This window comes from Robbsia andropogonis (assembly GCF_034047095.1).
Lineage (GTDB): Bacteria > Pseudomonadota > Gammaproteobacteria > Burkholderiales > Burkholderiaceae > Robbsia > Robbsia andropogonis.
The window spans coordinates 3,169,792-3,227,462 of record NZ_CP139170.1; the positions used below are offsets into that span (position 1 = coordinate 3,169,792).

Annotated in this window: 51 protein-coding genes, 1 tRNA gene and 1 pseudogene (2 of these 53 only partly in view); 27 read left to right on the top strand and 26 right to left on the bottom strand. The window is 61.5% G+C overall.

Annotated features, from left to right (window positions below):
• Both dapB and SJQ66_RS27260 read right to left on the bottom strand, forming a co-directional pair.
• Nucleotides 1-745: the 5' portion of a 4-hydroxy-tetrahydrodipicolinate reductase gene (gene dapB / locus SJQ66_RS27255; RefSeq protein WP_024901817.1), read on the bottom strand. Its footprint begins 53 nt before the window's first position; the window shows 745 of its 798 coding nt (coding positions 1-745); its start codon is at nt 743-745; the stop codon falls past the left edge of the window.
• A 31-nt stretch (nt 746-776) separates the two neighbouring features.
• The gene (locus SJQ66_RS27260) at nt 777-1,565 is read right to left on the bottom strand and encodes an outer membrane protein assembly factor BamE (protein WP_051504166.1); all 789 of its coding nucleotides are present in this window, start codon (nt 1,563-1,565) and stop codon (nt 777-779) included.
• Nucleotides 1,566-1,765: 200 nt separating this feature from the next.
• On the opposite strand from SJQ66_RS27260, the gene fur reads away from it, so the two are divergent.
• Nucleotides 1,766-2,191: a ferric iron uptake transcriptional regulator gene (gene fur, locus SJQ66_RS27265; RefSeq protein ID WP_046153099.1), complete on the top strand. Its 426-nt coding sequence runs from the start codon at nt 1,766-1,768 to the stop codon at nt 2,189-2,191.
• 267 nt (nt 2,192-2,458) lie between these two features.
• On the opposite strand, the gene gap is transcribed toward fur, so the two are convergent.
• Complete coding sequence (gene gap, locus SJQ66_RS27270; RefSeq protein WP_024901820.1) at nt 2,459-3,472, bottom strand: type I glyceraldehyde-3-phosphate dehydrogenase; 1,014 nt, start codon at nt 3,470-3,472, stop codon at nt 2,459-2,461.
• A 27-nt stretch (nt 3,473-3,499) separates the two neighbouring features.
• Entirely contained in the window at nt 3,500-5,578 is a 2,079-nt protein-coding gene (gene tkt, locus SJQ66_RS27275; protein WP_024901821.1) for a transketolase, read from the bottom strand.
• Nucleotides 5,579-5,754: 176 nt separating this feature from the next.
• On the opposite strand from tkt, the gene SJQ66_RS27280 reads away from it, so the two are divergent.
• Nucleotides 5,755-6,534 carry a 16S rRNA (uracil(1498)-N(3))-methyltransferase gene (locus SJQ66_RS27280; protein ID WP_024901822.1) on the top strand — a complete coding sequence of 260 codons (780 nt, stop codon included), beginning with the start codon at nt 5,755-5,757 and terminating at the stop codon, nt 6,532-6,534.
• A 20-nt stretch (nt 6,535-6,554) separates the two neighbouring features.
• Here SJQ66_RS27280 and SJQ66_RS27285 read toward each other — a convergent pair whose 3' ends face one another.
• The 3 genes from SJQ66_RS27285 to SJQ66_RS27295 all read right to left on the bottom strand — a co-directional run bounded on the left by SJQ66_RS27285 (nt 6,555) and on the right by SJQ66_RS27295 (nt 10,145).
• Nucleotides 6,555-7,103, bottom strand: coding sequence for a barstar family protein (locus tag SJQ66_RS27285; RefSeq protein WP_024901823.1), 549 nt, complete (start codon nt 7,101-7,103; stop codon nt 6,555-6,557).
• A 7-nt stretch (nt 7,104-7,110) separates the two neighbouring features.
• The gene (locus SJQ66_RS27290; protein WP_024901824.1) at nt 7,111-7,572 is read right to left on the bottom strand and encodes a ribonuclease; all 462 of its coding nucleotides are present in this window, start codon (nt 7,570-7,572) and stop codon (nt 7,111-7,113) included.
• 269 nt (nt 7,573-7,841) lie between these two features.
• Nucleotides 7,842-10,145 (bottom strand): NADP-dependent malic enzyme, encoded by a 2,304-nt coding sequence (locus SJQ66_RS27295; RefSeq protein WP_320534783.1) that lies wholly within the window; start codon nt 10,143-10,145, stop codon nt 7,842-7,844.
• A gap of 636 nt (nt 10,146-10,781) precedes the next feature.
• Between SJQ66_RS27295 and thiL the strand changes: the two genes are divergently transcribed.
• Genes thiL through SJQ66_RS27310 form a run of 3 tightly spaced genes read left to right on the top strand, consistent with a single transcriptional unit; the run spans nt 10,782 to nt 13,170 of the window.
• Nucleotides 10,782-12,014 carry a thiamine-phosphate kinase gene (thiL, locus tag SJQ66_RS27300; RefSeq protein ID WP_024901827.1) on the top strand — a complete coding sequence of 411 codons (1,233 nt, stop codon included), beginning with the start codon at nt 10,782-10,784 and terminating at the stop codon, nt 12,012-12,014.
• Nucleotides 12,004-12,534, top strand: a complete 531-nt coding sequence (locus tag SJQ66_RS27305; protein WP_320534784.1) for a phosphatidylglycerophosphatase A family protein — start codon at nt 12,004-12,006, stop codon at nt 12,532-12,534. Before thiL ends, SJQ66_RS27305 begins: the two co-directional genes overlap by 11 nt.
• Before the next feature lie 60 nt (nt 12,535-12,594).
• Entirely contained in the window at nt 12,595-13,170 is a 576-nt protein-coding gene (locus SJQ66_RS27310) for a CinA family protein (RefSeq protein WP_082102699.1), read from the top strand.
• 46 nt (nt 13,171-13,216) lie between these two features.
• On the opposite strand, the gene pyrF is transcribed toward SJQ66_RS27310, so the two are convergent.
• The 6 genes and pseudogenes from pyrF to mpl form a co-directional block, all read right to left on the bottom strand.
• Entirely contained in the window at nt 13,217-14,110 is an 894-nt protein-coding gene (gene pyrF / locus SJQ66_RS27315; protein ID WP_082102697.1) for an orotidine-5'-phosphate decarboxylase, read from the bottom strand.
• A 43-nt stretch (nt 14,111-14,153) separates the two neighbouring features.
• Nucleotides 14,154-14,885, bottom strand: a complete 732-nt coding sequence (gene mtgA / locus SJQ66_RS27320; RefSeq protein WP_407691577.1) for a monofunctional biosynthetic peptidoglycan transglycosylase — start codon at nt 14,883-14,885, stop codon at nt 14,154-14,156.
• Nucleotides 14,882-15,886 (bottom strand): shikimate dehydrogenase, encoded by a 1,005-nt coding sequence (gene aroE, locus SJQ66_RS27325; protein WP_024901832.1) that lies wholly within the window; start codon nt 15,884-15,886, stop codon nt 14,882-14,884. The genes mtgA and aroE overlap by 4 nt, the downstream gene beginning before the upstream one ends.
• Nucleotides 15,883-18,030, bottom strand: coding sequence for a ribonuclease catalytic domain-containing protein (locus SJQ66_RS27330; RefSeq protein ID WP_082102695.1), 2,148 nt, complete (start codon nt 18,028-18,030; stop codon nt 15,883-15,885). Before SJQ66_RS27330 ends, aroE begins: the two co-directional genes overlap by 4 nt.
• Before the next feature lie 237 nt (nt 18,031-18,267).
• Nucleotides 18,268-18,825 (bottom strand): annotated as a pseudogene (locus SJQ66_RS27335) (YqiA/YcfP family alpha/beta fold hydrolase); the annotation flags it as partial.
• Complete coding sequence (gene mpl, locus SJQ66_RS27340) at nt 18,822-20,303, bottom strand: UDP-N-acetylmuramate:L-alanyl-gamma-D-glutamyl-meso-diaminopimelate ligase (protein ID WP_320534785.1); 1,482 nt, start codon at nt 20,301-20,303, stop codon at nt 18,822-18,824. The pseudogene SJQ66_RS27335 and the gene mpl, both read right to left, overlap by 4 nt.
• 90 nt (nt 20,304-20,393) lie before the next feature.
• Between mpl and SJQ66_RS27345 the strand changes: the two genes are divergently transcribed.
• The 6 genes from SJQ66_RS27345 to SJQ66_RS27370 all read left to right on the top strand — a co-directional run bounded on the left by SJQ66_RS27345 (nt 20,394) and on the right by SJQ66_RS27370 (nt 26,885).
• Nucleotides 20,394-21,101, top strand: a complete 708-nt coding sequence (locus SJQ66_RS27345) for a hypothetical protein (protein WP_024901836.1) — start codon at nt 20,394-20,396, stop codon at nt 21,099-21,101.
• A 746-nt stretch (nt 21,102-21,847) separates the two neighbouring features.
• Nucleotides 21,848-22,315 (top strand): acetyl-CoA carboxylase biotin carboxyl carrier protein, encoded by a 468-nt coding sequence (accB, locus tag SJQ66_RS27350; RefSeq protein ID WP_046153092.1) that lies wholly within the window; start codon nt 21,848-21,850, stop codon nt 22,313-22,315.
• Nucleotides 22,316-22,606: 291 nt separating this feature from the next.
• Entirely contained in the window at nt 22,607-23,977 is a 1,371-nt protein-coding gene (accC, locus tag SJQ66_RS27355) for an acetyl-CoA carboxylase biotin carboxylase subunit (RefSeq protein WP_024901839.1), read from the top strand.
• 233 nt (nt 23,978-24,210) lie between these two features.
• Nucleotides 24,211-25,167 carry a 50S ribosomal protein L11 methyltransferase gene (prmA, locus tag SJQ66_RS27360; RefSeq protein ID WP_024901840.1) on the top strand — a complete coding sequence of 319 codons (957 nt, stop codon included), beginning with the start codon at nt 24,211-24,213 and terminating at the stop codon, nt 25,165-25,167.
• A gap of 102 nt (nt 25,168-25,269) precedes the next feature.
• Nucleotides 25,270-26,220, top strand: a complete 951-nt coding sequence (locus SJQ66_RS27365; RefSeq protein ID WP_024901841.1) for a carbohydrate kinase family protein — start codon at nt 25,270-25,272, stop codon at nt 26,218-26,220.
• Nucleotides 26,221-26,399: 179 nt separating this feature from the next.
• Nucleotides 26,400-26,885: an outer membrane lipoprotein gene (locus SJQ66_RS27370; RefSeq protein WP_036007292.1), complete on the top strand. Its 486-nt coding sequence runs from the start codon at nt 26,400-26,402 to the stop codon at nt 26,883-26,885.
• Between the two features lie 270 nt (nt 26,886-27,155).
• On the opposite strand, the gene SJQ66_RS27375 is transcribed toward SJQ66_RS27370, so the two are convergent.
• From SJQ66_RS27375 to SJQ66_RS27405, 7 genes are all read right to left on the bottom strand, one after another.
• On the bottom strand, nt 27,156-27,710 hold the full coding sequence (locus tag SJQ66_RS27375) for a histone H1-like DNA-binding protein (RefSeq protein ID WP_320534786.1): 555 nt from the start codon (nt 27,708-27,710) through the stop codon (nt 27,156-27,158).
• 859 nt (nt 27,711-28,569) lie between these two features.
• A complete protein-coding gene (locus tag SJQ66_RS27380; RefSeq protein WP_024901845.1) occupies nt 28,570-29,787 on the bottom strand; it encodes a ribonucleotide-diphosphate reductase subunit beta in 1,218 nt (405 codons plus the stop codon).
• A gap of 185 nt (nt 29,788-29,972) precedes the next feature.
• Entirely contained in the window at nt 29,973-30,101 is a 129-nt protein-coding gene (locus SJQ66_RS27385; RefSeq protein ID WP_260843705.1) for a hypothetical protein, read from the bottom strand.
• 576 nt (nt 30,102-30,677) lie between these two features.
• Entirely contained in the window at nt 30,678-33,638 is a 2,961-nt protein-coding gene (locus tag SJQ66_RS27390) for a ribonucleoside-diphosphate reductase subunit alpha (protein WP_320534787.1), read from the bottom strand.
• Between the two features lie 617 nt (nt 33,639-34,255).
• Nucleotides 34,256-34,837, bottom strand: coding sequence for a 1,6-anhydro-N-acetylmuramyl-L-alanine amidase AmpD (ampD, locus tag SJQ66_RS27395; RefSeq protein WP_390173982.1), 582 nt, complete (start codon nt 34,835-34,837; stop codon nt 34,256-34,258).
• Between the two features lie 110 nt (nt 34,838-34,947).
• Nucleotides 34,948-35,253: a PP0621 family protein gene (locus tag SJQ66_RS27400; protein ID WP_024901849.1), complete on the bottom strand. Its 306-nt coding sequence runs from the start codon at nt 35,251-35,253 to the stop codon at nt 34,948-34,950.
• Nucleotides 35,253-36,281: a cytochrome C assembly family protein gene (locus tag SJQ66_RS27405; RefSeq protein WP_320534788.1), complete on the bottom strand. Its 1,029-nt coding sequence runs from the start codon at nt 36,279-36,281 to the stop codon at nt 35,253-35,255. Before SJQ66_RS27405 ends, SJQ66_RS27400 begins: the two co-directional genes overlap by 1 nt.
• Before the next feature lie 65 nt (nt 36,282-36,346).
• On the opposite strand from SJQ66_RS27405, the gene ffh reads away from it, so the two are divergent.
• Together ffh and SJQ66_RS27415 are read left to right on the top strand one after the other, a co-directional pair.
• Nucleotides 36,347-37,714 (top strand): signal recognition particle protein, encoded by a 1,368-nt coding sequence (ffh, locus tag SJQ66_RS27410; RefSeq protein ID WP_024901851.1) that lies wholly within the window; start codon nt 36,347-36,349, stop codon nt 37,712-37,714.
• Between the two features lie 147 nt (nt 37,715-37,861).
• Nucleotides 37,862-38,413 carry a hypoxanthine-guanine phosphoribosyltransferase gene (locus tag SJQ66_RS27415; protein ID WP_024901852.1) on the top strand — a complete coding sequence of 184 codons (552 nt, stop codon included), beginning with the start codon at nt 37,862-37,864 and terminating at the stop codon, nt 38,411-38,413.
• Between the two features lie 105 nt (nt 38,414-38,518).
• Here SJQ66_RS27415 and SJQ66_RS27420 read toward each other — a convergent pair whose 3' ends face one another.
• The gene (locus tag SJQ66_RS27420) at nt 38,519-40,291 is read right to left on the bottom strand and encodes a proline--tRNA ligase (protein ID WP_024901853.1); all 1,773 of its coding nucleotides are present in this window, start codon (nt 40,289-40,291) and stop codon (nt 38,519-38,521) included.
• Between the two features lie 252 nt (nt 40,292-40,543).
• Here SJQ66_RS27420 and SJQ66_RS27425 point away from each other — a divergent pair, with 252 nt between their 5' ends.
• Nucleotides 40,544-41,449, top strand: coding sequence for an RNA pyrophosphohydrolase (locus tag SJQ66_RS27425; protein WP_024901854.1), 906 nt, complete (start codon nt 40,544-40,546; stop codon nt 41,447-41,449).
• Between the two features lie 19 nt (nt 41,450-41,468).
• On the top strand, nt 41,469-42,134 hold the full coding sequence (locus tag SJQ66_RS27430; protein WP_052738430.1) for a CNP1-like family protein: 666 nt from the start codon (nt 41,469-41,471) through the stop codon (nt 42,132-42,134).
• Between the two features lie 60 nt (nt 42,135-42,194).
• Here SJQ66_RS27430 and proB read toward each other — a convergent pair whose 3' ends face one another.
• From proB to rplU, 4 genes are all read right to left on the bottom strand, one after another.
• Nucleotides 42,195-43,313, bottom strand: coding sequence for a glutamate 5-kinase (proB, locus tag SJQ66_RS27435; RefSeq protein WP_024901856.1), 1,119 nt, complete (start codon nt 43,311-43,313; stop codon nt 42,195-42,197).
• A 257-nt stretch (nt 43,314-43,570) separates the two neighbouring features.
• Entirely contained in the window at nt 43,571-44,662 is a 1,092-nt protein-coding gene (cgtA, locus tag SJQ66_RS27440) for an Obg family GTPase CgtA (protein ID WP_036007300.1), read from the bottom strand.
• A gap of 304 nt (nt 44,663-44,966) precedes the next feature.
• Nucleotides 44,967-45,230 (bottom strand): 50S ribosomal protein L27, encoded by a 264-nt coding sequence (gene rpmA, locus SJQ66_RS27445; protein WP_024901857.1) that lies wholly within the window; start codon nt 45,228-45,230, stop codon nt 44,967-44,969.
• 61 nt (nt 45,231-45,291) lie between these two features.
• On the bottom strand, nt 45,292-45,603 hold the full coding sequence (gene rplU, locus SJQ66_RS27450) for a 50S ribosomal protein L21 (RefSeq protein WP_024901858.1): 312 nt from the start codon (nt 45,601-45,603) through the stop codon (nt 45,292-45,294).
• A 305-nt stretch (nt 45,604-45,908) separates the two neighbouring features.
• Between rplU and SJQ66_RS27455 the strand changes: the two genes are divergently transcribed.
• The 12 genes from SJQ66_RS27455 (at nt 45,909) to yacG (ending at nt 57,356) form a co-directional block, all read left to right on the top strand.
• Nucleotides 45,909-46,844: a polyprenyl synthetase family protein gene (locus SJQ66_RS27455; protein WP_081764753.1), complete on the top strand. Its 936-nt coding sequence runs from the start codon at nt 45,909-45,911 to the stop codon at nt 46,842-46,844.
• A 366-nt stretch (nt 46,845-47,210) separates the two neighbouring features.
• Nucleotides 47,211-48,626 carry an IS1182 family transposase gene (locus tag SJQ66_RS27460; protein ID WP_320533713.1) on the top strand — a complete coding sequence of 472 codons (1,416 nt, stop codon included), beginning with the start codon at nt 47,211-47,213 and terminating at the stop codon, nt 48,624-48,626.
• Nucleotides 48,627-48,768: 142 nt separating this feature from the next.
• The gene (locus tag SJQ66_RS27465; protein WP_320534789.1) at nt 48,769-49,842 is read left to right on the top strand and encodes a glycosyltransferase family 87 protein; all 1,074 of its coding nucleotides are present in this window, start codon (nt 48,769-48,771) and stop codon (nt 49,840-49,842) included.
• A 79-nt stretch (nt 49,843-49,921) separates the two neighbouring features.
• A tRNA-Pro gene (locus SJQ66_RS27470) sits at nt 49,922-49,998 on the top strand.
• Nucleotides 49,999-50,307: 309 nt separating this feature from the next.
• Complete coding sequence (locus SJQ66_RS27475) at nt 50,308-51,594, top strand: HlyC/CorC family transporter (RefSeq protein ID WP_024901861.1); 1,287 nt, start codon at nt 50,308-50,310, stop codon at nt 51,592-51,594.
• 177 nt (nt 51,595-51,771) lie between these two features.
• On the top strand, nt 51,772-53,034 hold the full coding sequence (locus SJQ66_RS27480; RefSeq protein ID WP_407691578.1) for a GspE/PulE family protein: 1,263 nt from the start codon (nt 51,772-51,774) through the stop codon (nt 53,032-53,034).
• Nucleotides 53,034-53,753, top strand: a complete 720-nt coding sequence (locus SJQ66_RS27485; RefSeq protein WP_320534791.1) for a type II secretion system F family protein — start codon at nt 53,034-53,036, stop codon at nt 53,751-53,753. The genes SJQ66_RS27480 and SJQ66_RS27485 overlap by 1 nt, the downstream gene beginning before the upstream one ends.
• Nucleotides 53,754-53,777: 24 nt before the next feature.
• Entirely contained in the window at nt 53,778-54,218 is a 441-nt protein-coding gene (locus tag SJQ66_RS27490; RefSeq protein WP_320534792.1) for a type II secretion system F family protein, read from the top strand.
• A 31-nt stretch (nt 54,219-54,249) separates the two neighbouring features.
• The gene (locus SJQ66_RS27495; protein ID WP_162199104.1) at nt 54,250-55,455 is read left to right on the top strand and encodes a prepilin peptidase; all 1,206 of its coding nucleotides are present in this window, start codon (nt 54,250-54,252) and stop codon (nt 55,453-55,455) included.
• Nucleotides 55,456-55,543: 88 nt separating this feature from the next.
• Nucleotides 55,544-56,182: a dephospho-CoA kinase gene (gene coaE / locus SJQ66_RS27500; protein WP_024901865.1), complete on the top strand. Its 639-nt coding sequence runs from the start codon at nt 55,544-55,546 to the stop codon at nt 56,180-56,182.
• 183 nt (nt 56,183-56,365) lie between these two features.
• On the top strand, nt 56,366-57,118 hold the full coding sequence (gene zapD / locus SJQ66_RS27505) for a cell division protein ZapD (protein WP_024901866.1): 753 nt from the start codon (nt 56,366-56,368) through the stop codon (nt 57,116-57,118).
• A gap of 13 nt (nt 57,119-57,131) precedes the next feature.
• Nucleotides 57,132-57,356 (top strand): DNA gyrase inhibitor YacG, encoded by a 225-nt coding sequence (yacG, locus tag SJQ66_RS27510; RefSeq protein WP_024901867.1) that lies wholly within the window; start codon nt 57,132-57,134, stop codon nt 57,354-57,356.
• Nucleotides 57,357-57,430: 74 nt separating this feature from the next.
• On the opposite strand, the gene SJQ66_RS27515 is transcribed toward yacG, so the two are convergent.
• On the bottom strand, nt 57,431-57,671 hold the 3' portion of the coding sequence (locus SJQ66_RS27515; protein WP_236693621.1) for an NUDIX domain-containing protein. It continues 128 nt past the right edge of the window; the window shows 241 of its 369 coding nt (coding positions 129-369); the start codon falls outside the window, past its right edge — the gene reads right to left on this strand; the stop codon is at nt 57,431-57,433.

Below are 57,671 nucleotides of genomic sequence, written 5' to 3' on the forward strand. Positions count from 1 at the left end.
GCAGGAAACGCGCGGCGCGCACCGACCCTTGCGTATAAGCCACCCGATTCGCCGATTTGTGCGTGATCTCGATCCGCTCGCCAATACCGGCGAACATCACCGTATGCTCACCGATGATGTCCCCGCCGCGAATGGCCGAGAAACCAATCGTCGACGGGTCGCGTTCGCCGGTCACGCCGCTGCGACCGAATACACCACATGCGTCGAGGTCGCGACCGAGCGCCTGCGCGATTACCTCGCCCATCGCCAACGCCGTACCGGAAGGCGCATCCACCTTGTGCTTGTGATGCGCCTCGATGACTTCGATGTCATAGCCGGTCGCCAACAACCGTGCCGCGACATCGAGCAGTTTGAACGTGATATTGACACCCACGCTCATATTCGCGGAAAACACGATCGGAATCGTTCGCGCCGCCTGCTGGATCGCCGCCTTGCCCGCGGCATCGAATCCGGTAGTGCCTATCACCACGGCCTTCCGCAGCCGCGTGGCCGCTTGCAGCAACGCAAGCGTGCCGTCGGGGCGCGCAAAATCGATCACCACATCCGATACCGCCAGAACGGCATCGACATCCGCCGAAATCGGCACCCCGGTATCGCGGCCCAGGAATGCGCCGGCATCGCGGCCCAGCGCGGCGCTGCCGCCCGAGGCCAGCGCACCGGACAACGTCAGATCCGTTGCATCTAGGACGGCTTCGATCAACATGCGGCCCATGCGGCCGCTCGCACCTGCAATGGCAATATTCATCTGGAAAGGTCGCTGTCAGTCCGTGATCGCGTCAATTGGCGGACGTGCCGGACGCTGGCGTGGCGTCATCGGCGCCGGGCGGACGCGCCAGCAACGACGACCCACCCGCCGGCCGCAGATGGTTCGGCGTGGTCAGATGAAATTGCGGTTCCGGCGTCGCCTGCACCGGCGACGTCGGACCCGCACGGACGACGTTGGACTGCGGGACGTTCGGCGCCCGTACCGTCACGGCGGGCGTCGATGCCGCCAACGCGTTGTTCGCGGCATCGGCGGCACGCTGGTTGGCCGGCACCGCACCGGCGCTTGCCGGCACGACCGCCGCCGGGGTGGAAGCCCCCGCGGCCGCCTGCGCCTTGGCCTCGCTGGCGCGCTGACTCTGCCGCTCGCGCAGCCAGTTACGTTCACTTCGAGAGCTGTCGATCATCTCGATCAGGTCCTGATTCGACGGCAGGTCGCTGGTACCGCTCCAACCGACGACCTTATCACCATCGAAATTGACCACGACATCACGTTGTTCGACAACGGCCGTCGAGCCCCGCTTGAAGTAGAAAATGTAATCCCAACGTTCTGGGTGGAACATATCCGTCAGCAGCGGCGTGCCGAGCGCGGCGCGCACTTCGTCCCGCGTCATGCCCACGCGCAGCTTGGCTGCCGCGTCGCTGGAGACGAAATTGCCCTGCACGATCGTCACGCGATACGGCGTCACATGCTGCACGATCCGAGCCGTCACGCTGTTGTACGCCGAACAGCCTGCCAGAACGGAAGCGCCCAGCGCAGCGGCCAGCGCCGCCAGGCGCATCTTATGCTTGTACGAAGTCATTGAACCTCATCATTGAAGCCGTTTTGTTCCATCCGGTCGCCTGCGGCCGTCCGCCCGACCACCCGGCCGATCGGTCGCTTCCGCCTGCGATCATCCCCCGACAGCAGCCCGCATTGCGGTCTTTTCATCCGGTAGCATCCGGCGACACGAAAAACCCATTATTATTGGGGCCTCGTATTGTACTCTAGGCAGAATCAGCGATGACCAATCCATCCGACCTCAAAAGCAAGGGACTGAAAGCGACGCTGCCGCGCATGAAGATCCTCGACATCTTCCAGAGCAACGGCGACCGACACTTGACGGCGGAAGATGTCTACCGCGAGCTGATCCATGACGAGCTGGATATCGGACTGGCGACCGTCTACCGCGTCCTGACCCAGTTTGAACAGGCCGGCATGCTGTCGCGCTCCACGTTCGAATCAGGCAAGGCCGTGTTCGAACTGAAAAAGGACCATCACGACCACCTGGTCTGCGTCGACTGCGGACACGTCGAAGAATTCTTCGATGCAGAGATCGAGAAACGGCAGCATAACATTGCCGAGCAGAAAGGTTTCAAGTTGCAGGATCATGCATTGGCGCTTTACGGAACCTGCACCCGCGAACACTGCCCGAATCGGAAGGCTTAAGCACGGAAATGCCCTGCAACCGCGGGCAACCGCATGGCTTCGCGGCGTAATACGGTGAAAAATTAAAAAAGGGAAGGAACGCCGGCGTGACCGGTATTCCTTCCCTTTTTTAACGGCAATGGACTTTTCTGTACGGTCCTATCGCTCTCGGCAACGGCGGCAGTGCCATGATCCGGCAGCACTTGCGCCGGAATCGACTGCTGCGCTGGCCCTTCCGGCCGAGGCACGCCCGCCCAACCACACTGATCAAACAGGCGTGCCCGATACTTACTTTGCCGTGGCGAAGGCTACCGTCGTGTCGAGCATCCGGTTCGAGAAGCCCCATTCGTTGTCGTACCAGCTCGAAACCTTGACCAGGTTGCCCGTCACCTTCGTCAGCGTGGCATCGAACGTCGACGACGCCGGGTTATGGTTGAAATCGACCGACACCAATGGTGCCGTGTTGTAGGCAAGGATACCCTTCAACGGACCCGATTCCGACGCTTCCTTCAGGATCGCGTTCACTTCGTCGACAGTCGTGTCGCGCGCCGCAACGAACGACAAGTCGACGATCGACACATTGATCGTGGGTACGCGAATCGCGTAACCGTCCAGCTTGCCGTTCAGTTCCGGCAGCACCAGACCCACCGCGGCTGCCGCACCGGTCTTCGTCGGAATCATGCTGTGCGTCGCGGAACGCGCACGGCGCAGATCCTCATGGTAGACGTCAGTCAGGACCTGATCGTTCGTGTAGCTATGGATCGTCGTCATCAAACCGCTGACCACGCCCAGCTTGTCATGTAGCGGCTTGACCAGAGGGGCCAGGCAGTTAGTCGTGCACGATGCATTCGAGATGACGGTGTCGCTGGCCTTCAGCACGCCATGGTTCACACCATAGACGATCGTGGCGTCCACGTCCTTGCCGCCCGGCGCGGAAATGATGACCTTCTTCGCCCCCCCTTTCAGGTGGGCACTGGCCTTTTCCTTCGTCGTGAAGAAGCCGGTGCATTCCAAGACCACATCGACGCCCAGCTCGCCCCACGGCAATTCCGCGGGATTACGGTTTGCCAATACCTTGATCTTGTCGCCGTTGACGACAAGATACTCGCCCTCGACCGACACGGTTCCAGGGAAACGGCCATGGGCCGTGTCGTACTGCGTCAGATGCGCATTGGTATTGGCATCGCCGAGGTCGTTGATGGCCACGATCTCGATGTCGTGTTTCTTGCCACCTTCGTAGAATGCGCGCAGGGTGTTACGGCCGATCCGGCCATACCCGTTGATTGCAACACGAACCGTCATGGTACGTCTCCTATCGATTGAAAAAAATCAGTCGAGCACCGTCTTCACGGCATTCACCACATTGTCGACGGTGAAGCCGAAGTGCTGGAACAGCACCGGCGCCGGGGCCGATTCGCCGAACGTGTCGATACCGACCACGCCGCCCTCGAGGCCCACGTATTTGCGCCAGAAGTCGCTGACTCCCATTTCGATCGCGACCCGTGCCACGCCCTTCGGCAGCACGCGTTCACGGTATGCGGCATCCTGCCGGTCAAACACATCGGTCGACGGCATGGACACGACCCGGGCGCCGATGCCTACCTGCTGCAAGGCCTCCACAGCCTCCATCGCCAGACCGATTTCGGAACCGGTGGCCAGCAGGATCACCTTACGTGCCGGGATTTCTTCATTCCAATCCCGCAGCACATAGCCGCCACGAGCAATATTGGCAATCTGCGCATCGCTGCGCGCTTGGAACGGCAGGTTCTGCCGGCTGAAAATCAGCGCGGCAGGTCCGTCCTTGCGCTCAACGGACTGCGTCCACGCCACCGCGGACTCGACCGTATCGCATGGACGCCATACATCCAGATTCGGAATCAGACGCAGGCTGGCAACGTGTTCGATCGACTGGTGTGTCGGACCGTCCTCACCCAAGCCGATCGAATCGTGCGTGAACACGAACAGGGACCGTGCCTTCATGAGGGCCGCGACACGCAATGCATTGCGGCTATAGTCCGAGAACGTCAGGAACGTGCCGCCGAACGGGACGAAGCCGCCATGCACCGCGATGCCGTTGATCGCGGCGCTCATACCGAATTCGCGTACACCGTAGTTGATGTAGTTGCCACCCTGCGTACCCTCGGCGCTGCCGCGGACCGGCTTGGCAGCTTTCCAGTTCGTCAGGTTCGAACCCGTCAGATCAGCGGAACCGCCAAGCAGTTCCGGCAGCACAGCAGCCAAGCCCTCGATCGCCTGTTGCGAGGCTTTACGCGTGGCCACCGTCTCGGCCCGGCCATTGGCACCTTCGACGATCGCGGCGGCTTTCTCGGCCCAATCGGCCGGCAGCGCACCACGCATCCGACGCTCGAACTCCGCTGCCTCGGTCGGGAAGGCGGCCCGGTAGGCGGCAAAACGCGTATCCCACTCGGACTCCGCTTGCTTACCGGTTTCACGCGCATCCCATGCCGCATAAATTTCCTCCGGCACGTCAAATGCCGGGTATGGCCAGCCCAGCGCCTGGCGCGTGGCCGCGATCTCGTCCGCACCCAGGGCAGCGCCGTGAACATCGTGTGTACCGGCCTTGTTCGGCGAACCCTTGCCGATGACGGTCTTGCAGCAGATAAGCGACGGCTTGCCCGAGGCCTTGGCCGCGGTGATCGCCGCGTCGACCGCATCGATGTCGTGACCGTCCACACCGCGTACGACATGCCAGCCATACGCTTCGAAGCGCCTCGGGGTATCGTCGCCGAACCAGTATTCGACGTGACCGTCGATCGAAATCCCGTTGTCGTCGTACAGCACGACCAGCTTCGACAAGCCCAGCGTGCCCGCCAGCGAGCAGACCTCGTGCGAGATCCCTTCCATCAGGCAACCGTCACCGACGAAGGCGTAGGTATGGTGATCGACGATATCGTGGCCTGGGCGATTGAATTCCCGTGCCAGCAGCACTTCGGCCAATGCCATCCCGACAGCGTTCGCGATGCCTTGGCCCAATGGACCCGTGGTCGTCTCGACACCCGCGGTGATGCCCCACTCCGGGTGTCCAGGCGTCTTGCTATGCAGTTGACGGAATTGCTTCAGTTCACCGATCGGCAAGTCATAGCCGGTCAGATGAAGCAATGCATACAGCAGCATCGACCCATGACCGTTCGAGAGGACGAAACGATCACGGTCGAACCAGAGCGGATTCGAGGGATTGTGCTTCAGGTGCTTCTGCCAGAGCGCCACGGCGATTTCCGCCATGCCCATCGGCATGCCCGGGTGACCCGATTTGGCCTTTTCGACGGCGTCGATCGCAAGAAAGCGAATGGCGTTGGCGAGGGGCGTCGTCGGGCTACTGGTCTGAAGAGTCATGGTGTCGAGAGCTGGCGCCGCTGCGAGCCAGGGCGGATCGCCCGTCGGCGGCAAAAGCCGCGCCGTGCGCGTCGCGCCCCGGCCGACGTCGGCGCGGGATGCATGGAGAATACGTCCACGATACGTCCCCACCGGTTGCCTGCATTCACGATTCGCGGCACATGCCGTGACGAAAGCACACACCAGTCGGGCTCTCCATTCTATCAGAACCCCCGGTGTAGAATGGCCGCATGTCCAGCCCCCGATTCTTTGTCGATCTGCCGCTCAGCACCGGCACATCGCTAACGCTTCCCGCCGAAACCGTCCGGCATCTGCAAGTCCTGCGACTACGCGAAGGCGATTTGCTGACCGTATTCAACGGCGACGGCAACGCCTATGACGCGCGGCTCGATGCCCTGGAAAAACGCAGCGCGCACGCCACCGTGCTGACTGCAACGGTGAATGCCGCTGCCGCGGAGCCACCCTACCGGATCGATCTGGTGCAAGGCGTGGCGAGCAACGAAAAGATGGACTGGCTGATCGAAAAGGCCGTGGAACTGGGGGTCGACACGATCACGCCGATACTCGCGCACCGCAGCGTCGTCAAGCTACAAGGCGAGCGGCTCGAACGGCGGCACGCCCACTGGGAAGCACTGGTGCGGGCGGCGTGTGAGCAATGTGGGCGCAATGTGATCCCGACGGTGCGGGTCCCGCAGCCGTTCGATCGCTGGTTGGAGGCAACGACGCGGAACACGGCGGAGACAAGCGGCTCGCAAGAGGGTGCGCTCACGCCATTGCGCTGGTTGCTATCACCGCGCGCTGCAACCACGTTCGCCGAACTGCCAATCACGCCCCCCGCCGCGCCGATCCAGTTATGGATCGGTCCCGAGGGGGGGTGGTCCATGGAAGAAGAGGCTGCCGCGCGCGCGGCCGGTGTCACCGCGCTATCACTCGGGCCGCGGGTGTTACGCACTGAAACCGCCGGCATGGCCGTCCTCGCCGCGTTGGCCGGACGCTGGGGCGGATGGTGACACCGCGTTGCAACAAGAGATCAGATAAACGAGTAGAACACCCGGAAGGACACGCTCCGTTCCGCCCAGAACTCGGACGCTTCGCGAAAAACGTCCAACAGGTTCTCACGGGCTTCCTTGTCGAACTTTTGCACAGCCGGCAAGCTATCCAGGACGATCACAAAACCCGTCTGACGTCCTGACTTGGCAACCAGATCCGTCAGCGAGTCGTATAACGCATCGAAATTCTTCCCAAAGTGCTTCGGGAAATAAAACGCGCGTGAAATGGCTTCCAGTACTTCGGCTTTCGTGTTCGCCGCGGAGCAATCGGCATAGAAGAAATGCTGGTCCAGGCGCTTCGCCTGTTCGGCGAGATCGACGATGCGGAACGCGCGGATCGACTGCACGATGTTTGACCGCACCGTGCGAAACATGTCGACCGTCGTGTCGTCGGGTGCGCTCGGAGCCGCCGGCTGGCGCTCCACCGCACTATCGCGCAGTGACATGACCCGCCGAAACAGGTTCAAGTCGCTACGCCCGAAAAGATCAACTGCGACCACGGTCTCTTGCGCAGAATGGTTGCCGCTCATACCGTTGTCATCCCTGGATTCGTTTGAAACTACTGTAATGGTCGTCCGAGTAGAAACAGGCATCTGGCTGTCTCGGTGGCCCGCCACACACAATGCGCCGCGCTCCGCGATCCCTCGCGCGCGGCGTTGGCACCGTATACTCCCGATAATAGCCGCGGGGTTCGCGCGGCAGCAACTTTTCGCGGTTGCCGAAAACGATGCCGTCCTTGTCATACCGGAACGGCCCGCCATCACGAATCTGGATCAATACCCGCTGCGCCTCAAGGGGTAAGGCGTGCTTCTCGAGCGTTGGCCCCGCGAACGTCGCCGCACCGTTCGGGTCCCCCGCGTCGCCATTTTCGGAGTAGCGCGACTGCCGCGCATCGGCGGCCGCAACGATCCGCAACCCCTGCCCATGCACGCCAAACCCGGCAGCCGGCAAACCGTCGACGGCGCTCCCCGTTCCAACACCTAACCAGGCAAACGCCATCAACGCCGCTGCCGCGGTACGGGCCGCCCACTTCCCCATGCTAAGACACCAGCCAGGCGGCCGAGTTCATCGCCGCATTAGAAAAACCGCGAAATAATACGCGCCAAGGCGTTAGCCTACCCCGAAGGCACAAGCAAATCAATCAGATATCGGAATTTACGACGATTGCGACGCGCACCATGAGGTGACGGTTGTCCCCGCACGACGGGGGACGGAAGGGAGTAAAGCGAAACGTGTCGATCACGAAAATAACCGACACATGCGCGCGATCAATGCCGCAGTTCCTCGGCAACGATATCCGCCACCAGCAACGCTGCCATGTTGACGATTCGTCGCACCGTCGCAGATGCCGTCAGAATATGCACCGGCTGCTTTGCACCCAGCAAGATCGGACCGATCGCTACATTGTTGCCGGCGGCGACTTTCAACAGGTTATAGGCAATATTTGCCGAGTCTATATTCGGCATGACCAGTAGATTCGCGTTACCTTGCAACGTGGAATCCGGCAATTGGTCCGCACGCAATTGCGCGTCCAATGCGACATCGCCGTGCATTTCGCCGTCCACGTCCAGATCCGGTGCTGTTTGCTGCAGGATCTCCAGCGTATCGCGCATCTTCTGCGCGCTTGGACCCTTGCTTGATCCAAAATTCGAATGCGACAACAGTGCGATCTTCGGCTCGATGCCGAAACGGCGCACTTCCTCGGCCGCCATGATCGTGATTTCGGCCAGTTCCGCCGGTGTCGGATCATAGTTGACGTGGGTATCCACTAGGAAAATCTGGCGCCCTGGCAGCAGCAGCGCATTCATCGCCGCGTAGACGGTCGCACCTTCCCGTTTCCCGATTACCTGGTCGATAAAGTGCAGATGGCGATGCGTGGTACTGATCGTGCCGCAAATCAGGCCTCGCGCCTCGCCTTTCTTCACCAGCATCGAGCCGATCAGCGTGGGACGACGACGCATTTCCAGCTTGGCCGATTGGGCGGTCGTGCCTTTACGGGCCTGCATCTTGTGATACGTCTGCCAATAGTCGCGATAGCGTTCGTCGAACTCCGGATTGACGATACGGAAGTCCTGATCCTGAACCAGACGCAGTCCATAACGCGTCATGCGTTGCTGGATAACCGCGGGACGACCCACGAGGATCGGGAAGCAGATCTTCTCGTCCACCAGGATCTGCACCGCGCGCAGGACCCGCTCTTCTTCCCCTTCGCTGAACACGATGGTCTTCTGCTCCGGCGTGGCGGCGCGCGCCACCTGGAACACCGGCTTCATGATCGTGCCGCTTTGATAGACGAACTGCTGCAGATGCTGTTCGTAGGCGTCCATGTCCTCGATCGGCCGCGTGGCCACGCCGTCGAGCATGGCCGCCTTTGCAACCGCCGGTGCGATCTTCACGATCAGGCGCGGGTCGAATGGCTTGGGAATAAGATACTGCGGACCAAACGACAGGTCTTCGATGCCGTAGGCCGTGGCCACCACGTCACTTTGTTCCTGGCGGGCCAATTCGGCGATCGCATTGACGACGGCGATTTCCATGTTCTTTGTAACCGTGGTCGCGCCGACATCCAGTGCACCGCGGAAAATGAACGGGAAACACAGGACGTTGTTAACCTGATTCGGGTAGTCGGTGCGGCCGGTGGCGATGATGGCGTCCGGCCGCACTTCCAGCGCCGCCTCCGGCATGATTTCCGGATTGGGATTCGCCAGCGCCAGGATCAGCGGATCCTTCGCCATCTTCGCGACCATCTCCGGCTGCAACACGCCACCGGCCGACAGGCCCAGAAAAATATCGGCGCCTTCAATCGCTTCGGCCAAGGTCCGATGCGAGGTATCGCTCGCGAACTGCTCCTTCTTGGGGTCCATCAGTTCGGTGCGACCTTTGTACACCACCCCGGCCAGGTCGGTCACGATGATGTTCTCGAGCTTCAACCCGAGATCGAGCAGCAACTCCAGACAGGCGAGCGCCGCCGCGCCGGCGCCGGACGAGACGAGCTTGACTTCCGAAATCGGCTTGCCGACCACTTTCAAGCCGTTCGTCACTGCCGCGCCCACGACAATCGCCGTGCCGTGCTGGTCATCGTGAAAGACCGGGATCTTCATCCGCTTGCGGCATTCGCTTTCGACGACGAAGCAGTCCGGTGCTTTGATGTCTTCGAGGTTGATACCGCCGAACGTCGGCTCCAGCGCCGCGATCACGTCCACAAGCTTATGCGGGTCCATTTCGTTCAGCTCGATGTCGAATACATCGATACCGGCAAATTTCTTGAATAGAACAGCCTTGCCTTCCATCACCGGCTTGGACGCCAGCGGACCGATATTGCCCAGCCCCAGCACCGCCGTACCGTTCGATACCACCCCCACGAGATTGCTGCGGGCCGTGAACCGCGCCGCATTCAACGGGTCCTTGACGATTTCCTCACACGCGGCGGCAACGCCGGGCGAGTACGCCAGCGCAAGGTCACGCTGGTTTATCAGTTGTTTCGTCGCGGCGATGGCGATCTTGCCCGGCGTCGGAAATTCGTGGTAATCGAGCGCGGCTTCGCGCAGTTTGGCATTGACGGGTGTGGACATGAGAACCTGGCAGAAAGCGGTCGCGTAACGACCAAAAAGCAAAGACGATCCAACAGCAGCCTGGCGACAGCATCGCCACCGACGATATTGCCACGATCGTTGCAACGGCGGTCACTGACACTTCCGCTCCTTGCCCGTCATCGTGCATCCGGCATCCTGTAATCGAAACCTTGCGCCATCAGGAGAAACAGCGCGCCGACGTCGCGGGCACCCCACCCAAAGCGGGCCGCGCGCAGACGCCAAAAGATCGACGCGTCGGCGCATTGTAGCGCCAATTGTTCCAACAAATATGAGCATCGCTGCGTGAAATACGCTATTGCACCATCGTGCAAGCGGTATTGCTGCGTCGCAGCAGCGTCGTGATTCACATAAGGCGTAAGGGGCGATCGCCGTGGCATCGTCCGCGTTGCGCGTTACGTCCCACCACCCTCCCCGATGTATTGCCATGGGCCGCGCATCGGTGCGGCAAACCGCCTGGGACGCGATCTTACAAAGACATCTGGAGACCGCCGGCGCAACCACCCTGTCCGCCGCGACATGAATGCGGGCACAATACCGGGCGAGGCAGTCCATGTCGCCGATCCGCGTTTTCCACTTTCGACAGACCGCCCACGCAGGGCGAGTCCCCCAGTCCGCATGCCAACAGAATTCGAACTGATCGATCAGATTTTCTTGCGCCGCGCGCGTGCGGCGCGCGTGCGCGCCGAAGTGCATGCCGCCCGCGACGGGTCCGCGCCGTCTCGCTTGCGTTCCACCCGCCTCGGCATCGGCGACGATTGTGCGCTGCTGGACCTGCCTGCGGGACAGTCGTTGGCGGTGTCGACGGATATGCTGGTCTGCGGCCGCCATTTCCTGCCTGACGTCGATCCGCGCAAGCTCGGTCACAAGGCGCTGGCGGTCAATCTGTCGGATTTGGCGGCGATGGGTGCCACTCCGATGGCATTCACCTTGTCGCTGGCTCTGCCACCGGAGATCGCGGCCGATGTGAATTGGCTCGATCGCTTTGCGGAAGGGCTGTTTGCGTTAGCGGAACCGCACGGCTGCGAATTGATCGGGGGTGACACGACAGCCGGTCCGTTGACGATCAGCATCACGATCTTCGGCGCCTTGCCGCATGGTGCCGCACTGCGGCGTGACGCGGCACGCGCAGGCGACGACATCTGGTTATCAGGGACATTGGGCGACGCACGGCTGGCATTGGGGCTGATGCGTCAGGACTGGCCACTGACCACGCTTGGCACGTCCGACGCTGCCGGGACGCTGGCAGCGGTACGCACCGCGATGGAGGCGCCGCAACCACGCATTGCGCTAGGGGAGCAATTGCGCGAACTGGCGCATGCGGCGATCGATCTCTCGGATGGCCTCGCCGGGGACCTGGCACACATCGCGCGGCGCTCCGGCCTGGTGGCCGTCGTCGACGTTGATGCCGTGCCCCGCTCGGGATGGTTGGCCGCGTGCGCACCCGAAATCCAGAAGGTCTGCACGTTGAGTGGCGGCGACGATTACGAACTGTGCTTCACGGCACCGATCGCATCGCGCGCGGCGTTGGAAGCCCTGAACGCTCACGGTTCGATCGATGGTGTCGCCCTCACCCGGGTCGGTACGATGCGGGCACCGGAAACCGCCGCGGCGTCGCCAACCGGCACGCCAAGCGATATGCCCGCGACGCATCATGAATCAATGCGCTCAGGCGCATCCGAGGACGCCTTGGCATCCCGTGCCGTGATCGAGGATATACGCGACACCACCGCGCCGCTACGACTCGCGACGGGCACCCTGAATCAGGCAGGTCAGGTACACTGGGTCGCCTCCGACGGTACCCCTCTTTCTCTTTCGCTGACCGGTTTCGATCACTTCGATGCAGCCTGACCCTACTCTCTCCGATACACAGGCACGCGTCGAGCGCCAGCCCGCGACGCTGCGTTTCATGCTGTCTCATCCGGTACATATCGCCTCGCTGGGTTTCGGCAGCGGGCTTTCGCCGATCATGCCCGGCACCTGCGGCACGTTGTTCGGCTGGGCCGCGTTTGCCGTGCTCCAGCCGTGGTTGTCCAACACGGCCTGGGCGCTGTTGATCCTGATCGGCTTCCTGGCCGGCATCGGCTTCTGCGGCTTTACCGCGCGCCGCATGAATATGCCGGACCCGGGACCCGTCGTATGGGACGAGGTCATCGCGATATGGCTGGTCCTGTGGCTCGCCGCACCAACGGGTTTCGCTGCGCAATTGCTTGCCTTCGCCGTGTTCCGCTTTTTCGATATGGTCAAGCCACCGCCGATCCGTTGGTTCGACCAGCGTTTGAAAGGCGGCTTCGGCATCATGTTCGACGATATCGTGGCCGCGTTTTTCGCGTTGCTGGTCCTGGCGATCGGACATCGTCTGTTCGGCTAGCGTGGCCGATACGATCCGTCCCGTGCGCCCTTGTTTCTCGCTTACCAGGAGGAAACGCCGATGTCCTCAGACACGCTTACTGTTGACTTGACGATCGCAGAGGCTGCACCACCACCATCGTATGACGCACTGGCTCAGCAAGCGGCCCAATTAGGACAGCAGCTGATTCAGCGCGGCTGGACGGTGGCGACGGTCGAATCATGCACCGGCGGCTTGATCGCCGCTGCGCTCACGGAAGTGGCGGGAAGCAGCGCGTGGTTCGAGCGGGGCTTCGTGACCTATTCGAATGCCGCGAAAACCGGCGCGGTGGATGTCGCCACCGCGCTGATCGACACGCATGGCGCGGTCAGCGAACCGGTGGCGGCGGCGATGGCGCGTGGCGGGTTATTGGCGAGCCAGGCTCGGATAACGGCATCGGTCACCGGCGTCGCGGGACCCAGCGGTGGCAGCGCCGAGAAACCAGTGGGAACGGTTTGCTTCGGGTGGGCCTATCGATCGGCGGAAAATACGGCGCCAGTGGTCCACACGGTCACCTGTCACTTCGATGGTGATCGTGCGTCCGTTCGGCGGCAAAGCGCGCGGCATGCACTGCATGGTCTGGCGCTGCTCGTCTCGCACACTACGACGGGCACATGAAGCGCGGCAAACCACGGCGCATCACGGAAGCAGGTCGCCGTGCGAATCAAACGCCGCGCGCGACATTGATCGCGTCACGGGTCGCGCGAGCCGCGTCGGCCGCGCGCTGGGCGAAGTCCGCGCCGTTACCCGCATAGAGGATCGCACGCGACGAATTGATCATCATGCCGGTGTTGTCGGCGGTCTTGCCGGCCGACACCGTTGCTTCCACATCGCCGCCTTGCGCGCCAATGCCTGGAATCAACAACGGCATGTCACCGACGATGCCCCGGACCCTCGCAATTTCCGCTGGAAAGGTCGCGCCCACGACCAGCGACAGCTCCCCGCTGGCGTTCCATTCACCGGCGGCCTTTTCCGCCACGACCTGATACAAGGGTCGCGCCGTTGCCGCGCCGTCGGTGGGCGATACATCGAGGAACTGCAGATCCGAACCACCGGGATTCGATGTCCGGCACAGCACGATGACGCCCTTGCCCGGATAAGCGAGATAAGGCTCGATCGTATCAAAGCCCATATACGGATTCACCGTCACCGCATCCGCCTGAAAACGCTCGAACGCTTCACGCGCGTACTGCTGCGCGGTGGAGCCGATATCGCCGCGCTTCGCATCCAGGATCACCGGCACCCCCGGATGATGCGCGTGAATATGCGCAATCAGCCGTTCGAGCTGCCACTCGGCGCGATGCGCCGCGAAATAGGCTATTTGCGGCTTGAAGGCGCTCGCATACGGCGCGGTGGCATCGACGATATCGCGACAGAACGTGAAGAGGTGCTCAGGATCGGCGTTGCCCCTGTTCCCACCCAGTGCGGCGGGAAAACGCGTGGGCTCCGGGTCCAGTCCGACGCACAGCAATGAACCGGTGCGTTGCCAGGCGGCACGCAGCATGCCGTTGAAAGAAAACGTGGCGGAAGAGGGGGGCACGGAAGAATGAGCAGACATGAGATGAACGGGACGCGAATCGGAACGCAAGCGCGATTCTACCCTACCGCGGGACCGTTACCGCGTTCATCCGCGCCTGAATGACGCCGGTGCGTTGCCGCAGATACGGCGAGCCAGGATGGGCGTCGTAGTAGCGCGGATCGGGCAGCATCACCGCGAGGCGCGCTGCCTGGGCCGCCGATAGCCGCGCCGCGGAAACATGGAAGTAATGTCGCGCGGCCGCCTCCGCACCGTACACGCCATTGCCCCATTCCACCGAGTTCAGGTAGATTTCAAGGATACGACGCTTGTCGAGCACCATGTCGAGCATGCCGGTAATGATCAGCTCCTGGCCCTTGCGAATATAGCTCTTTTCCGACGACAGAAAGAGATTGCGCGCCAATTGCTGTGTGATCGTCGACCCCCCGCGCGCCACGCGTCCCGCACGCTGATTGCGATCCCAGGCTTGCATCATCGCCTCGGTATCGAAGCCCGGATTGTCGACGAAGGTGGCATCCTCGGATGCCACCACCGCGCGCTTCAAGTTGATCGAGATGGCATCGTACGGCACCCATTCATGTTCCAGGGAACGGTGATCGCCGTCATGCGCCATCCGCCAGCTACCGGCCCGCATGTAGGCGGTGGAACCCGGGTCGACGAAACGCCACCAGACGATGCTCGCCAGGTAAAAGACCTGCGTCGCGCACCACGCCACCAGCAAAAGCGTCAACACCCGCATGACGCGGGAGGTCAGCCATCGCCGGCGTGGGGAGCGGGTCGCCACTATCGCACTTATCCCTTCAACCGTGCGCGCAGCGCGGTCAGCACCGGGCGGCCATCAGGGCGTACCCCCCGCCACGACAGAAACGACTCGGCAGCCTGCTCGACCAGCATCCCCAGACCATCGGCGATATCGGCACCGGCCGCCCGCGATGCAAGCAGGAACGGCGTAAGCGCAGCGCCGTACATCATGTCATAAACCAATGTACCAGCGCCAATCGCCCCGGCCGGCAGATCCGGCAACGCGCCGCCGAGACTGCTCGATGTCCCGTTGATGACGATGTCATAGCGCGCAGCCGATGCCGATGCTACGTCGAGTGCCGCCGCGGTTCCGGCTTCCGTCGCGCCCGTCATCGATGCCGGAGAACGATCGGAAGCAGACGGGACGACGGCCGCGTCGAACGGCAGCAACTGTGACGCTTCGAGGGCTTCCAGCACCACATGCCGCGCCACGGCATCAGCGGCAAAATGGTCGCGCAACGCGTGTGCGCGCTGCACGGTACGATTGGCGATGTGCAACTGCCTGGGTCCACGCTCCAGAATCGGAAGGATCACGCCACGCGCCGCGCCACCTGCGCCCAACAGCAAGACGCGCTTACCCGCGAACGGACAACCCAGATTGATCTCGATGTCCTGCACCAGACCGGCGCCGTCGGTGTTGTCGCCTTCGATCCGCACCGTGTCACCTTCGCGCAAAAAGCGCAACGTATTGACTGCGCCCGCAGCGGCGGCGCGCGGCGTCAACGTATCGGCCAGGGCGTGCGCTTCCAGCTTGAACGGCACGGTGACATTCATCCCTCGCCCGCCCGCGGCGGCAAACGACCGCACCGCGTCGGCAAAACCATCGAGCGGTGCCAGCAGACGGTCATAGTGCAGTGCATGACCTGTGGCTTTCGCAAAAGCCGCATGGATCTCCGGCGATTTACTGTGTGCGATCGGATGTCCCACCACCAGGTAGCGATCGACATCCATGATTGGTTGCCCGCCCGCTTGGTCATGCGACGTATTCGCGATCATGCTCGCTTCTCCAAGTCCCCGGTGCCCTGCAATGCGGCCTGATCGCGGTTTTCCGTGACTGCCGCCTCCTGGTCGAATGCGTTGTCGTCGTCCCGCGCCCCCGTATCGGTGTCGCCGTCCGGCGGCGCGGCAGCGTCTTCCGTCGTGGCGCCGTCGCCCGCCTTGCCCGCTTCGGCCGCCAATTCCACCTCCGCCGCGTCCTCGCCCGTCTCCTCGGCGTCGGCGCCATCGACCGTGTCCGCGCCATCGACGGGCGGCACGTCCAGCACCTGTACCAGTCGACATGACAAGTCGACGTTGAGTTCATCCATCTCGACGATATCGAGCAGCAGGCGCGTGCCGCGCGCGTGCACGCCGATCGCGGGAACGATCATCGTGAGCGGGATCTCCTCGAAACGTACCAGATCGCCCTTGATGACCTGTGCCACCATCTGCTTGCGCTCCTCCTGCCGCAACCAGCGCAGGCACCAGAACTTTTCCATCTTGTGCTGATGCTCGGCGTAGGCCGAATACGTCTCGTCGAAGCCCTGAACCACCGCATAAAGGTCCGCATCCTTCGGCTTGAACGGCGCGACCATCTTTGCAGCCACGCCATGACGCGTGATGGCCACCAATTGCCATTGATTCACCAGATCGACATACCGACGCAGCGGAGAGGTGCTCCACGCATATTGCGCAACGCCTAGACCTTCATGCGGTGCCGCCGATGTCTGCATCCGCGTGCGATTCGGACCGAAGGCGCGTTGTGCCCGATAGATGCCCGGCACGCCATGTTCGGCCAGATACGCGCCCCAGTTGCTGTTTGCCGCAATGGCCAGCTCGGCGACGATCAGATCCAGCGGCGCGCCACGGCGACGCGGCGAGATGGTGACGTGCTCGCCTTCGATGTAGAAGTTGAAATCGGACGAGCGTTGCACCTCGCGGCGCAAGCCGTTGGCGATCCGCGTCTGCTGCCGCGTCTCATGGAGCGCCTGCGCCAACGGCCACAATGCCACGATGTCGTCGCGATGCGGGTAGTCGCCTTCATTGGCGGCCAGCGATTCCTCGGTCACGATCGGGTCGAGAATATTTGTACGCAGATTGTGCGAGATGAAGACCTTCTCGACGCGCGTCTCGGTGGCAACCACATCGTAGGTCTGCTTGTCGACGATCAGGTACAGCGACACCGCTGGCCGGAAGTCGCCTTCGTTCAGCGTGAAGACCTCCACCACCTCCGGGGGCAACATCGTGATCTTGTCACCCGGCATATAGACGGTGGACAGACGCGCCCGTGCGATGGCGTCGATCGCATCATCCTTCATGATGCCGAGCGATGGCGCCGCGATATGCACGCCCACCCTCAACCGATCGTCCGCCAGATGTGTCACCGAGATGGCATCATCGATTTCAGTCGTCGTGATGTCGTCGATCGAGAAAGCGCGCACACCGGCGTCCGGCAGTTCGTCTAGCGGCGCAGCGACACTGACCGCCGGGAAACCGATACCGTCGGGAAAATATTCCGCGATAAACTTGGTCTCATGCCACATACGGGGCGACTCGATGCCGCCGCACGCGATCATCAACTGCGCCGCCGTCATGCCACGCGCGGCGGCGGCGGCTTCCATCGCCTTGTATTCGATCGTATTCTTGTCGGGCCGCACCAGCAAGTTCACGACCCGCCCCTTGAAGGCGTCCGGCAGTCGACCTTCGATCAGTTCCTGTACATAGCCATCCTGGACGCGTGCCTGCTCGGCCTTGCGTGCCAATGCCGACAGCGCCGCCTTCAATTGCTCTTCCGGCGCCCGCTGGTAATTTCCCCGGCCCTTGCGCCGGAAATAGACCGGCGAGCCGTGAATACGCAATGCCAGTGCCGCGCGCTGCACCGCCGTCGGCTTCTCGCCAAAGTACTCGGTCGCCAGCGCGGCGAAATTGAATTCGTCGACGCCGGCTACCTCCCAAAGGAAATCCAGATCGATGTCGCCCGCTTCAGTGTCGGCCTGTTTGATCAGGTCGGCGGGCGCGGGCGACGTAAACTCCACCATCACGTCCCGGCCCTTTACTTTCGCCCGACGACCACCCGGCAACTCCACCTGCAGCGCGTCACCGTTCTGCGAGAGCACGGTGCCCGCCTTGAAACTGCCGGATTCTTCAAAAAAAACGTTCACGCTCTACCCTTTCTCCGCATTCGACTGCGGTCGTTCCCATCGTGTGCGCGATGACGCGATGGTGTCGGTGGTTGCCATCGGGCCGCCACCGACACATGTTCAATTTGCCATGCGGCGCGTTCCCGTCACCACGGGCGGTACACCACCAATCGCCAATGCCGGGACATCATCCTGCGCAACGATATCGGCATTCGGACAGGTTGCCACCGCGCCCGGCAGCGGTGCGACATCGATGCCACAGAATGCCAGCACCGCGTCCAGATAATCGTCGAATTCGCTGATAGCGTGGTTGCTGCCTTCGATAAGCGTCGTTTTTGCGCCCGCGTAATGCACCAGCATATCCCGATAGTCCAGAACCTCGTCACCCGTGGCAGCCAGCAGAAAATACCGACCCGGGTCACTTAGCCGCTCGACCCGCAATGCCTTCAATTCATCGAGATGCCGTGGCTCGACGACGATCGTGCCACCGCCGTGCCACAAGGGTTGCTCACCCAGAAAGCGCTCCAGGCTCGCGTCCGGCATCGTCGCCGGATTGATCACCACGGCACGGCATCCGATCCGCTCCGCAAGCCATGTCGCGTAATAACCACCCAGCGAACTTCCGACCAGCGTCAAATCCGATGCGGGCGTCTGACCGATAATCGACTCGGCCAGACGGATTGCTTCATAGGGACTTACCGGCAATTGCGGGCAACGCCATGCATTGATCTGTCCAAGAACAGCCAAGCGTCCGGCAAGCCGCCGCGCCTTGAAGGAGCGCGGAGAGGAACGGAATCCGTGCAGATAGAGAATCAATGCGCTTCCCGGTTCTTGGGGCGCTGCGACAGCGCATCGAGCAACAGCTGATGCACGCCGCCGAACCCGCCATTGCTCATGACCAGCACCTGATCGCCGGGACGCGCCTCACGCACGACGGCGGCAACCAGCCCGCGCAGATCGTCAAATGCCTGCGCACGGCCGCCCAGCGGCGCCAAAGCGTCTGCCAGATTCCAGTCCAGCGCCGTTTTACCGGTAGGCGCGTGATAAGCGAACGTCAAGTCCGCGCCCATGAGGCTCTGCGGCAATGCAGCCTTCATCACCCCTAGCTTCATCGTATTCGAACGCGGCTCCAGCACCGCCAGGATGCGACCGTCACGCCCGGCAGCATCCCCCCGCGTCATCGCCGCGCGCAGACCGGCAATCGTCGTACGTATCGCGGTGGGATGGTGGGCGAAGTCATCATAGACGGTGATACCCATCACATCGCCGCGCCTTTCCATTCGACGCCGGATACCCCGGAAAGTGCCCAATGCTTTCGCGGCGACGCCAGGCAGCACGCCGACATGATGCGCCGCCGCCACCGCCGCCAACGCGTTCATGACATTATGCCTGCCCTGCAATCCCCACTCGACCTCGGCCACCTGGCGACCCTGCCACGCCACGCCGAAATGCGCGGCGTCGATGTCGTCGCTCGCTCGGTCGGCGACCTGATCGCCCGGTGTCGCGGTGGGCGGCATTGCGGCCGCGACGGGTTGCAACAACGCCCGGGCTTCCCAGCCGTTCTCCACGCCAAAGCGCTCGACCTCGCTCCAGCAACCGCGTTGCAGCACGCGATCCAGCGCCGCTTCGGTCCCATTCGACACGATACGTCCGATGCCCGGCACCGTCCGCACCAGATGATGGCACTGTGTCTCGATGGCCGCGAGATCGGGGAAAATATCAGCGTGATCGTATTCGAGGTTATTGAGAATCAGCGTCCGCGGCCGGTAATGCACGAACTTCGACCGCTTGTCGAAAAACGCGGTGTCGTATTCGTCGGCTTCGATGACGAAAAACGACGAATCGGTCAAGCGGGCCGAAATCCCGAAATCCTGCGGAACCCCGCCAATCAGGAAACCAGGCGCGAAGCCTGCCTGATCCAGGATATGCGCCAGCATCGATGTCGTGGTGGTCTTGCCGTGCGTCCCCGCGACGGCCAGCACCCACTTGTCCGCCAGGACATGCTCGGACAGCCATTGGGGCCCGGACGTGTAAGGCAGGCCACGATCGAGGATGCGCTCCATCAACGGATTACCGCGCGTGATGACATTCCCGATCACATACAGGTCCGCGCCAATCACGGCCGGATCGGCGTCGTAACCATCGGTCAGGTTGATTCCCTGAGCGGCGAGCTGCGTGCTCATCGGTGGGTAGACCGCCGCATCGCACCCCGTGACCTGGTGCCCGGCTTCTCGGGCCAGCACGGCCAAACCACCCATGAACGTACCGCAGATACCGAGAATATGAATATGCATGGGAACGTGCCGAACGACTGATATCAAAACCGGTGCATTGTACCCGAGGGGCCGCCTAGCCCCCCCTCGAATCTCAGGTATCATGGCCCGATGGCACGTAAACCCGCACTCGATCCCAGGCGCGTACGCGAAGAAATCGCGGCGGTGGCAGCGAAGTTGATCGCCGAGGACGGCTTCGACTTCGCTAGCGCCAAGCGCAAGGCCGCGCGACAACTGCTCGGAGACTCCCGGATTTCCGGTGAATGGCTGCCGGACAACGACATGATCGAGGATGAAGTCCGCGAATACCAGTCGCTTTTCCTGTCCGACAGCCAGCCCGCAATCTTGCACGCAATGCGACGGATCGCTCTCGAATGGATGGCGCGCCTGTCCGCGTTCGACCCGTACGTGACCGGCGCCGTCTGGAATGGCACGGCCGGAGCGCACTCGGACATCCACCTGCAATTGTTTTCCGATGCAAGCAAGGACATTGCCATCTTCATGCTCAATGCCGGCATCGACTACGACGCTGGCGAGACCCGTCACGCGGGCGGCAAAGGCATGGTAGAGACGCTGAGCTTTGTCGTGCGCGATGCCGCGTTGCGCGACGCGCGGGCAGGCGATACCGACGGCCGGCATGGCTTAGGCGGCATGGGCGCGCCCGCCGACGGCACCGTAGGCATCCAGTTGTCCCTGTACCCGCAGAACGACCTCCGCGGCGCTACGCGCAACGACCCCCGCGGCCGACCGATTCGCGGCAGCATGCGAATGCTGACGGATATGCTCGAAGCACAGGCCGATGCCCAGGAAGGCGCATAGGGCATTACCACGACCGCGCCACCAGGACCCATTGCCAAAGACGTGACCTGACGGGCACGACATCGTGTCGACAGACACGATGTCCGATCGACCGGCCAGGCGTCCTTGCTTTCGTGCGCCCTCTTCCAGGATCTGCTTGCGATGTCGCGGAATGCAGCATGGGCTTTGTATCGTCCGCATTACCGTTGCTGTCGTTTTGTGCCTGTCTTATGCGAAAGGACCGGCGTGCCCTATGGCGTCCGCGCCGACAGACAACGACGTCGCGCGTAACGCCCATCGGATCAGGGCGCCACGCGCCTTTGCCCCCGCTGAAATAAGCTGAGTCCTATTTTTCACTGGACAGTTTTTTTCAAATAGCGGTAAAGTCGCGCAACTTCGCGAATTTTGCTGCGAACCATCACTTTGTTGCAACCAGGCGACAGTCAATTGTTTCTCGACAGAATACATGTTTGCGTCACAGCATGCGATCCTGGAAATACGCTGAAATTAGCAGAATTTTTCGCAAAAAGCGTGCAGATTGGACGAAGTTAGGTTACATTGACGCTAATCAGGAATTGACCCCGACGTCCGTGGGGTTGATCCCGCGATCGTGACAGATCCGACATGCGAGGGGTGACCGAATGGCTCGGACCATTGTCGTCTCCATAAGCGCGGCCGCCGTGTGCGTGGCGCCGTTCGAGGGGCGCCAGGGGTAAGCCTGCCTGTCGTAGTTCCGATCATAGATTAATTTAAACGGAGCTTTTTCGATGGACCTACGTAAGCTGAAGACTTTGATCGACCTGGTGGCCGAGTCCAGCATTTCCGAACTCGAAATCACGGAAGGCGAAGGCCGCGTGCGCATTGTCAAGAATGCGGCGCCGGTGTACGCGGCGGCGGCGCCGGCGGTCCATTACGCACCGGCAGCGGGCGCACCGGCGGCGGGTGCGCCCGCTGCCGGTGCGGCGCCTGGCGCAGCACCCGCCGAGCCGGCGGCGCCACAAGGCCATATCGTCACGTCACCGATGGTCGGCACGTTCTACCGCGCACCCTCACCGGGTGCGGAATCCTTCGTCCAGGTGGGCGACACGGTCAAGGAAGGCCAGACGATCTGCATCATCGAAGCGATGAAGCTGTTGAACGAAATCGAAGCCGACAAGAGCGGCGTGATCAAGGAAGTACTGGTCGACAACGGCCAGGCAGTCGAATACGGCCAGCCGCTGTTCGTTATCGGCTGATACCGCGGGCGGACAGCCCGGCGTGCCACGCGCCCCCGGTCCCCAGGACGGTGCGCGTAGCCCGCGCCGATGTCGTCGTCGGCACGAAGACGCGTTTCGGCGGATGAGACAGAGTGAAGACCGCATGGTTCTCCTGCGCGTGCGTGATGGCGTATGCCGAGAAGAAGGCGCCGGGACCGCGACATTCGCAGCGAACACGCCGTCCCGCCCTGTTCCGACAGTTTTCGTGCCTTTTCGATTGATCCCGGCGATCGGTAACGATCGTCCGACATTCCGCTAGGCTTTTCAGCTATGTTCGAAAAAATTCTCATTGCCAATCGCGGGGAAATCGCGCTGCGTATTCAGCGCGCGTGCCGTGAACTCGGCGTTAAGACCGTGGTGGTCTACTCCGAAGCCGACAAGGAAGCAAAGTACGTCCGGCTGGCGGATGAAGCCGTGTGTATCGGTCCGGCTCCGTCGAATCTCAGCTATCTCAACATGCCGGCGCTGATCAGCGCCGCGGAAGTCACCGATGCCGAGGCAATTCATCCCGGCTATGGCTTCTTGTCGGAAAATGCCGACTTTGCCGAGCGCGTCGAGCAGTCCGGATTCGCGTTCATCGGACCCCGCCCGGAAACCATCCGTATGATGGGCGATAAGGTGTCTGCGAAGCAGGCAATGATCCGTGCCGGCGTGCCGTGCGTGCCCGGTTCGGAAGGCGCATTGCCGGAAGATCCGAAGGAGATCATCAAGATCGGCCGCGCCGTGGGCTATCCCGTGATCATCAAGGCCGCGGGCGGCGGCGGCGGTCGTGGCATGCGCGTGGTCCACAGCGAAGCGGCGTTGATCAACGCGGTCAACATGACGCGCGAGGAAGCCGGCCGAGCCTTCGGCAATCCCGAAGTCTATATGGAGAAGTTCCTGCAGAATCCGCGTCACGTGGAAATCCAGGTTCTTGCCGACACGTTCAAGAACGCCATCTGGCTGGGTGAGCGCGACTGCTCGATGCAACGCCGCCACCAGAAGGTGATCGAGGAAGCGCCGGCCCCGGGTATTGCACGCCGCATCGTCGAAAAAGTGGGGGAACGCTGCGCCGAGGCCTGCAAGAAGATGGGGTATCGTGGCGCCGGCACGTTCGAGTTCCTGTTCGAAAACGACGAGTTCTATTTCATCGAAATGAACACGCGCGTGCAGGTCGAACATCCCGTCACCGAACTGATCACGGGCGTCGACATCGTGCAGGAACAGATCCGCATCGCCGCAGGCGAAAAACTGGAGATCCGTCAGCGCGACGTCGAACTGCGCGGGCATGCGATCGAATGCCGTATCAATGCCGAGGACCCCCTCAAGTTTACGCCGTCACCGGGTCGCATTACGTCATGGCATCCACCGGGCGGCCCTGGCATCCGTGTCGATTCGCATGCCTATGATGGCTATTTCGTGCCGTCGAACTACGATTCGATGATCGGCAAGGTCATTGCCTATGGTGCCACCCGCGATCAGGCGATCAAGCGGATGCAGATCGCGCTGTCGGAAATGGTGGTCGAAGGCATCAAGACGAACATTCCGCTGCATCGGGAACTGATGGCCGACGGTGCATTCATCGCCGGCGGCACGAGCATCCATTATCTGGAAGAACGCCTGGCCGCAAATAAAGCCGCCGAGCAAGGCAACCAGGCCTGAACGTAACCGGCGCGTGCAGGGTTGCGCCTCGTGGACAAGCCGAACCACTGCCGGGAACGTTGCCAGAAGGACCACCGCGCGGGTGTACCGTGGGACTGACGCAGTGCATGCGCCGCCCCGGTGCCCCGCGCTTTTTTTCGATACGTCCCTTCGATACCACGACGGGCGCGGTGTCGAACACCCGGTGACATCGCGTATCATCCGGGTTTGGACGGCTGAACAGGAGTATCCGCGTGAGTTACCGCGAATTAGTCATTGATGCGGCGCGTGACACCGCCGAAGCGCTCTCCGACACGCTGATGGACCTGGGCGCCCTGTCCGTGTCGATCGAAGACGCCGATGCCGATACGCCGGACGAGCAGCCCGTTTTCGGCGAGCCCGGCATGGTCGTGCAGTCGCACAGCTGGCATCACTCACGCGTCGTCGCGCTACTATCTGCGGATCAGGACCCGGACGTCCTGTTGCGCGCGGCGGCGAACCACCTGCTGTTGCCCGTACCGTCGTTCGAGACGCGTGAGATCGCGGACCAGGACTGGGTCCGCCTGACGCAATCCCAGTTCGCACCCATCGCGATAGGCAGACACATCTGGGTCGTGCCATCGTGGCACGATGCCCCGGACCCCGACGCGTTGATCCTCGAACTGGATCCCGGCCTGGCCTTCGGCACCGGCAGCCATCCGACTACGCGGCTGTGCATGGAATGGCTGGAAAGCCAGGTCCAGAATGGCGATACCGTGCTCGACTACGGTTGCGGCTCCGGTATCCTGGCCATTCTCGCCGTCAAGTGCGGTGCGCGCGATGTGGTAGGAATCGATATCGACGCTCAGGCGGTAGCGACCGCGCACGACAACGCGGCCCGCAATCGTGTAGCCGGCCAGGCGCTGCGCTTTGGCCTGCCAGACGCCCTGCCCGCAGCGGCCTCGGCGCCTGGCAGCGCCACGGGCGCGCAGGCAGTGGCCGAACCGGGAGCGACGTTCGATATCGTCGTCGCGAACATCCTGTCGAATCCGTTGAAAGTACTGGCATCGATGCTATGCGGGCGTGTGCGGCCCGGTGGTCGCATCGCGCTCTCCGGCGTATTGGCACGCCAGGCCGAAGAAGTGGCCGCGGCGTATGCGCCGTGGATCGACATGCATGTCTGGCGTGAACACGAAGGGTGGGTCTGCCTCAGCGGCACGCGCCGCGCTTAGTACATCGCGCACGCCAGTTCGCAATGATGGCGGGGGCTGAGTAAAATACCTCATAGCCGCCATGATGGTTCATGGCACATTTACTTTTTCTGGGAAAACACTTTGGCCTCGCTCATTTGCGGATCGCTCGCCTACGACAACATCATGACGTTCGAAGGGCGTTTTGGCGAACATATCCTTCCGGATCAGGTGCACATTCTGAACGTCAGTTTTCTCGTGCCAACGATGCGTCAGGAATTCGGCGGATGCGCGGGCAATATCGCGTATAGCCTGCGCATGCTGGGGGGGGACGCTCGCATCATGGCCACCATCGGCGGCGTCGATGGTCAACGCTACCTCGACCGCTTGGGCGAACTGGATCTCAAAGCCCATCATGTCCGCGTGATTGATGGCGCGAGCACCGCTCAAGCGATGATCACGACCGACCTCGACAATAATCAGATCACGGCCTTCCATCCTGGCGCGATGATGCAATCGCATCAAAACGACGTCGAGCGGGCATGCAACGATGATGGGGCGATCAAGGTGGGCATCGTCGCCCCCGATGGCCTCGATGGGATGATTGCGCACTGCGAACAATTCTCAAAAGCGGGTATTCCCTTCCTGTTTGACCCCGGTCAGGGCCTGCCACTGTTCCAACAGGACACGCTACGTCGTATGATCGAACTCGCGACCTATCTGGCGGTCAACGACTACGAAGCCAAATTGGTTGAGAACAAGACAGGCTGGTCGTGGGACGAAATCGTCTCACGCACGCAGGCCACCATCGTGACCCGTGGCGAGAAGGGCGCGACGATTTACCGCGACGGCCAACAGGATGACATCCCCGTAGTGCCGGCGGAACGTATCGTCGACCCGACCGGCTGCGGCGATGCGTTCCGCGGCGGTCTGCTGTTCGGCATCGAAAACGGTCTGGATTGGCCTACGACCGGTCGGCTGGCGAGCCTGATGGGCTCATTGAAGATCGCGACGCAGGGTCCGCAGAACTATGCATTGACCGTGGACGAACTGCACGCCGCATTCCAACGTGCGTTTGGATACGCATTGGCTTGACCTCGCTCACTGCCTCGTGACGTGCCCACCGTCGGTAGCGTTCGCATTGGCGCTGAGATCAATGTCTAGGCGTATATAACTAAGATACGCAACGCCATTCCCCTCGCCGAAGTGGCGCGGAAACCAGGCTGGCGTTGCAGCGACTATCACGTAATAGTGGGCAGCGGTAACAGGAGAAAATGCAGATGAGCAAGACGACGCTATGGCAAGTTGCTGTCATCGTACCGATGACAGCAACGTTGTTGGTCATGCAGGGATGTGCCACCGGCGGTGCCTCCGCGGACTCGTACACGGTGTCCCAAGCACAGCGCGAACAAACGGTCCGCATGGCCACCGTGGAATCCGTGCGGGCCGTACAGATTCGCGAAGGCGAGACGACCGGTGTCGGCGCGATCGGCGGCGGCGCCCTCGGCGCGGTTGCAGGGAGTGCGATCGGTGGTGGACGCGGATCGCTGGTGACCGGCATCCTCGGCGGTCTCGGAGGCCTCGTGGCAGGCAACGCGATCGAGAAAGGCATTGGCACCAAGCAAGGCGTCGAGATCACTGTACGCCTGGACAACGGCGACCTGCGTGCTATCACGCAAGCGCCAAGCGCCGAGACGTTCGCCGCGGGCCAGCGCGTCAGGCTGCTGACAAGCGGTGGCATAACGCGTGTGACGCACTAAGCCGTTTCCCCGCGCGTCAAGACGGTTCGGGATGGCATGAAGCCATCGACCGACGTATCGGTAAAAAAAACCCGCATTCGCGTAAGCGAGGGCGGGTTTCTTTTTGTGGCAAGCGGATGACGCGTACGATGTTGCTTATCGCAAGATCGTACGCCGAGGGTCCGGTCGGGGCTCGGTAAGCTGGCAGTGCGGTTGCCGCCAAGCCTGACCATCGCACCGGATGACCGGTCGTGCCTGCCTTCGGTGAGGCCGCGCGAACGCGGCAGCGCATTACGGCTTCGGGCTGGTGGGAAACGGCCAGGCACCCGTGGTGCTCAGCGTGGTCTTCACCGCCGGTGACGTAGGCGTCGTCGCACCGAGCGCAGGGGCAGGCTTTGCCGCTGACTTCTTTGCCGAGGCTTTCTTGGCGGCAGCTTTCTTCGCCGGCGCCTTCTTCGCGGCCGTCTTCTTCGCTGCTACTTTTTTGGCAGCGACCTTCTTTGCAGCAGCCTTCTTCGCCGGTGCCTTCTTCGCGGCGACCTTCTTCGCGGCGACCTTCTTCACGGCGACCTTCTTCACGGCGACCTTCTTCGCTGCCGCTTTCTTTGCCGGCGCCTTCTTCGCGGCAACCTTCTTCACCGCTACTTTCTTGGCGGCGACCTTCTTTGCAGCGGCCTTCTTCGCCGGTGCTTTCTTTGCGGCGACCTTCTTAACGGCAACCTTCTTGACCGCTACTTTCTTTGCGGCAACCTTCTTGACCGCGACCTTCTTGGCAGCAGCTTTCTTAGCCGGTGCTTTCTTTGCAGCGACCTTCTTTGTAGCAGGTTTCTTTTTGGCGGTAGCCATGTTTTTCTCCTTCAGTTGTCGGATGAAATGTGAAGCAACAACACCCTACGTCGGGAACCCGTTGACGGCTTGACGCCCAGGCTTTGATGCCAGGGACGTGGCATGCCGTTGAAACGAGCTATTCGTTCGCTGGGAACCGATAATCGGTGCCCAACAGACGAATGCGGCAACGCGCACGCGACCGGAATCGATCGCATGCGCGTGTAACGCGATCGGCCACCATCGGCAGGTCGATCGCATCGTGACGGTTGATGAGGCGGTTCCGCGCTGCCGAAGGCGTCGGCGCAGAGTTCGGAACCTGACTTGTAATCGGATCGCTTGAAAACGGGTCCTTTTTTTGGAGGGGCGTTGGTCCCTCCCACTGAAGGGATCGCAAAGAGCTCTCGGTCATCCAGGTGGGCCGATTGGCCGCACGAAGCGCTCTGCATCAGGACGACTTTCCCCACTTCGTTAATTGGCACTATCCATCCGGTACTGTCGAGGTCACACGCTTTCTAGGATGTCCTATCTGTTCACGCGATGTTTGCGCGCGGGACCGCCGTCAGTACACTCCGATTTACCGCCTTGTCCGTTGGGGCGTCATATCACGCGCTTACCAACGTCTGTTGCCATGCTGTCTTCTCCGACTGCTTCCTGCCAGTGCGTCACTGGCGACAACGTCGCTGCGATGCGTCGTTGTTCGAATCAGGTATCACTGCTGGCGGTCACATGGCTCGACCACATGCGCCATGCTACCGCCTTCACGACAAAAGTAGAGCAAACATCATTCCACCATGTGACGTAATCGCCGCATTCCGTGTCAATGCGATGCACTTTCACGTCACTCTCGCGCATCTCGCCACCGACGGACTGCCTACGATCACTCCCAAGAGAGTGCGCCACCTGTCTGGTACTCGATGACTCGCGTCTCGAAGAAGTTGCGCTCCTTCTTCAAGTCGATCATCTCGCTCATCCACGGGAACGGATTTTCCTCGTTCGGGAACATGGCGTCCAGGCCGATCTGTTGACAACGGCGATTGCATATAAAGCGAAGATACCCCTTGAACATGCTTGCGTTCAAGCCCAACACGCCACGCGGCATCGTATCTTCCGCGTACTTATACTCCAGATCCACTGCCTGACGGAAGATCCCTGTGATCTCCGCCTTGAATTCCGCAGTCCACAGATGCGGGTTCTCGAGCTTGATCTGATTGATCAAGTCGATACCGAAGTTACAGTGCATCGACTCGTCACGCAGGATGTATTGGTATTGCTCTGCCGCGCCGGTCATCTTGTTCTGACGACCAAGCGCCAGAATCTGTGTAAATCCGACATAGAAGAACAAACCTTCCATGATGCAGGCGAACACGATCAACGAGCGCAGCAGTTGTTGGTCGGTTTCCAAGGTACCGGTCTTGAACGCGGGATCTGTCAACGTATCGATGAACGGCAACAGGAACTCGTCCTTGTCGCGGATCGATGTCACTTCGTGATACGCGTTGAAGATCTCGCCTTCGTCGAGACCCAACGATTCGACGATGTACTGGTACGCGTGCGTATGGATGGCCTCCTCAAACGCCTGGCGCAACAGGAACTGCCGGCACTCGGGGGCAGTGATATGCCGATACGTGCCCAACACGATGTTGTTGGCCGCCAGCGAGTCCGCCGTCACGAAGAATCCCAGATTGCGCTTCACGACCCGACGCTCGTCTTCGGTCAGACCGTTAGGATCCTTCCACAGCGCGATGTCGCGCGACATGTTCACTTCCTGCGGCATCCAATGATTCGCGCAGCCGGCCAGGTATTTTTCCCATGCCCATTTGTACTTGAACGGCACCAGCTGGTTGACGTCGGTCTGACCGTTGATGATCCGCTTGTCGCTGACATTCACGCGGGCTGTCGGATTCGGCGCTGCCTGTTGCGGCGCTGCCGGTGCCTTCGCGACATCTTGCGCGAACGCGGCCTGGGCTTCCGGCATCGCTTGCGGCAACGTCGCACCCGTCACTGCGCCGCCTGCATTCTGCACCGACGACACCCCTGCTCGTTGCGTCGCACCGGCAGGTTGCATCACGGAAGTTTCTTCATCCCAGTTCAGCATTCGCTTTCACCATTTATTCAAGTCGGGTTGTACCATTTTTTGTCAAACGATAAAAGCATCGCTTGCACAAAAAAGCTGTTTTGTCTTTGCATGCATCGCACATTAGCAACATCTGGATCGCAAAACCCATCCAGGGTGCTGAACGCGATGTCATTTGCCTCATGGCTCACATCTTTCGGCGTCCATCATGCGTCGGTCGCTTGCCGCCCCATGCGGCGGTGCGCGATACCGTCGAGCAAGTGCCGCCGCAGCGTCGTTGATATGTCGCGCACTTCGCGTGCGATATGGGACGGCCTCGCCTCGACATCATCCACACGACGCCTCCGCATCGTAATGGCACCAACGCGGCAACACGCGTGCCGATGGACGACATCCACATTCGCCGCATCACACGCATGGCAATGCGATCACGATCGCTGCCCACATGACCATCGATGCGTTATGCATGCCGCACCGCTGGATCGTCCGCCATTGCACTTGTCTTGTGGACGTTCCCGCACGGCATTCGCATTGCGACGTCACGGGTAGATGGCGCACGAGGCCCTGCACGAAGTCGCGGAACCAAGTGTAGCACCCATCCCTGTGATCGCCCACCCAAAACCACTAAATATAGTACTCGCCATCGCCAAAAAGGGCCATATATAGCGACACAGGGTCACTGTGCGCGCGCCACATGATGCAACGTGCGCCACCAGCGCCGTGCCGCTTCGTCATACATACAGGTCACGGCAACGGTGAAGAAAAAGGTCGAACGGTGCGGGCATCGTCTCACCTTCGACACGATTTACCCGCCACACGTTCGACCCCGTTACGACTGTTACTTCAGTGACACTAATGTCGACAACGACCGTTGCACATCGCGGCCGGATCGATCGACCCGGCCACTACCTTTACTGGCACGCCTCGCACTCTTCGAAGCCGTCATCGCCCGGACGCATCATGCAAACCGGACCATCGGCTTCATCCACTGCAGCGGCTTGCATCGTCGCCGTAACCGCGGCGGCAACCGCTGGCGCGGCCGACACCGCGCTGGCGGACAAGCCACCGTCGCCGCTTGGCACCGCGTTCAACGCACCATGTGCCACCGTTGACTTCTCGACGTGCGTGGCCGCCATCGTACGCAGGTAATACGTCGTCTTCAAACCACGCAACCATGCCTTCTTGTACGTCTCGTCAAGCTTCTTGCCCGATGCGCCGGCCATGAAGATATTCAACGATTGCGCCTGGTCGATCCACTTTTGACGGCGCGACGCCGCTTCCACCAGCCACGTCGGATCCACTTCGAATGCCGTTGCGTACAACGCACGCAGGTCGGCCGGAATGCGATCGATGCGCGACAGCATGCCATCGAAATACTTCAGGTCGGCAACCATCACCTCGTCCCACATGCCGCGCGACTTCAAATCACGCACCAGGTATTCGTTGACGACTGTGAATTCGCCCGACAGGTTCGACTTCACATACAGGTTCTGGAAGGTCGGCTCGATACACGGTGACACGCCAATGATGTTCGAGATCGTTGCCGTCGGCGCGATCGCGATGCAGTTCGAATTGCGCATGCCGTACTTGGCCACGCGCTCACGCAGCGGCGCCCAGTCCATGCGGCTCGACATGTCGACTTCCAGATAGCCGCCACGCGCTTCGGCCAACAGTTTCAGCGAGTCTTGCGGCAAGATGCCGCGATCCCACAACGATCCCTTGTAAGACGAATAGCGGCCGCGCTCTTCGGCCAACTCGGTGGAGGCGTAGTAAGCGTAGTAGCACACCGCTTCCATCGACTCGTCGGCAAATGCCACCGCCGCATCCGATGCGTACGGCGTACGCAGTGCGTGCAAACAATCCTGGAACCCCATTACCCCCATACCCACCGGGCGGTGCTTCATGTTGGAGTTGCGTGCCTTTTCCACCGCGTAATAATTGATGTCGATGACGTTGTCGAGCATCCGCATGGCCACACTGACCGTGCGCTTCAACTTTGCATGATCGATCTGCATCTTGCCGTCGACTTCATGCAGATGCGCAACCAGGTTCACCGAACCGAGGTTACACACGGCAATCTCGTCCGGACCGGTGTTGAGCGTGATCTCGGTGCACAGGTTCGACGAGTGCACGACACCAACGTGCTGTTGCGGCGAGCGCACGTTGCACGGATCCTTGAACGTGATCCACGGATGGCCGGTTTCAAACAACATGCCGAGCATCTTGCGCCACATCTGGTTGGCCGACACCTTCTTGAACAGCTTCATCTGACCATTGGCCGCCTGCTGCTCGTAGGCCACGTAGGCTTTCTCGAATTCCGCACCGAACTTATCGTGCAGGTCCGGGCAAAGCGACGGCGAGAACAGTGTCCATTCACCGTTTTCCATGACCCGCTTCATGAACAGGTCGGGCACCCAGTTCGCCGTGTTCATATCGTGCGTACGACGGCGATCGTCACCCGTGTTCTTGCGCAGCTCCAGGAATTCCTCGATGTCCAAGTGCCATGTTTCCAGGTAGGCACATACCGCGCCCTTGCGCTTGCCACCCTGATTGACCGCCACGGCCGTATCGTTGACGACCTTCAGGAACGGCACCACGCCTTGCGACTTGCCATTGGTGCCCTTGATGTGCGAGCCCAGCGCGCGCACCGGCGTCCAGTCGTTACCCAGGCCACCAGCGAACTTCGACAGCAGCGCGTTTTCCTTCAACGCTTCGTATATGCCTTCGAGATCATCATCAACCGTCGTCAGATAGCATGAAGACAACTGCGAACGACGCGTGCCGGAGTTGAACAACGTCGGCGTCGAGCTCATGAAGTCGAACGTCGACAGAATGTCGTAGAACTCGATCGCCCGCGCTTCACGGTCGGTTTCGTTCAGCGCCAATCCCATCGCCACGCGCATGTAAAACGCTTGTGGCATTTCAATGCGCCGACCATCGACGTGCAGGAAATAACGGTCATACAGCGTCTGCAGACCGAGATAACCGAACTGCAGGTCACGGCTGGCATTCAGCGCGGCGGCAAGGCGCGGCAAGTCGTACGACAGCAACTTCTCGTCGAGCAGCTCGGCATCCACGCCGCGTTGCACGAACTGCGGGAAGTACTCGGCGTAACGCGACTGCATCTGGCCTTGCGTGACTTCACCACCGAGAATCTCGCGGCGAATGGTATGCAACAGGATGCGCGCGGTGACCTGGCTGTAGGCCGGGTCCTGCTCGATCATCGTCCGCGACGCCAGCACGGCCGACTCATAGACCTGGCTCATCGGCACGCCGTCGTACAGGTTCTTGATCGTCTCGGCCAGAATCGGCTTCGCCGATACCGCACTGCCCAAGTTATCGCATGCCGATGCAATCAGTTCGTGCAACGCTACCAGGTTCAGCGGACCACGATACTCACCGTCGACGACATTGATCGTGACCTCCGGATGCACCGGCACCGCGCTCAGACGCTCTTGCGAACGTTTCTCGCGATACAGCACGTAGGCACGCGCGGTGTTGTGCTCGCCGGCACGCATCAAGGCCAGTTCGACCTGGTCCTGGATGTCTTCGATATGGAACGTGCCGCCATTTGGCCGACTGCGCAGCAGTGCGCGCACGACGTTCCCGGTCAACTGCTCGACTTGCTCGCGCACGCGCGCCGATGCAGCGCCTTGCCCGCCATTGACCGCCAGGAAAGCCTTCGTCATCGCGATGGCCACCTTCGACGGCTCGAACGGCACAACCGAACCGTTACGGCGGATCACCTTGTGGTCCGGGTAGGTTGGCGCCCCGGCACGTGCGGCACCTGCCGCATGGCTGGCCACACCGCCCTGGTCGCCGGGCAACGGCGTCTCGCGTACGGAAGTCGCGACGTTCTCGGTCGATTGCATAAACAAACACTCCTGGTCTGGGCAACGAATAATCGAATGTAAGATGGAAGACTTGCCGCCCCGCTGTATCAGCAATGCGAAAGGCGGACGGTGTGCCGGGCATAGCGGGTGTAGAGACGCCCCGTTCTCTATCGCCCCTTCCGAACTGCGTCCTGCGATGCCGCGGCACCCGGTTACTGCATCTATAAAAAAATGTGTCGAAGGGCCACGCTCATACCGGCGTCCATCGTCCTTACGTGGCTTGCAGTACAAGCATGCCCCTTGTGGAAAACTGTCCCGCAAACAGACCGCATCCCCTCCGTATCCTGTACCGCCTGCCCACACGGCCCTCCACGCAAGACTCAGGTACCGAAGCAGCACGGTTAGGCGCCGGTTATCCCCGGGTTACACACCACTTATCCCCAGAATAACACCAGATGTAGTGTGCAGGCCCGTCTCTCCGCACTAAGTATAGTGGGTACACGATGCCATCGCAAAATGATTTATCGCCCCATTTTTTTACGGCATTAGCTTGACAGTCGCGCTGGTGAGGGGGTTGCCCAGGCGCAACAAGGGCCTTGCCCATTAACTTGGAAATGCGCTAACCGGGCAGATCGGGAAAGTCCCGATGCCCGGCGTCAGATAGGTAGTAGCGACGTCGGCAGACGTGCCGCATGCGCATACGCCGCCCAATCGAAATAAGGGCCGGGGTCGGTCTTGCGACCGGGGGCGATATGCTCATGCCCGACGATCGCCTCGATCGGATGGCGGGCGCGGATGGCATCGGTCAGCGTCGCCAGTGCCGCGTATTGCGCCGGCTCGAATGGGGTCGTATCGCTGCCTTCCAACTCCACGCCGATCGCGAAGTCATTGCAACGCGCGCGTCCGGCAAACGCCGATGCGCCCGCGTGCCACGCCCGCTCATGGGTGGAAACGAATTGCGTGATGGCGCCATCGCGTGCGATCAGGAAATGCGCCGACACGCGCACCCCCGACAGCGAGGCGTAATAAGGGTCCGACGCATGATCAAGCGTGTTGTTGAAGAGTGCGTGGATATCACCCGTGCCGAACACGTCGGGCGGCAGGCTGATGTTGTGTATCACCAGCAGCGTGGGCGCCGTATCGCGAGGCCGCGCATCGGCATTCGGCGAGCGCTGATGCGCAACGGCATCGGGTCCAACGGCACGTCCCGCCACCTGTCCCTGCAGCACCGCTTGCACGACCTCGCGGTCACGGGCGGCAGGCCAGAGCCAGCCATGTGCATCGATCGCCAGCGTCCGCCCGACATCGTTCACGTGTCGCCTCTTCGTTCCGTCGAAAAAAGAGACCGTCACGTGGACGGCCGTTCGCCCTCGGCATAACGCCGTGCATGCTCGGCGTTACAAAAACGGTGCTGATACATCTCGATGGTGTCGCCACGTGGCGAGTAGGCACCGCAACAGGCGCAACGCGCCATCGGCTCGGCCAACTCCGGGGCGCGCTGGCGCGCCATGCCGGCTCCCGCGCCGGACATCGTGCCACCGCCACCGGCACGCGCCTGCGCGTCCATCATATGCCGCAATATCGATGCCTTTGCCCGGCGCCAGAACCACCACGCCGCGCCAAACAGCACGATCCAGAAAATCATACGAGACATCAAACCACCTGACGGTGCAACAGCACCTCCAACACGAAGCGACTGCCCACGTAGGCGAGCAGCAACGCCACGAACGACGCGAGCACCCACCGCAACGCAGTGCGCCCACGCCAGCCATAGAAATGACGTCCCGCGACCAGGCCACCGAACATCAGCCACGACAATACCGCGAACACGGTCTTGTGGTCGAGACTGAACGCGCGATCGAGCAACTGCTCGGAAAACAATGCACCTGACACCAGCGTCAACGTCAGCAACGCGAAACCGGCCGAAATCATCCTGAACAACAATTTTTCCATCGTCAGCAGCGGCGGCAGCACGTCCACCCAACTGCGGAACCAGCTACCCGACGCGGACATCGGCGCCCCAAACCGCCCCGGCGCGCCAGTACTGATCGTGCCTGCCCCTTGCGCGCCATGCGCACGCGGATAGGTGGCTCCGACCGCGGCGCGGCCACGACGCGCCGCGTGCAGCCGTCGTTCAACAAACAACATCAGCACCGCGTGCAGCGCGGCGATCGCCAACAGCCCGTACGAGACGTTGGCGATCAGGAAATGCACCTTGAACAACGGATCCGCGGCGTAGTCGAGCACCCGCACGCCGTTGAACGGCAATGGCAGCAACGACGCGAGCGCCGCCAGCGGCAGTACTAGCACGCCCAGTCCTTCCAACGGGAAGAACCAACTTTCTATCATGTAGATACCGGCCCCGAGCCACAGCATCGACGACAACGACAGGGCGAAGCCGAAATACATCCCGTTGGATGGGAAGATCGTTATATGCAGCAGCAAACCGTGCGCGAGCAGCGCGACCAATAATGCCAGCCGCCCGGAAATCGGCATCATGCCGTTGCGCGCAGCAGCAGCCGATGTCTGCACAGGACTGACGCCCTGCATCAGCGGCGTGCCGAATCCACCGGGCGACTCTGGGTCGGTCTGGAGCTCGGGCTGTTGCCTGAATGCACGCCAGGCGGCAATCGACAGCCCGCCATAAAGAAGCGCGGTCACCGCGTACAGTACAATGATCATGATCGGAGTTTACACCACGGCCGCCCCGCTGCGCGGTGCGCCGACATCAGACTTTCCAGCCAGACATGCTCGACAATCTCACCCAAAGAATGGCCCGCGTCGTGAAGACGTTGCGCGGCGAAGCCCGGCTGACCGAAGCTAACACGCAGGAGATGCTGCGTGAGGTGCGTCTTGCGCTGCTCGAAGCCGACGTCGCGTTGCCCGTCGTCCGGGAATTCGTCGCCAAGGTCAAGGAAAAGGCACTCGGCGAGGAGGTCATCGCCAGCCTGTCCCCGGGCCAGGCGCTCGTGGCCGTGGTCCAGCGCGAATTGGTCGCCGTCATCGGTGGCGACTATTCCGGCAAGGCCGCCGAACTGAACTTGGCCGTGACACCGCCGGCGGTGATTCTGATGGCCGGCCTGCAGGGCGCCGGCAAGACCACCACGGTCGGTAAGCTCGCCAAGTTGCTACGCGAGAAGCACAAGAAGAAAGTGCTGACGGTCTCGGCCGACGTTTATCGCCCGGCCGCCATCGCCCAGTTGAAGACGGTCACGGAGCAGGTTGGCGCCGAGTGCTTCCCCTCGACGCCCGACCAGAAGCCAATCGAGATCGCAAAGGGCGCGCTGGATTGGGCGCGACGTCATTATCACGACGTGTTGATCGTCGATACCGCGGGTCGCCTCGGCATCGATGAAGCGATGATGCAGGAGATCCAGGCGCTCCATCAGGTCTTGAATCCCGCCGAAACGCTGTTCGTCGTCGATGCGATGCTCGGCCAGGATGCCGTCAATACCGCCAAGGCCTTCAGCGACGCGTTGCCGCTGACCGGCGTGGTATTGACGAAACTCGACGGCGACTCACGCGGCGGCGCGGCGCTGTCGGTGCGCCACATCACCGGCAAGCCTATCAAGTTCGTCGGCGTGGCGGAAAAACTCGACGGCCTCGAGGTCTTCCACCCGGACCGTATGGCCAGCCGAATCCTGGGCATGGGCGATATCCTTGCGCTCGTCGAGGACGCCCAGCGAGGTGTCGACGTCCAGGCCGCGCAGAAGCTCGCCGACAAGGTCAAGAAAGGCGGAGATTTCGATCTGAACGACTTCCGCGCGCAACTGTCGCAAATGAAGAACATGGGCGGCCTGTCCTCGCTTCTCGACAAGTTGCCTGCACAATTCCAGCAAGCTGCCGGACAGGCAGACATGGGGCAGGCGGAGAAGCAGATGCGTCGTATGGAAGGCATCATCAACTCGATGACGCCCCAGGAACGGGCCAAGCCGGAGTTGATCAAAGCCAGCCGCAAACGCCGTATCGCGATTGGCGCGGGCGTGCAGGTCCAGGAAGTCAATCGCATGCTCGCGCAATATGATCAAATGCGCGGGATGATGAAAAAATTGAAGGGTGGCAATATGGCGAAAATGATGCGGGGCATGCGCGGCATGCTGCCCGGCATGCGCTGATGCCCCCTCTGGTCCATGCCGGTCGCGGCGGTGTCACCGGAGCGCGACGGGCATGGCAGATGCGATGTGAACGCCCCGTATGTCGATCCGCATTCATGCATGCCGGATCGTGCATGCCACCCTAGTCTAGAGAGCAGGATAGCCGCAATGAATCGCGAAGAAGCGCTGAAGATACTGCAGGAATCGGAGGAGATCGTGCCGTCCGAGGCCGTCAATGCGGCCATTGACCGGATGGCCGAGGCCGTGCGCGCCGCCGTGGGCAACGAGTTCCCGTTGCTGCTGTCGGTGATGGGCGGCGCCGCCGTTTTTACCGGCATGTTGCTCCCGAAGCTCGATTTTCCGCTCGAATTCGACTACATCCACCTAACCCGCTATCGCAATGCCACCGAAGGCGGTGAAATGCAATGGCGCGTCTCCCCGGCCGAGTCGGTCAAGGACCGGGTGGTGCTGGTATTGGACGATATTCTGGATGAAGGCGAGACGATGGCGGCGATTCGCGACCGCATTGTCGCAATGGGGGCGAAGCGCTTTTTGAGCGTGGTGCTATGCGAGAAGAAATTGAACAAGCCGAAGCCGCTAAAGCCGGACTTCTGCGGCTTTGAAGTACCGGACCGCTATGTTTTCGGTTGCGGCATGGATGCAAGAGGCTATTGGCGCAACTTGCCGGCCATTCGTGCCCTGGCGTCGACCACCGCGTAACCGCCATCACGGGGTGATGCCTTATTGCCGTCGCCACGGCATCGATAAAATCATCGCCCGCGCCGCGAACACCCTGGCGGCGCGGTAGATGATCATTCCACGATATCAGCGGGAGGACAGCGCCTGCTTGACCCTCTCGATCGTCACGATCGCAGCACCCTCGATCGGCACCAGCGTCGCCTGTGTATCACGACGGCCCTGATACTCGATCTTCCCTTCCTTCAGGCCGCGCTCGCCAATCACGAGCCGATGCGGTACGCCGATCAATTCCCAGTCCGCGAACATCACGCCCGGCCGCTCGCCGCGATCATCCAGGATCACGTCGATGCCGGCGGCGCGCAACGTCTCGTACAGACGATCCGCCTCCGATCGCACCAATTCGCTACGGTCATATCCCATCGGGCACAACACCACTTCGAACGGAGCGATCGATTCCGGCCAGATGATGCCCCGAGCATCGTAGTTCTGCTCGATAGCGGCACCGAGAATCCGCGTGATACCAATCCCGTAGCACCCCATCTGCATCGACTGGGGCTTGCCGTCCTCGCCAAGGCAGGTGGCCTGCAGCTTGTCCGAATAATTCGTCCCCAATTGAAACACGTGTCCGACTTCGATGCCGCGGCACAATGCCAGCACGCCCTTGCCATCCGGCGAAGGATCGCCCGCAAGCACGTTACGGATATCGGCGATCTGCACGTCGGTCGGCACCGGCAGGTCGCGCCCCCAGTTCACTCCGGTGAAGTGATAGTCGACCGCGTTCGCGCCGCAGACGAAATCATGCATGGCCGCCACGGTACGATCGACGAACAGCGTGAAAGGCTTCAGGGCCTGGATGGGGCCAAGATAGCCCGGCGGCGTGCCGAAGGTATCGACAATCTCGGCCTCCGTCGCCATCCGCGCATTGGCCATGCCCGGCAGCTTCGACACCTTGATCTCGTTCATTTCATGATCGCCACGCAGCAAAAGCATGACAATGGTCGCGGGTTGGCCACCGCCGTTGTTCAGCTCGTCAAGAGGCGCATCCACGGCCATCACGATCGACTTCAGCGTCCGTTGCAGCGGGATGCCTAACTGCTCCGCCACCGCCTCGCACTTGGCGCGACCGGGCGTGGCCGTCTTTGCAAACGGCTCGGTCGCCGCGGCGCGCGCATGCCCTGGCGCCACGGCCTCCGCCGCCTCAATATTCGCTGCGTAATCGGATGTCGGGCAATAGACGATCGCGTCCTCGCCGGTATCGGCGATGACATGGAATTCGTGCGAACCCGTACCGCCGATCGAGCCATTGTCGGCCACTACCGCGCGGAACGTCAGGCCGAGACGGTTGAAGATACGCACGTAGGCATCGAACATCGCCTGGTACGACACCTTCATGCCGGCGACGTCCTTGTCGAACGAGTACGCGTCCTTCATGATGAATTCGCGGCCGCGCATCACGCCAAAACGCGGACGGATCTCATCCCGGAACTTGGTCTGCACCTGATAGAAATTGACCGGCAATTGGCGATAGCTACGGATTTCCTTACGCGCGATGTCCGTGATCACCTCCTCGTGCGTCGGGCCGACGACGAAGTCGCGGCCATGCCGGTCCTTCAAGCGCAGTAGTTCCGGGCCGTATTTCTCCCAGCGGCCCGACTCCTGCCATAGTTCGGCCGGCTGGATTGCCGGCAGCAACACTTCCAACGCCCCCGCCGCGTCCATTTCCTCGCGTACGATTTTCTCGACCTTGCGGATCGATCGCAAGCCGATCGGCAAATAGTCATAGATGCCGCCGGCCACGCGCCGGATCATGCCCGCGCGCAACATCAGTTGATGGCTGACGATCTCGGCGTCCGATGGCGCTTCCTTCAACGTGCCGATGAAAAATCGCGATGCTTTCATGCAGTAGGGTTCCGAATTAAATAGCGCCGGCAACAGACCGGTCAGGCGCCTAGCGTGCCACCCGCCGCGCTTGTCGACAGGCGTATGTGCCGGTTCGGGAAAGGCACCGCGTGCCCGCTCCAAACCACCGCACCTTGCTCCCGAAAACGGCCTGTGGCGGCGCCGCGAAGGCGTCCGGACCGTCCCGGGGTGTCAAGCGCACACATATCTGTTTATAATCAAAGCAATTTTAAAGGATTCGAAGGTGGTTGTATGCTTGATCGTGAAGGCTTTCGCCCGAACGTCGGCATCGTGCTGCTGAACGCGCGCAATGAGGTCTTCTGGGGCAAGCGTCTGCGTGAACATTCCTGGCAGTTTCCGCAGGGCGGGATCAAGTACGGCGAGACGCCGGTCCAGGCGATGTATCGGGAGTTGCACGAGGAAATCGGACTGCTTCCGGAACACGTGAAGGTCATCGGCCGTACGCGTGACTGGCTGCGATACGAGGTGCCGGATAAGTTCATACGTCGCGAGGTTCGTGGGCATTATCGCGGACAAAAGCAGATATGGTTCCTGCTGCGCATGGTGGGTCGCGATTGCGATATTTGCTTGCGAACCACCACGCATCCGGAGTTCGATGCCTGGCGTTGGAACACCTATTGGGTACCGCTTGACGCGGTGATCGAGTTCAAGCGCGATGTCTACCACCTCGCATTGACCGAGCTGTCGCGCTTTGTGCGTCGCACCACGGCCAAGCCCGGCAAAGACCTTCCACTCGATGGGGGTTCGGCGCCGGGCAGTACCGACGATATGCGCGCCGACAGTGACACATCATGCACCGGCAACGACGCGGTATGTCGCGGTGAAGCGGATGAGGCCGACCACCGACGTAACGGTTCGAAACACGCCATGGATGCGCAGGCGGCGGACTGTACAACGACGGGTTGTGCATTGTCGGGTACGATAGCGGACGCTTTGCCGATGCAAACCCCTGTCCAGGACGTGGTCACCGAGCGCTACAGCGGTACGCCGCCTCTCGCCACATCCGACGGTCAGGCTGGCATCGCCGGGAGGGCGACGGTAGGTGGTGCGCTGGTGGTGATCAGCGCGCTAACCGTCGGGGTGTCGAGCGGCCTGCCGCTTCCGCCGCTGCCGCGTCGTCCAGCCGCATTCAAATAACCAGGATTCCGACAGCGTGATGTTTTCGAAGGTGGCGCCGCGCATGCGGCGAGCGGTCCAGTTCACAATGGCCGCGGCGTGTTGCGCCGCGGCATGTGCTTCATTGAGTGCGGTGTCTTCGCTGCCGATGCTGTCAGGCCTGTCACCCATCGGCATTGCGCATGCCGCTGATCCGGATGGAACCGGGAATAACGGTGATGGTCTCTCGGAAGGTCGCAGCCTGATGGATATGGTGACGGGACGCGATGACAATTGGCAGGAAATGCCGGTGGCATCGTTGCCGCCGCTGCCGCAAGACAAGAACTTGCTGCCGTTCCAGGTTTCGTCGCAGGCCGAATTGACCTTCCTGATCGACAAGACGTCGATCACCATCGGCAAGGACGGCGTTGTCCGTTACACGGTCGAGGTCAAAAGCCAGGCCGGGGCGCGCAATATTCGCTACGAGGGCATCCGTTGCGCGAATTACTCGTGGCGCCTCTACTCTGGAACGAATTCAGATGGCACCGCTTGGGATAATGCATCGACCGAGTGGATGCGAATTCAGCCAAATCCGATGAACGGCTATCAGGACGCGTTGTATAACGACTATTTCTGCAGTAACAAATCGCCCGTCACAAGCGTGAAGTCCATCATCGAGTACATCCGCTACAACCGCAGCCTGCGGACAAGCCAGTACCGCAATTAAGCGCCATGGGGTCGGCACGACCCCGCTTCTCCGTTGGGCCCCAATCATCCATCCACTGATTTAAACAATCACCAGATTGTCACGATGGATCAATTCCGGCTCATACATATAGCCGAGGATCGATTCGATCTCTTGACTTGCATGGCGTAGAATGCGCTGCGCCTCGACGCTGCCGTAGTGCGTAATGCCTCGGGCGATTTCCCGGTTGTTTTCATCGACACAGGCAATGATGTCGCCGCGGCTGAACGTGCCCTGGACAGCGACCACGCCAATCGGCAGCAGACTCTTTCCTTCGTCCACCACCTTGCGGCAAGCGCCGGCATCGATCACGACGTGCCCACGCAGTTGCAGATGATCCGCCATCCATTGTTTACGCGCCGCCAGCCGGGCGGTACGGGCAACCAATTGGCTTCCTACCGCCTCACCCTGGGCGAGCCGAACCAGCACATCGGGCTCGCGGCCCGACGCGATGATTGTTGCCGCGCCGCTATGCGCCGCGCGCTTCGCCGCCAGAATCTTGGTAAGCATCCCGCCACTGCCGATCGCCGTGCCGGTACCGCCCGCCATCAACTCCAGCGCCGGATCGCCGGCGTCGGCATGGCGCACCAGCGTCGCATGCGGGTCCTTGCGCGGATCCGCGGTATAAAGCCCGGGCTGGTCCGTCAGGATCACCAACGCATCGCCTTCAATCAAGTTTGCGACCAGCGCGCCCAAGGTGTCGTTGTCGCCGAAACGAATCTCGTCCGTGACCACCGTGTCGTTCTCGTTGATGATTGGTACGACCCCGAGTCGCAGCAACGTGGTCAATGTCGAACGAGCGTTCAGGTAACGCTCGCGATCAGCCAGGTCGGCATGCGTCAATAGAATCTGCGCGGTACGGATGCCATGCGCGGCGAAACTGGTCTCGTAGACCTGCACCAGCCCCATCTGGCCGACGGCGGCCGCAGCCTGCAACTCGTCGATTTCCTTCGGTCTGCGCACCCAGCCGAGCCGTTGCATCCCTTCGGCAATGGCCCCGGAACTCACCAACACGACTTCCTTGCCCGCTTGACGCAGCGCCGCGATCTGCTCGGCCCAACGGGCGATTGCACTGCGGTCCAAGCCACGGCCATCGTTCGTGACCAGGCTGGAACCCACTTTTACCACCAGACGTCTCGCACCGGCAATGACCGAGCGCACGGCGTCCCCCTGGTCGACGGCATCACGATCAAGATCCGCGGCAAACCGCCCTGACACGACGCCGGGCGCAGCATCAACGGCGGGCATCACGGGCCGCGGGTCCGAGCCTCGCGGGTGCACCGCGCGCTCGTCGCCCGTCGCCACCTCTGCAATCGCCTGTTCGCTCCGCTGGCCCTTCACCGCGTCTTTCATTGTGCCCTTCACTACGTGGGTTGTCGTCAGTTGCCGCCTGGTCTGCACGTCGGTGGCGTCACGCGTCACGCGTCGCCGGCGTCCGGCACGTCACGGAAGCGCGGGTCGGCCGCGACCTCCTCGGCATGCGCTTCGCGTCCGGCTTCACCTGTGGCGACCAGGTGCTCATAGATCGCGAGCACCAGGCTATCGCAGCCTTCGCCGCTCAGCGCGGAAATCTCGAAGACCGGCCCCTTCCAACCGAAGCGCTTGACGAAATCCTTGACCTGCTTCGCCCGTACGTCCGCTGGTAGCATATCCACCTTGTTCAGTACCAGCCAGCGGGCCTTTTCGTGCAGCGACGCGTCATATTTGCGCAGCTCGTTGACGATTGCCTTCGCCTCCGCCACGGGGTCTGTCGCGGCATCGAACGGTGCGACATCGACGATATGCAGCAACAGGCCCGTACGTTGTAAATGGCGCAAGAACTGGTGCCCCAATCCCGCCCCTTCCGCCGCCCCTTCGATCAGGCCCGGAATGTCGGCGATGACAAAGCTCTTGCCCGGTGCAACGCGGACGACGCCCAGGTTTGGCGCCAACGTCGTGAACGGATAGTCGGCGATTTTCGGCTTGGCGTTCGAGACCGAGGCGATAAACGTCGACTTGCCGGCGTTCGGCATGCCGAGCAACCCCACGTCGGCCAACACCTTCAACTCCAGCTTCACCATCCGCTTCTCACCCACGGCGCCATCCGTCTTTTGCCGTGGCGCCCGGTTCGTACTGGACTTGAAGTGAATGTTGCCCAGTCCGCCCGCACCGCCCTCGGCGATGATGACTTCCTGGTTGTGCTCGGTCAGGTCGGCAATCAGCTCACCGGTGTCGAGATCGGTGATGATCGTACCCACTGGCATGCGCAAATGAATATCTTCGCCGCCTTTGCCGTAGCAATCGGCACCTCGACCGTTTTCACCGCGGCGCGCCTGATGCTTGCGTGCATAGCGATAGTCGATCAGGGTGTTGATGTTGCGATCCGCCACCGCGTACACGCTGCCGCCACGGCCGCCATCCCCGCCATCGGGGCCGCCGAACGGCACGAATTTTTCGCGGCGCATCGACGCACTGCCGTTGCCGCCGTCGCCTGCCAGCACTTCTATCCGTGCTTCATCAATGAATTTCATCGTACCGTTCTCGTCGGTGTGGGCACGCGGGGCGCGCCATGAATGCGGTCACGCTCTTACGTCACGTAAACCCGCCAAATGGCGGCCGTCTAGCGGGTGTTGCCGCCGGACCAGGCCACGCAGTCGGGTGGTCACGCTGGTCACGTCACGTAAAAGCGCGTCATCTAAAATGCGTCATAAAAACGCAGAAGGCCCCGCTCAGCGCGGGGCCTTCGACGCGATGCCAGCGGGTGCGATGTGCGATCACACCCAGGGCATCACGGGGCCGAAGCCCCGCTACGAACTGCTTGCGGAATCAGCGAAATTACGCTGCTGCCGGCAGCACGGTCACGAATTGCTTCTTGCCCGCGCCCTTCACTTGAAACTGCACGTGACCGTCGGTCAACGCGAACAGCGTGTGATCCTTGCCGATACCAACGTTTGCGCCAGCGTTCACGCGCGTGCCGCGTTGACGGACGATGATGCCGCCTGCATTGATTGCCTGGCCGCCGTAGACCTTCACGCCGAGGCGCTTGGATTCCGAATCGCGACCGTTGCGGGATGATCCGCCTGCTTTTTTGTGTGCCATGTTTGAACTCCGAGGCGCTGCGCGCCAGTGACGTCAGAAGTGCCGAACGAGACCGGAAGGATTATCCTTCGATGGCGTCGATACGGATCTGCGTGTAATTCTGACGGTGGCCACCATGCTTCTGGTAGTGCTTCCGACGGCGCATTTTGAAAATCGTCACTTTGTCGTGACGGCCGTGTGCCAAGACAGTTACCTTGACGGAAGCCCCACCGACCAGCGGCGTACCGAACTTAATCGATTCGCCTTCGCCCACTGCGAGCACCTGGTCGAGCGTGATTTCTGCGCCAATGTCTGCCGGTATCTGTTCTACTTTCAATTTTTCGCCGACGACGACTTTATGCTGCTTGCCGCCGGTTTTTATGACCGCGTACATTGATAAACCTCACTCGAGTACTGATGTTTTCCGCGCACAATGCGCGAGAACCAGGAAGTATAAGCAAAAAGACCAGATTGGTCAAATAGTTGCGCAGCATAAGCTGTCGTCGTTGACAGGATCGTGCGTGCGACGCAACACAATATCGTTCGCCGGCACCTGAGGCGTCGAGAGCGGCCGTAACCGACTTCGAGCCTACTTCGTTCTATAATCCGCGCTATCTCGTACTTACGGTGCCGTCCTTGACTGCCGCTTCCCACACCACGACATCGTCCGCCTCCCTGCTCGCGCCCATCGAAGTCGATATGCGTGCCGTAGATCGCGTGGTCCGTGCCAGCCTCGCTTCCGAGGTCGTGCTGATCAACCAGATCTCCGAGTACATCATCGGCGCTGGCGGCAAGCGGCTACGTCCCGCGCTGCTACTGCTGATTGCGGGCGCACTGGGCTACGACGACCCGAAGGGCCATCACCATACGCTAGCCGCGGTGATCGAATTCATTCACACGGCAACGTTGCTGCACGATGACGTCGTCGACGAATCGGATTTGCGACGCGGCAAGAAAACCGCGAATGCGGTATTTGGCAATGCCGCCAGCGTGCTCGTTGGCGACTTCCTGCACTCGCGCTCGTTCCAGATGATGGCCAATGTCGGACTGATGCGGGTTATGGAGATCGTCTCGGAGGCAACGAATATCGTCGCCGAGGGGGAAGTTCTGCAATTGCTGAACATGCATGACCCGGACGTCAACGAAGCACGCTATACCCAGGTCATCCGTTATAAAACCGCACGACTGTTCGAAGCATCGGCGCAACTAGGGGCGGTATTGGCGGGCGCCACCCCGGCATTCGAGGAAGCGGCCACCGAATATGGTCGCCGCATGGGAACGGCGTTCCAGTTGATGGACGATTGGCTCGACTACGCCGGATCGTCCGACGAAATGGGCAAGAATGCCGGCGACGACCTGCGTGAAGGCAAGCCGACGTTGCCATTGATCCATCTAATGGAAAATGGCACCACCGAGGAACGGCAGTTGGCCCGCGACGCGATCGAGCAGGGAGGCACGGACCGCTTCGACACGATTTTCGCCGCCATCCAGCGTAGCGGTGCGCTGGACTACACGCTGCGCTGCGCGCAACGCGAAGCCCAGGCGGCTGCCGACGCCGTCGCCGGCTTCCCGGACACGCCCCACAAGACCGCCCTGATGGCGCTGTGCACCTACTCGACCGGCCGGAACTCTTGAGGCGTCGGGCCGCCGCCGTGCCTGCCGCGACGATTGCCGTGGAAGACGGACGGCGCGGCGACTGAGCGATCCGTTCGCGCACGGGCGTGTGACGCGATTGTCCCGCACCACCATCGCCCCCTCCGGTTTTTCCCCTTGCAGCGCCCTATCACGCAACACTGCATCTGGAGATGCCCGTGTCCCACGCCCCCTCTCAGCAGAAACGACACTGGCTCACCCCGGAGCGGGTGCGGCTGTATGCCTGGGCGTCGCTGGCGGTGACGGGGATCACGATCGGCCGGTTGTATTAGATTGTGTTGAAAAAGTCTGTCGACGTGCGGATTGTTCGGTATTCTGGAGGACATCGATCGACGGGAGTGATTCGTCATGATGGGTCAACTGGGCAGCGAACAGGACAAACTTTTCTACTCGTTCAACCTCGACAATCACGTCCCTCGCGAACACCTGTTGAGAGGCATCGATCACTTCCTAGATTTGAGCGATCTTCGTCAGCATCTCGCGCCGTTCTACAGTCCGATGGGACGGCCATCGATTGATCCGGAGCTCATGATCCGCATGTTGATCGTCGGTTACTGTTTCGGCATTCGGTCAGAGCGCCGCCTGTGCGAAGAGGTGCATCTGAATCTTGCATATCGATGGTTCTGCCGCCTGGGTCTGGAGGACACCGTACCGGAACACTCGACATTCTCCAAGAACCGCCACGGTCGCTTCCGCGATAGCGATGTGCTACGCCATGTGTTCGAGTCGGTAGTGGGTCGATGCATGTCCGAAGGGCTTGTCAAGGGAGAAGGATTCGCGATTGACGCGAGCATCATTAGAGCCGATGCGAGCTCTGTACGCGCTGTTCCGGGTTCTGATCCCATCGACGGGGACTGCGTCAACGGCCAAAGCCGTGCAGTGCGGGAGTATCTGGAAGCATTGGAAAAAGCCAATTCGGCAAACACCGAAGTGGCAGAGAAGGAAGAGACATTGACGCCTCCAAAGAGGCTATCTCTGACGGATCCCGCCGCGAGCTGGACAGCCGCGAAGGGTGGCTTGCCGTTCTTCGCCTACTCGACCAATTATCTGATTGACCTGCAGGCGGGGATCATCGTGGACGTCGAGGCGACGCCCGCGAACCGGACGCACGAAGTGGAATCAACCAGAACGATGATTGACCGTGTTGAGCGGCGGCATGATCTCAAACCTCGACGTCTTGCAGGCGACACCGCGTATGGCTCAGCGGCGATGCTTGCCTGGATGATCCAAGAGAAGGAAATTGCACCACATGTTCCGGTCTGGGATAAAACCGCACGCAAGGACAACACATTGTCCAGCAGCGAGTTCAAATGGGATGAACTGGCCAATGAATATCGCTGCCCCACCGGGCACGCACTACGCAGTGATCGACGCAAGTTCAGAAACCCGCGCTCGCGAGTCACGAAGGCTGACACGATCATCTATAGGGCAAGCCAGTTTGACTGTGAGGGCTGTTCGATGAAGGATCGCTGCTGCCCGAATACACCATTTCGCAAGATCGCCCGCAGCATCCATGAAGCTGCGCGTGACGAAACGAGGCGTATTGCAAAGACCCCTGAATACAACCGATCTTGCCGTGAGCGAAAGAAGGTGGAAATGCTATTCGCCCATCTCAAACGCATCCTGAAACTGGACCGTCTGCGACTGCGAGGTCCGAGCGGTGCCCATGATGAGTTTCTGATGGCAGCAACTGCGCAAAATCTGCGAAGAATGGCCAAGCGGCTCATGCTAGGAAGCCAGCAGATGAACCAGGCAGTCGCATGACGGGCAACGGGCCTCGTTGCCCTGTCCAAGTTCGCCGCTTCGCCAATCCCCACAACTCGAAAACGTACTGCTGACTCCAGCGTTTCAAGACAAAACAAGACTTTTTCAACACAATCATTACTATGCAGCCATCGGTATCGCGGTGCCCAGTGGTTATGATTTCGCCGATTTCTGGAGCGCATCCTGGCTCGCGCTGCATGGACAAGCCATCCAGGCGTACGACTACAAGACACTGCTCAAGGTGGCGGTGACGATCTCGCCGGAACTGTCGGTCATCGGCCCCTGGCTGTATCCGCCCACCTATTTGCTGATGATCTGGCCGCTGGCGTTGCTGCCCTTCCCCGTGTCGTATCTCGCGTTCGAAATCGTTGCGGCGGCGGTGCTCGGCCTGATGCTTCGCCGCCTGCTGCCCATGAATGCAGCACGCTGGCCGATCGCGGCGATCTGCTGTTTCCTGCCGAATCTGCTGCACGGACAAAACGGCACGATGACGGCGTGCCTGGGCCTGGCCGCGCTGCTGCTGCTTGGCGCGAATCGGCAGGTCTGGGCCGGTGTCTGTATCGGACTGTTGTCGGTCAAGCCGCAACTGGCCATTCTGTTTCCCATCGCACTACTGTGTGGACGGATGTGGACCGCATTCGTGTCGGCGGCAGTGACCGCCGCGGTATTTGCCGGCATCGCCATGTGGGTAGTAGGACCGGGCGCATTCGCCGCATTTATCCATGCAAATGGCTTTGCCCGACAGTCGCTCGTCGACGGCACCTTTCCATGGTGGCAGATGACCACGCTCTATGCGACGCTGCGCCTGCTGCACGTGCCCGTGACCGCAGCGCTGGTCGCGCATGCGGCAGTCGCTGTCGCCGCAACGGCCGCCATGGTCTGGATCTGGTTCCGCCAACCGTCGTACGCGATTCGCGCGGCCGCCTTGGTCACGGCAACGCTATTGATCAGCCCCTACCTTTACCTGTATGACGCGGTCTGGCTGGCCATTCCGATTGCCTTCGTCGTGCAGCATGCGCTTCAGCATGGATGGTTGCGTGGCGAACGAGAAATGCTGCTACTGGCGTGGATGCTGCCCGTGGGTGCGGACTCGATTGCACGGCATTACAACGTGGGGTTGGGGCCACTGGTCTGCATTGGCGTGCTGGTGTTTCTGGTCATCCGAACGGCGCGGACCGATGCAAAAATTTTCGGCAAAAAGCTTGCTCATTCTTAAAAAACTTTGCTATAGTTCCACCTCTCGACGCGGCGCGAACCTTTGTGTGGTAATAAAACAAGGCGCGAAATGTCGGAAACGGGGTGTAGCTTAGCCTGGTAGAGCGCTACGTTCGGGACGTAGAGGCCGGAGGTTCGAATCCTCTCACCCCGACCAGAATTTAGTCCTGATCAGTCAGGGCGAAAAAACCGCCAAGTCCGCTCGGCGGTTTTTTTTCGTCTTGGGATATCGAAAAATACCTCAGGTCCGCTTATCGCGTGACGGTCGAAAAAACAGCGCAAGGCGCGTCACGCAATATCGATACGTGGCCGATGACGACCAACAACGGTCCTCTTTGCACCGCACCTGCCAGCGTTCATCGTCACCCTCTCGCCGATCCCTTGGTAACTATTGGCATAGAAGCACCTTCTGCTATAGTCGAAGGCAACTGACCCTTTTCCTTTTTCTCGCAGGCTCACGGCACGCGTGGACACGCTTCCTTTATGGGCGAAGATCGGCATCATCGTTCTTCTGCTGATTCTCTCTGCTTTCTTCTCAATCTCCGAAACCGCGATGATGGCGCTGAACCGCCATCGGTTAAAGTACCTCGCGAGCAAGAATGCCTTCGGTGCCAAACGCACGCAGCGGCTGCTGGCGCAGACCGAGCAACTGCTGAGCCTGATCCTGATCGGCAATAACCTGATCAACGTGATCATCCCAGTGGTGACCACGTCGATCACGCTGGTAATGTTCGGGCATGACAATCTCGTGCTCTCCATCACAACCGGCGTGGTCGCCTTCCTGATCATCGTTTTCTGTGAAATCACGCCGAAGATTGTCGGCGCCAGCTTCCCAGAAAAAATCGCGCTACCGGCCAGTACCGTGCTGGCGCCATTGATGCGCGTCGCACGACCGGTGATATGGCTCGTCAACCTGTTCGCGCTGACGACACTGCGGATGCTACGCATCAACACGCGTGCCGTGCGCGACACGCGGCTCACCACCGAGGAGATTCGCAATATCCTGATTGAATCGGGCGGCTTCATGCCGCTGCAGCACCGCAGCATCCTGATGAATCTGTTCGACCTGGACAATATCGAGATTGGCGACGTCATGGTGCCGCGGCGCCGCATCGCGGGGCTCGACCTCAATCAGGACATGGATCTCATCGTCCGCCAGTTGGTGAACTGCCAGCATAACAAGCTGGTGGTGTTCGATACCGACATCGATCGTATCGTCGGCGTGCTGCATGTGCGCAAGACATTGGCATCGCTGCATACGCGGGAGCTGACGAAGAACACGATTCGCGGCATGCTGGATGAGCCCTACTTCATCCCCGAAGGCACACAGGTCTTCCAACAGTTGCGCTACTTCCAGGAAAACCGAAAACGCATCGGCATCGTCGTCAACGAGTACGGCGAAGTACAGGGCCTGGTCACGCCCGAGGACATCATCGAAGAGCTGACCGGCGAATTCACCACATCGACGCCACGCAGCTCGGCGTCTCGCGGTGGGTGGAGCGCCGCCGGCGACTGCGTGGTGTCGGGCGGGACGCCGTTACGCGAGTTGAATCGAACGTTGGGATTGTCCTTGCCGATCGATGGCCCGAAAACCTTGAATGGCTTGATATTGGAAGTGCTGACGGAAATTCCGGAAGGCAACGTCGCCCTGCGAATTGGCGACTGCTTGGTGGAAGTCGTCCAGATCGACAACCAGGCCATTCGCGCGGTCAAGCTGTTCCGTCCCGCGTCCGTCGCCCCCACAATGTATTAAACAGCCATCGGCCAGACGGAACAACCGGCGGGAAGAAGACCTGTACGGCATGGCAATGCACCGCAAGGCGCGGCGCGTCAGGACACCACACGGTTGCCCCACACCATCCGGTCGACTGTTCAATACGCCGCGGACCGGGCGATCATCGATGCTCCCAAGCCGGAATGCGATGCCGCGATGCTCTACGTACCAACTCACCCAGACGACCGTACCGCGGCCAGCGATGCGCCCGTCGTGCAGTGGCTCGACCGAATACTGGCGGATGCCAGACTGCGCCGTGCGTCGGACCTGCACTTCGAACGTAGCGCCCGTGGGTGGCGACTGAGGCTGCGGATAGACGGCGTTTTACACGACGTCCCCAGCCCGCCGCTGCACTTGCGCGACGCCCTGCTCGCCCGCGTGAAGACATTGGCTGGCCTCGATATCGCTGAACACCGCCGGCCCCAGGACGGTCGCCTCGTCCTCCCGCTCGGCCCTGCGCGCGAGGAGGCGTTTCGCGTCAGTACCCTGCCGACAATACACGGTGAAAAGCTGGTGTTACGCAGGCTCGATGTGTTGCCACCCACCTCCGACATCGGACTGCTGGGCCTCACCGCCGATCAAGTAGCGACGGTCACCGCCGCGTTGTCCGCATCGCACGGCATGATCGTCCTGACCGGACCCACCGGAAGCGGCAAGAGCCTGACGCTGTTCTCGATGCTGCAGACCCTGCTGCACGACGGCATCAATATCTGCACGGTGGAAGACCCGGTGGAGATTCGCCTGCCTGGCGCAAATCAGGTGTCGATCCGGGACAAAGCCGGTCTCGATTTTCCGACGGTGCTGCGCGCCTTGCTGCGTCAGGACCCGGACGTCATCATGATCGGCGAGATCCGCGATACACGGACCGCGGATATCGCGGTCCAGGCAGCGCAAACCGGTCACCTTGTCCTGTCGACCCTTCACACCAATGACGCGCCCTCGACCATTGCGCGGTTGGAAGACCTCGGCGTGGCCCCTTACCGGATCGTCGACACCGTACGACTCGTCGCCGCGCAACGGTTACTGAGACGCCTGTGCGGCATATGCCGGCGCCCCGACCCACGGCATGAGCAGGAATGGGTCGCCGGCAACAATCGGGAGTGCAAGGACTGCAACGGCATTGGCTATCGCGGCCGCATCGGGGCATTCCAGTTGATGCAGCTGAGTGACAGCCTGCGCGCCCATATCGCAGCGGCGCATCGGCATCCGCATCGATATGTCGACGTCCCCGCGCCGCACGCCGGCCACGGCGGACGGGATATTCGCGACGTGCTCCATGCGCTTCCAACGCTGCACGATGCCGCGCTCGCGCACGTGGCCGCGGGACATACGACTCGCGATGAGATGCGTCGTGTGCTTGGCCCCTGTGCGGCCCACCTCCCGCCCTCCCGGGTCGCGCCCATCCCGGAGATCGGCTGATGCACCGGGGCAGACGTGCTTCCACGCGACGCGCGGGGCCGCAGACCCTGGGCGATGCAGGCATCCTCCGGCGCATGACGGGCGTCAAGGCCGTCCGCGTGACGCAAGCACACACGCTGATGCGGCAGCTCGGCGAGCTGTTGACGGCAGGCATCGACATTGTCGAAGCGCTGGATGTCCTATCCGCGAGTACTGCGAACGTTGGCGTTGCAGCATTGGCACTCCGTCTGAAGCGGCAGTTGCTACATGGCAAATCGTTGTCCGATGCGCTGGGGGACCATCCCCGGCTGTTCGATCGCACGAGCGTAATGTTGGTCCGCCAAAGCGAACGCGCCGGCACGCTGGGTACGGCGCTATGCGACGCCGCGAATCTGTGCGAGCGCCAGGCTGCATACCGTATCGCGATCCGCCGCGCCCTAGCCTACCCGATCTTCGTTTGCTGCGTGTCCATCGGCTTGATGACGGGCCTGATGATCTGGAGCGTGCCCGCTTTCGCACAATTGTTTGCCAGCTTCGATGCACCGCTACCGGTGCTGACACAATGGATCATCGCACTGTCCGCGGGCCTGCGTGACGGGCTCGCATCACTACTGCGCGGCGTGGGCCTTGGCGCGGCGATCGGCGTGACGCTGGCGTTGTTGCGCGCAACGCCGGCACTGCGGACGCCGATAGATGCCACCTGCGCACGGTGGCGCGGCAGGGGGCGCCGGGTCCTCTAGACTTGCGCGGATGCCGTGCCGGGCGTGGCCTCCTGGCGCCGCAACGCGCGTTTTGCCGGGTGGGGCATGGCGCTCGCCACGTTGCTCGACGCGGGTATCCCATTGCACGACGCATTGCGGGCGATGGCGGACGGCGATCCAGGTGGCGCACAGGGCACGCAGGCGATGCTGCAACGGTTCCTGGCCGGCAAGATCGCACACGGCGCGACGCTCGCGCAAGCGATGCGAGCGAGCCATGCATTTAACGAAGACGCGCTACGCTTGACCGCGGTCGCCGAACGCACCGGCGCGCTGGCGTCGATGCTAGGTGCCCTCGCGCGACGGCAACGTGCCGCCGTGCATGACCGCATCGAGCAATGTATCCACTGGATCGAGCCGGCAGCGCTGCTGGTGTGTGGCGCGGTGGTCGGCGTTGTTATTCTCGCCTTGTACCTGCCGATTATCAAACTCGGCGAGGTGATATAGGATGGGGCCCGTTCGGATCGAGGATATAGGCATGGATGGCAAGACCTGGAACGCGATGGCAGCCGTCGAGGCGTGGCAAACGTTTGCCTCCTGGCCGTTGCCGCTGCAATGGTTGTTCGTCGGGCTGTTCGGCGTGGTGATCGGCAGTTTTCTGACCGTCGTCATCCATCGCGTTCCGATCATGATGGCGCGCGCGTGGGAAGCAGAGCGCGCATTCGATCTGGTCGGCCCCGCCGCTAGAGTCGACGATGACCTCGTACGCGGGCGCGCCCTCGCGGGCCAAGCCGTCAGTGCACAGGGGGCTTCGGACGTGAACGACGACCAGGCCGGACGCCGGAGCGTGACAACGGATCAACGCTTCGACCTGATACAGCCGCGTTCGCATTGCCCGCATTGCGGCCACACGCTGACCTGGTATGAAAACCTGCCGCTGCTGGGCTATCTGCTTGCGCGCGGCCGATGCCGGGCGTGCGGCACCGGTATCGGTCTCTTCTATCCAACCATCGAAGCCGCGACATTGCTCCTGGCACTGGCGGCGTTCTGGCGTTTCGGCGCGGAGTGGCAGGCACTGGCGGGCTTTGGACTGCTCAGTACGTTGCTCGTCCTGGCGTGCATCGACGCGCGCACGCAGTTCCTGCCCGATGTGATCACCCTGCCGTTGCTCTGGGTGGGCCTGTTGCTGAACCTGCCGATATGGTCGCATGGCTGGCATGCGATGGCGGCGCATGGACCAGCAACCGGACCGGGCGCCTCCGATAACGGATCCGGATTTCTGCTGCCCGATGCGATCGATGCGAATGGCGCGGCGGGCGCGAGCGGTGGAGCCGATTCAGGGATCGGGTCCCTGCTCGCCGATGCCGCTTTTCCCCCACGCATGCATGAAGGGTTATTCTGTCCCCTGTCCGAAGCGGTGATCGGTGCCGCGGTCGGCTATCTGTTCCTTTGGGCCGTGTACTGGGTCTTTCGCCTGGTACGCGGCAAGGAAGGCATCGGATATGGCGACTTCAAGCTGCTGGCCGCGCTGGGCGCCTGGTTTGGCTGGACGGCATTGCCGCAAATCATTCTGGTGGCGGCGTTGAGTGGCAGCGTCATCGGGATGGCCGCACTGGCGCGGGGCCGTGTTGCCCGCGACGAGCCGTTACCGTTCGGACCGTATCTGGCCATCGCCGGTGCCATCACCTTGCTGTTTGGCGATCTGATGACGTCACTGGTCACGCCCTGGGCGATCGGTCTCTGACGACCCGTGCAATGCGTACCCGCGAGCCACGAACATAAGGAACCTCATGCCTTTGTCTCCCGAGACCATCGCCGCCGCGCCGGCACGCCTGTTGCGAATTGGCTTGACCGGCGGCATCGGCAGCGGCAAGACGCTTGTCAGCGACGCACTGGCCACTCTTGGCGCCTACGTGATCGACAGCGACCTGGTGGCACACGCGGTTACGGCGCCCGGTGGTAGCGCCATCGCGCCGATCAGGGATGCGTTCGGGCCCATTTTCATCAACGGGGACGGCGCACTGGACCGGCCACGGATGCGTGACAAGATCTTCACGGACCCGCACGCCCGGCGACAACTGGAAGCGATCACGCATCCTTTGATCCGCGCCGCCATCGACGCTGAGAGCGCCAGCGCCGCGCGGCGCACGCCGGCGCCTGCCTATCTGGTTTTTGCCGTGCCATTGCTGGTGGAGTCGGGACAAACCGAGCGCTACGACCGTATTCTGGTGGTGGATTGCGACGTCGAGACGCAAGTGACGCGGGTCGTTACGCGGCGGGGACTGCCGGAGGTGCAAGTGCGTGCGATCATCGCCTCGCAGGCCAGCCGGGAAGCACGGCTGGCCGTTGCAGACGATGTGCTGTTGAATCAGGATGTCGCTTTGGATGCATTGCACACCGAAATTGCGTCACTCCATCGCCGTTACGTGGAGATCGCGCGTTGCGGTACGGATGACCCCGCATTAGAATGACACGTTGGCACGGCCCGCGCGCCGCGTTGCGCCGTTTTCACTTGACGCCGCGACATGCGCGTTACCGACCTCACTTGCCGTGGCGCGTAACGCGACGCGGCAAGAATGACGAATTTCATGCGAGCGGCGGGCGAACCTCGCACCCGCTGCGCCACCCTGTCCTAAAGGCGATTCCGCTTGAATATTCTTTACGAATATCCGTTCAACGAACGCATCCGGACCTTGCTGCGGCTGGAAGATCTGTTCGAGCGATTTGTGTTCTTCCTCGAACAGGAAGATCCACGCATGCATCATGCCGCGTTGACGACGCTGTTTGAAATCGCCGATGTCACCGGACGCACCGACCTGAAGTCCGACCTGTTCAAGGAACTCGAACGCAAGAAGCAAGCGTTGACACCTTTGCGCGACAACCCGGATATCGAGCAAAACCGTCTGGAGTCCCTGTTGAGCGGATTTGATGATGCTCTGAACGGTCTGACCCAGTTGCATGGCAAGCCAGGGCAGCATCTGATCGAAAACGAATGGCTGAGCGGCATCCGCAGCCGCATGGTTGTGCCCGGAGGGACCTGCAAGTTTGACCTGCCGTCGTTCTACGCATGGCAGCAACATCCGGCGGACGTACGTCGCAGGGACATCACCAACTGGATTCGTCCGGTGCTGCCGCTTTACGAAGCCGCCAAACTGGTGCTGCGCCTGGCACGCGAATCAGGTCATGGCAAAAAGGTCATGGCCGCGCAAGGCAGCTATCAGGAAATGCTGTCTGGCCGCAGCTATCAGTTGATGCAGATATGGGTGGAACCCGACATGGGAGCGATCCCGGAAGCCAGCGCCAATAAGTACATGTTGTGGGTACGCTTCACCGTCCAGGATGGTGATATGAAACCCCGCGCGCTCGATCATGACGTCCCGTTCGAGCTACGTCTCTGCAGTTTGTAATACCGTCGTTACGATGACTACCGTCAAATGCCCGACATGCGGCGCTTCGGTCGAATGGAAGCCGGAAAATCGATTCCGCCCGTTTTGCTCCGAGCGTTGCAAGCAAATCGACCTTGGCGCCTGGGCAGCCGAGAAATACACCATCAGCAGCGATGCGCAGGACCCGACACAGGACGGCGAGAGCGGCATCGATCAAGGACCGCCGTTGGAAGGCAGCGACCGTCGACGTATCAACTGACGCGACTGAGCGGCCCACATACAGCCGCGCGGCGTGCACCGCACCGTGTCACATGCGAATGCCGCGGAGGTACATCAGGCCCCGCCCCGCTCCGATGCCAGCCAGGCAATGATCGGTTCGGCGGCCGGGAGCAGCGGCGTGATCGTCACGGGCGTTTCTGCCCAGAAAAAAGCTTGCCCTTCACGTCCGGTCGGTACGCCGTCCCACCGGGTGATCTTGTGAAAAAAAAGCCGCACATAGGCATGCGGATAATCATGTTCCAGCACGCGCCAAGGCACGCTGCCGTGAATGCGCACGCCCAGTTCCTCTTCAAGC

Coding starts and splice junctions, on each gene's coding strand:
- SJQ66_RS27260 (WP_051504166.1), bottom strand. CDS start 1,565: ATGACTTCGTACAAGCATAAGATGCGCCTGGCGGCGCTGGCCGCTGCG.
- fur (WP_046153099.1), top strand. CDS start 1,766: ATGACCAATCCATCCGACCTCAAAAGCAAGGGACTGAAAGCGACGCTG.
- gap (WP_024901820.1), bottom strand. CDS start 3,472: ATGACGGTTCGTGTTGCAATCAACGGGTATGGCCGGATCGGCCGTAAC.
- SJQ66_RS27280 (WP_024901822.1), top strand. CDS start 5,755: ATGTCCAGCCCCCGATTCTTTGTCGATCTGCCGCTCAGCACCGGCACA.
- SJQ66_RS27285 (WP_024901823.1), bottom strand. CDS start 7,103: ATGAGCGGCAACCATTCTGCGCAAGAGACCGTGGTCGCAGTTGATCTT.
- SJQ66_RS27290 (WP_024901824.1), bottom strand. CDS start 7,572: ATGGCGTTTGCCTGGTTAGGTGTTGGAACGGGGAGCGCCGTCGACGGT.
- SJQ66_RS27295 (WP_320534783.1), bottom strand. CDS start 10,145: ATGTCCACACCCGTCAATGCCAAACTGCGCGAAGCCGCGCTCGATTAC.
- thiL (WP_024901827.1), top strand. CDS start 10,782: ATGCCAACAGAATTCGAACTGATCGATCAGATTTTCTTGCGCCGCGCG.
- SJQ66_RS27305 (WP_320534784.1), top strand. CDS start 12,004: ATGCAGCCTGACCCTACTCTCTCCGATACACAGGCACGCGTCGAGCGC.
- SJQ66_RS27310 (WP_082102699.1), top strand. CDS start 12,595: ATGTCCTCAGACACGCTTACTGTTGACTTGACGATCGCAGAGGCTGCA.
- pyrF (WP_082102697.1), bottom strand. CDS start 14,110: ATGTCTGCTCATTCTTCCGTGCCCCCCTCTTCCGCCACGTTTTCTTTC.
- aroE (WP_024901832.1), bottom strand. CDS start 15,886: ATGATCGCGAATACGTCGCATGACCAAGCGGGCGGGCAACCAATCATG.
- mpl (WP_320534785.1), bottom strand. CDS start 20,303: ATGCATATTCATATTCTCGGTATCTGCGGTACGTTCATGGGTGGTTTG.
- SJQ66_RS27345 (WP_024901836.1), top strand. CDS start 20,394: ATGGCACGTAAACCCGCACTCGATCCCAGGCGCGTACGCGAAGAAATC.
- accB (WP_046153092.1), top strand. CDS start 21,848: ATGGACCTACGTAAGCTGAAGACTTTGATCGACCTGGTGGCCGAGTCC.
- accC (WP_024901839.1), top strand. CDS start 22,607: ATGTTCGAAAAAATTCTCATTGCCAATCGCGGGGAAATCGCGCTGCGT.
- SJQ66_RS27370 (WP_036007292.1), top strand. CDS start 26,400: ATGCAGATGAGCAAGACGACGCTATGGCAAGTTGCTGTCATCGTACCG.
- SJQ66_RS27375 (WP_320534786.1), bottom strand. CDS start 27,710: ATGGCTACCGCCAAAAAGAAACCTGCTACAAAGAAGGTCGCTGCAAAG.
- SJQ66_RS27380 (WP_024901845.1), bottom strand. CDS start 29,787: ATGCTGAACTGGGATGAAGAAACTTCCGTGATGCAACCTGCCGGTGCG.
- SJQ66_RS27390 (WP_320534787.1), bottom strand. CDS start 33,638: ATGCAATCGACCGAGAACGTCGCGACTTCCGTACGCGAGACGCCGTTG.
- SJQ66_RS27400 (WP_024901849.1), bottom strand. CDS start 35,253: ATGTCTCGTATGATTTTCTGGATCGTGCTGTTTGGCGCGGCGTGGTGG.
- SJQ66_RS27405 (WP_320534788.1), bottom strand. CDS start 36,281: ATGATCATTGTACTGTACGCGGTGACCGCGCTTCTTTATGGCGGGCTG.
- ffh (WP_024901851.1), top strand. CDS start 36,347: ATGCTCGACAATCTCACCCAAAGAATGGCCCGCGTCGTGAAGACGTTG.
- SJQ66_RS27415 (WP_024901852.1), top strand. CDS start 37,862: ATGAATCGCGAAGAAGCGCTGAAGATACTGCAGGAATCGGAGGAGATC.
- SJQ66_RS27420 (WP_024901853.1), bottom strand. CDS start 40,291: ATGAAAGCATCGCGATTTTTCATCGGCACGTTGAAGGAAGCGCCATCG.
- SJQ66_RS27425 (WP_024901854.1), top strand. CDS start 40,544: ATGCTTGATCGTGAAGGCTTTCGCCCGAACGTCGGCATCGTGCTGCTG.
- SJQ66_RS27430 (WP_052738430.1), top strand. CDS start 41,469: ATGTTTTCGAAGGTGGCGCCGCGCATGCGGCGAGCGGTCCAGTTCACA.
- cgtA (WP_036007300.1), bottom strand. CDS start 44,662: ATGAAATTCATTGATGAAGCACGGATAGAAGTGCTGGCAGGCGACGGC.
- rpmA (WP_024901857.1), bottom strand. CDS start 45,230: ATGGCACACAAAAAAGCAGGCGGATCATCCCGCAACGGTCGCGATTCG.
- rplU (WP_024901858.1), bottom strand. CDS start 45,603: ATGTACGCGGTCATAAAAACCGGCGGCAAGCAGCATAAAGTCGTCGTC.
- SJQ66_RS27455 (WP_081764753.1), top strand. CDS start 45,909: ATGCGTGCCGTAGATCGCGTGGTCCGTGCCAGCCTCGCTTCCGAGGTC.
- SJQ66_RS27460 (WP_320533713.1), top strand. CDS start 47,211: ATGATGGGTCAACTGGGCAGCGAACAGGACAAACTTTTCTACTCGTTC.
- SJQ66_RS27480 (WP_407691578.1), top strand. CDS start 51,772: ATGCTCTACGTACCAACTCACCCAGACGACCGTACCGCGGCCAGCGAT.
- SJQ66_RS27485 (WP_320534791.1), top strand. CDS start 53,034: ATGCACCGGGGCAGACGTGCTTCCACGCGACGCGCGGGGCCGCAGACC.
- SJQ66_RS27495 (WP_162199104.1), top strand. CDS start 54,250: ATGGATGGCAAGACCTGGAACGCGATGGCAGCCGTCGAGGCGTGGCAA.
- yacG (WP_024901867.1), top strand. CDS start 57,132: ATGACTACCGTCAAATGCCCGACATGCGGCGCTTCGGTCGAATGGAAG.